We start from the raw sequence: 57671 nt of genomic DNA on the forward strand, positions 1-57671 counted from the left end.
TCACTATAGGTGTTGGGAAGAAATAAAAAGAAAGCTTGGGCCTAGTGCGATTCCTTCCTTGGGGAAGGTGGAGGTAGGGGTTTATTGAACATTACAGGTTTAATCGCACGTATAAACCCCTCCCTGCCATTTCACAATCCACGGCACCCCTCCCAAGGGAGGGAATATATACTGCAATTACAATCTTCCGAACACTTGTGGTGTTGTCACCAACAACTTATATTCTCCACCATTTTCATTAGTTAAAAAACGTTAAAGCAATTTTATAAACCAAAACAAGGACTTATGTTTGTAATGGCCTGAATATCAATGTAGATAAAATCTATGCGTTACCTTTTGCTCCTGCTTGTCATTAGTGCCGGTTTAAATGCAAATTCGCAAACCATAAGCGGCATAGTTACCGATGGCAAAACCGGGCAGCGTATCAGTGGCGCCTGGATTACATTGGCAAAAGCAAGCACCATCAGCGGTTTGCAGGGTGAGTTTGCAATTAAAACTAATAGTACTGCAGATACAATCCATGTAAGAATGCAGGGTTATAAGCTTTATGTGCTGCCCATAAATCCATCAATAAATAAAAATATACTGATAGCTTTGGACGAAGCTATTATAGAGCTCAACGTTGTCCACGTAACCGGAAAACGGGACAGGGTTAAAGATTCATTGAATAACCGTAAAATGTTCGCCAAAGATTTTAATGTATCGGCGCCTAAGCTTAAAGATATTTTAGTAATATCTCATACTCCCGGCCCGTTGCCTCTTTTTGGGGTAACTATTGTTCCTTCGCAATTGATCAAGGCGCTAACTTATAAACACAGCAGGGAGTATAAGTTTAAAAAAGTACTGATCAGGGATGAGCAGAACAGGTATATCGACAGCCGTTTTAGTGAGGCGTTGGTAACGCAACTTACCGGTCTTGAAGATGAGCCTTTGCTGAGTTTTATGGATAAATACCGCCCTGCAATTGAGGTTATCAAAAGGATGACCGATTATGATATCAGGGTATATATTAAAGCCAGCATCATTAAGTTCAGGAGCGATACCCTGTATCAAACTAAATAATCAGATGTTTTCTTAAATTTATTTTCACAATTGATATTCATTCAACAATTAAAGCCGTTGTTTTGCTATTAATTACGATAATCCTATGAGTAACATATTGCATATTTTGAATGGCGATTCCGCATTATCGGGCTTTAATGAAACCGGTCTTGACGGCGATGTACTGGTGTGGCGGGAAGTGCTTTCTGAAGGCCCGCTGCAGGAAAATATTTTATCCGGGAGTTTCTGGAGTGCGCGTTCTAAATGGATCACCAAAACATTTGAGGAGACGCCAGAAGTTTATCAGCATAAAGTGATAGATGAACTGGGAAAGCTAAATAGTACCTATACCGAGATTAACCTGTGGTTTGAGTTTGATTTGCATTGCCAGGTGAATTTGCTTGGGGTGTTACAGATGCTTACACAGAAAACGGATATGTCGGCGCCGGCCATTTACCTCATTTGCCTTGCCGATTGTGTTCAGTTTGATAATGCCAGGGGCCTGGGCGAATTGAACGGCGAGCAGTTTGAAGAACTTTATGATGCCCGCGAACGGCTTAACGAATGGGAATTTGAACTGGCCACCGAAGCCTGGCAACTATATGTAGATGGCGACGCTGCCGAACTGGAAAAATGGCTTAATGAAAATTCATTCTGGGGCGGGGTGCCTTTACTTAAACCCGCTTTGCAGGCACATTTAAAAAGGCTGGAAACCAATGCGGCAGGTTTAAGTTACATTGAACAAAGGCTGCTGGATATTTATAACAGTGGTGCTAAAACCCGGTCGGCCATATTTATCGCCTTTTGGGATTTGGAAAAAATATACGGCATGGGCGATACGGAAATTGATATTTACCTTAACCGCCTGAAAGAAAAACAACTCATCGAACTTTAAAAAAATGGCTAACACATATATCATAAGCGGTGCCAGGAGTGGTATTGGCAAAGCGATAGCACAAAAACTGGCCCATGATGGCAACATCTGTATTTTGCTGGGCCGCAATGAGGCAAAACTACAGCAAACATTAGCAAGCCTGCCCGCAGGAGGGCATAGTTTATTAATTGCCGACATCCGCAGTAAAGAAAGTTTGGCCGAAACATTTATACAACTGGGCGATGTTCCTGTAAATGGTCTGGTGGCCAACTCAGGCATGGGCGGCGAAAACTATTGGGGCGATGACGACCGCTGGACGGATATTATCAATACCAACCTTACTGGCACCTACAATTTTGTAAATACCTTTTTGCCCGCCCTTCGAAAGGCTGGTAGCGAAAAACATATCCTCATCACTTCGTCTGTATTGGCACGGCTGGGTGTTGCTAACTATTCGGCATATTGCGCTTCAAAAGCCGGATTGCTGGGTTTAATGCGCTCATGGGCCGTACAGTTTGCTCCGGAAAATATACTGGTGAACGCCATTTGCCCTGGTTGGGTTGATACCGAAATGTCGCAGGAGGGCTTGCAGGGAATAGCCGATGGCATTGGTATCAGCAAACAGGAGTTTTATGAAATAGCTATGCAAAGCGTACCGCTAAAGCGCATGAGCCTGCCCGAAGAAATAGCAGGTTTGGTGGCTTACCTGTTAAGCCAGCGATCCATAACCGGTCAAACTATTGATATCAACTGCGGCTCGGTGATGAATAGCTAATTAATGCACCGTTACTGCAATGGTTGGAGACCGGTCACTTTCATTCTTTAACCTGTCGAGGGCGGTTATTACATACAGATAGGTTTTACCCTTTTGTACGGCACTATCGTCAAAAGTTAAATTGGTGTTATACTGAATACGCAATATGTTTTTAGGATCGTCGATGTTTATTTTATCGCCATCATTAAACCGGTAAATCACATAGCCATAAACGGGTTGCTCGTCTTTGGCCAGCGTGGGGACGGTCCATTTTAGTTGTACATGGCTCAGTACAGATTTTGCAGTCAAATCCCTGGGTACATTTGGTGGAATAGAATCGAGCCAAAGCATAACCGGCGGCAATGCCGGATAGCGATAATAATTATCACGAAGCGAATCAGTAAAACCAAGCGGGTTATTGGTTAGCGAGTTAGAACTGAAGTAAACACTGCCCTGCACCCTTAGGTTATCACGCATCATGTTGATTTGATCAGGCAATTGCGATGGGTTTTTAAAAGCCACCGTTTTTCGTTCATTAATACGATAGGCCGCCTGCCCTATATACAAATGCCTGCCGTAGGTATTATCGCTCCACCAATCCAACAGTTTTTCAAAATCAGCTGATCGATTACCTATTGGCCAATAAAGCTGCGGGTTTATATAATCTATCCAGCCCTCCTTTACCCATTTGCGTGTATCCGCGTAGTTTTCATAGTATGATGAGCCACCATTGGTTTCAGAGCCTTCATCATTCTGTGCTTTATTTGCCCATATCCCAAAGGGACTAATGCCAAACTTAATATCGGGATTGTGCGCATGTATACTGTCGCTCATCATTTGTATCAGCAGGTCAACATTGTGGCGGCGCCAGTCTTTTATATTATCATACCCATCGCCATATTGCTTAAAAGTTTCTTCATCATTTATTTTTTGTCCGGCAATGGGGTATGGATAAAAATAATCGTCCATGTGTATGCCATCTATGTCATAATTGTCAACTACATCCAGTATTACCTGTACAATATAGTCGCGTACTTCGGGCAGGCCGGGGTTAAAGGTTTTGATACCACCGTAAGTAAAAAACCATTCAGGTTTTATTTTGGTGATGTGCTGTGGGCTTAATGCTCCAAAATTGCCATCAAAGGTTGCACGGTAAGGGTTAAACCAGGCATGCAGTTCCATGCCGCGTTTATGGGCCTCGTTTATGGCAAACTCCAGCGGGTCATAAGCCGGATTTGGTCCCTGACCTTGTTTACCCGTTAAATATTTTGACCAGGGCTCGCGGCTTTTGGCATAAAAAGCATCTGCAGCAGGCCTTACCTGTAGCATTATGGCGTTTATACCGGTTTCCTGATGCGAGTTTAATATATCCAGCAACTCCTGTTTTTGCCTGTCGGTTGTTAGTTTCATGCTGCTTGGCCAGTCAATATTTGCTACGGTAGCTATCCATACGCCCCTAAACTCGCGTTTGGGTTGGGTTTTAACCAGAACAGGTTCAGTAGTAGTAGGTTCAGCCGGCTGTGCATTAACCGTTACAATTGTAAACAGGGGTATAAGCAAGAGTATAAAATGGCGGAATATATGCATTAATAAGAATTAATTAAAAGCTGCAAAGATATAAACTCATAACGTAGCAGTTTTATTATGAGGTATAAAATTTGCAGGTTTATTGTGATTTTGGCATATTGTGTTTAAATTTAACTATTGCCTAACATAATTATTTGCCCGTAATTCCTTTTAAAATCATATTTTTAGTGTTTCAACGTTTAATAACGTTGGCATAAATGCCAATAAAGGTAAAATGCAGGTAGCTGAAAATACCGATTTAATGGAATACGCTTATAAATTAAACCTAATAGTTAAATAGCTGCATTTTTTTAAAACAGCTTTGCTTTTTAACTGTATTAAAACATTAAACATTTAATTGCTATGGAAAATCAATCCGGTCAACCATCTAAGAAAAACTCGAATGTCATTTATTTCCTCATTGTGGTGGTATTGGCTTTATTAGGTACTGATGTGTATTTGTATTTGCAAAAAAACAAATCAGACACCAAAATTGTGTACCAGCATGATGAGCAAACACGCTTGCAAACTGAACTGGATAGCCTTGAATCACAAATTGAGCAGGTGAACGCTGGTAAAGCCAAGATGTCGACAGAAATGCAGGCCAAGAACGATTCATTAAGAGCAAAAATAAAGGTATTAAGATCTCAATTGGCTAAAGGAAAACTGACCAAGGCCGAGTTGGTGAAAGCCGAAGAAGATGTAAAACAGTTGAGGTATTTTGTAACTAAATACACAGCTGATATTGAAGAGTTAAAAAAACAAAATGTATCGCTCACCACCGAAAGGGATACATTGAAAACCAACCTGGCCACAGTTGCTAAAAAAGTGGATACGCTTGCCAAACAAAACGAGGATCTTGGGGCCAAGGTAAAGGTTGCGCAGGCACTTAAGCTGGCTACGGCAAATGTGGTGGCTTACAAAATTAAAGGCAGTGGTAAAGAGGTTGATGTAACCCGTGCTGGTCCTGCTAAAAAAATAAAGATCAATTTTACAGTTGCCAGCAACAGCATAGCAGAAAAAAGTCTGCATGATATTTATGTACGTATTATTGACCCAACGGGTAACCTGATAACTCCTGCCGATGGCGGAACATTTAGTGCTGATAGCCAGGATTTACAGTATACCTATAAAACGTCAATTGACTTTAAGGACGACGGTACCCAATACACTATTGATTGGTTAAATCCAGCCCTTCCTTTCCAAAAAGGTACTTATACTGTATTGCTTTATGCTGATGGCGGTACTATGGGTAAAACAGGTTTTACACTTAAATAAGGTATAAAAAGCTAAACTTAAAAAAGCCCTGTTCCGGTTATCCGGAACAGGGCTTTTGGTTTTAACCTACCCAGTCTTTTTACAGATTAAAAAAGTTGTACTCCAGCCTAAGCAGGTACATGTTTTTGCTGTTGCGTACCATATCGTTATAAAGCGGGGTACGATATGACAGGTCAAGCCGGCAAACGCTGTTAAAAATAAACTGCACAGCAGGCGCCGCGTCAAGGTAGCTTTGGCCTTTGCCTGGATTGGTTTTGCCCAATAGCTCCACATACAGGTTAACATTTACCTGCTGGTAATCACGATAATTTTTAGGTAACAGCAGGTACCCGGCCGATAATGTATAGGCTGCAGCATTTTTGGCTTGCGATTGGGGCAGGGTATAGCCGCCCCTGTTATCAAAGGCACGCAAGTAACTTGCCGAAGCGGATAGCGCTAATTTGTGTAAGAGCTGCGTGAATACTACGCCGCTTTGTACACCCGAGTTATCGCCTTCGAGTGTTATTTCCTGGTTAGGCAGCGGGTTGTTAATGCTTGATGCTTTTACAAAAAATGCACCACGCAAATGCTTTTGTACCGTATCTATGGATAAAAAACGGTACTTGGCGTACACGCTGCCCCCTTCAAAATGCTGGTTGTTGAAGTAATAATCCGAAACATACAAAGAACTATGTACCATTAAGTGCCGGTTAACGCCATACATGGCCTCAAAAGTGCTGCGGTTTTTATAAGTGGGTTTAAAAAATCCCTGGTTCTCTATGCGGAGGCCCAGGGAGCCGGTGGCCATATTACTGGCAGGCTCGGTATTTACATACAACTCCTGCGAAAATACAGGGCACGTCATAGCCATGAGGCAAATAGCCAATAAGATTTTCTTCATGATAATAATCTTTAATGAAGACTTATATAGCTAAATGATAAACACGGCCGCTTGCCGGGGTGGTATCAGTAACCTGGCTAAGATATTTTTTTGAAACCGATTTTGGAGCAAAGCCATTGTCGACTATAGTGAAGCTAACACTGCCGGTAAATGTTTTATCAGCAGCGTTCAGTAGCCTGTAGGTATCGCCCGCGTAGCTAAAATAATTGTCGGCAATTTTAGTGTTATCAAAATTAAAGGTGGCCTTAAGGCTATTTACCGAAAAACCGGACCCCTGTACTTTTTTACTGATCTGCTCAAATTTTACAGGTACATCATCTTTAAAGGTGATGAGGTATAAATTATGCATCAGGTCGGTTTTAATGTCGCTTACAAAGGGAAGGGAACGCAGTGCTTTTTCTGTTGATTTAGCGCAAAGGGCACAGGTTAGGCCACTAACCTGTAATTCGGCTTTGGTAAATTGGGCCTTTGCAGCCGTAACCGTAAGGGCAAACAGAATGATGAATGTTTTGATCGTTTTCATTTGATTTTTTAATTAATTGTTGGAAATAAACTGGCAGCAATTTTACCGGGTATTATACGGGCAATTAATGTTTATCAAATGCGAAAAATGCAGTTTTTTATAAATGTGGCAATGTTTTGCCAGGGTATGTCAGGTGGTGCACGTTCAAATGATGAATTAACGGATGACTGTTGTAACGGGGAGAAAAAGCCAGAAAAAGACAAGCGTTGGATATCAAAACCAAACAGTTTTGACAGGATCGAAATAGGTTCGGCCTGGTGGGCATCCTTTACTTTGATCTGTAATTGTTTATCCTTACAGCATTTCATTTTGCCGCAATCCTGCATTTTTTTGCAACTAACGGCCGGCGAATCAATATTAACAGAGGCTATTTGTGTGCCACAATAATGGAGATTAAGAGCAAAGCCCAGTACTGTAACGGTGTACAGCATAGTCAATAATAAAGCTCCTGATCTTTTCATCATATCACAAAAATAACTGATTAACTTGTTGATTACAAATTGTTTTTATGTATTTTAATAACCGCACGAAAGGAAAAAATATAGCAACAAAAAAACCCGACCCTCGCGGCCAGGTTTTTTTGTAAAATTAACTTGATCTTTTTATTATATGGTTATTATTGGGCAGCTTGTTTAGCTTGTTGTTTCATTTGATCGTTAGCAACAATAACTATTTCAACCCTGCGATTTTGTGCACGACCAGTAGTAGTTGTATTATCTGCAATTGGTTCGGCTTCGCCTTTACCGCTGGTTGTTAAACGCGATGCGCTAACATTATCGGCAACAATATATGATTTTACTGATTCGGCCCTTCTAACAGACAGATCCATATTGTGTGAATCAGAACCGGTATCATCAGTATGACCAACAATTAAAATATTGGTATTTGCATTTTTTTGCAATGAATTAGCCAGATTTTGCAGGTTGGTTTGTGCAGCAGGTTTAAGATCGGACTTGTCGGTATCAAATAATATACCTGAATCAAACTTAACCAAAATACCTTCGCCCTCGCGGGTTACAGTAGCGCCCGGTACTGTTTGTTTTATTTCGGCAGCTTGCCTATCCATATTGCGGCCAATGAATGCGCCGGCAGTACCACCTACAGCACCGCCAATTATAGCGCCTAAAGCGGTGTTACCTGCGGCCTTACCAATAAAAGCACCTACAGTACCACCAGCACCAGCACCAATAGCAGCGCCCTTTTGTGTTTTGGTTAATGAGTTACAGCCGGAGCCTAAAATAACTGCAGTAGCTAAAGCCAGGCTTAAGGTGGCTATCTTAATTTTAAGAGTTTTCATATTAATTATGATATGTTTTATAAGGCTGTTTGCAAAGCAAATGCCAAAAACAAAAAAAAATGCCTATTGTGTTTTAAAGGCAGTAAATGCTCACTATTGCTATATTTTTTTAATATTTAGGAAAGTAATTTTCAAAACCGTAACGGTCGATTTGGCAATGTTTTACAAATTGGCTTCTTTTTAGTACAAGAAATGTAAAATTGTCGCTACAAACGCGGGAGCGGTGTTAGGCAATAACAACCAATGTAGCCGGTAAAATTAGTTTAAAAGTGCTGCCGGCATCTTTTTCTGATACTACTTCAATTTCGATATCGTGAAACGCGGCTATTGATTTAACAATGGGTAAGCCCAGTCCAAAACTATCCTGTTGTAACGATTGCCTGAATTTTTTAAAGCGGTTAAATATAAAAGGCATGGCATTAGCGTCTATCCCTATACCATTATCGGCTATGCTGATCATGAAATTGTCATGCCCCGCAGTTCCGGTTATATTAATGTGCCCTCCCTCGCGATTGTACTTAATAGCGTTGTTGATCAGGTTAAAAAATAAATTGAACAGCAGGAATTTATTAATGTTTACAAAATTCCAGTTATCAGGTACTGATATATTATAACTAATGTCCTTTTCCTGCAGGCGTATAGAAATTTCGTCATACACATCCTGCAACAGGTCGGTAACAGAAACTTTATCTTCCTTTAAAAACTGTTCGTTTTCAATTTGTGATATCAATAGCAGGGTTTTGGTAATGCTTTTTAGGCGGTTCAATATTTTCTGCATTTCAAGCAGTCGTACCTTTAGCTCATCACTAATATCCTCCTCTTCGAACATGTTTTCAATTTTTGACTGAAGGATAGATATAGGGGTCATTAATTCGTGCGAAGCATTAGAAATAAACTCCCGTTCTTTATGGAATTTATCGGCAATGGTCTCCATCATTTTGTGTATACTGATATCCAGGTATTCAAAATCAGTAGTAGTGGTGCGTACCTTGCGGTAGGAGTGAAAGTTTGGAAACTTTTGCCCCACAAGTTTTGTTTTTATAATTAGCCGCAGGGGTTTAAGTACATAATTTGAGTAAAACTGATCGGCCAGAATAGTGAGCAGTATCATACCCAGCAATACCTGGAAAGCAATATTTTGCAGTGGCGTGCTGGTTTCATCAAGTGTATCCACACTTTTACCAATCTCGAGCAGGTAATTTTTATTTTTAACATTAAAAGTATGACTTAGTATTCGGTATTCGAGTGTATCGCCCTCACTAAACGAGCGCTTACCGCGTTTAATCGTATCTGAAAAATAAATAGGGTCAACCTCATCCAAACTAATGTATTCCTCTTTAAGCGGCAGGTAGCTGCCATAGCCTTCGCCGTTTTCAATATAAGTTTCAATACCGCGACTTTTAATTATTTGCAGCAGTTTGTTTTTTTGTTTGATAAGTTTACTATCAACGTAATTGCTACTGATATTTCTGATCAATACGGGTACCAGCAATACAAACAGTATCACGATCACCAGCTTTGATATGGCGTTAAAAAGCGTAAGTTTGGTTCTGAGTCTCAATACTTAAGCGTTGATCTTAATTTTATAGCCCAGGCCCCGTACAGTCTCCAGCCAGTCGGGCGGAGCAAAGGCATTTAATTTTTTCCGTATATTTTTTATATGCGCGTCAATATAGTTGGAGTCGTAATCATTATTTACCACACTGCCCCAAATGTGCTCGCTCAATTGCATACGTGTCAGGGTCCTGTTCTTGTGTAAAATTAAATATGCTATCAGGTCAAATTCCTTTTTGGTGATGGTATTTACCACACTGTTATAATAGGATATGGTGCGGTTGGTAAGATCTATCAAAAAGCCGCCCAGTTCAATAATGTTATTTTTTACCCCAAATTTACGGCGAATGATGGCTTGCATACGGCTTTGCAGCTCCAGTAATGAAAATGGTTTGGGCAAGTAGTCGTCGGCACCAAGGTCAAGACCTTTTATACGGTCGTTAATTTCGGCACGGGCGGTTAGTATGATGCAGGCTGCCTCTGTATCCATTTTTTTAGCCTCCTTTAACAGATCGAGCCCATCATAGTCAGGCAGGCCAAGATCTATCAAAATAAAATCATATAAATTGGTGGCAATTTTTTCTGAGGCGGATGTCCCGTCAAAACATACCTCGCAGATGTAATTATAATTGGTCAGAAATATTTCAAGTTCCTGTGCAAGGGCTTTTTCGTCTTCGATGATCAACACATTCATAAGCCCGCTTAATAAAAAAGATAATAAAAAGTAAAATTAAAAAATGATTCCCTACGGTTTTCCAGTGTTCCTTCAACGTTTACAGGCATGGAGTAACGCCATGATGCCTCCAGCGTATAATGCGGCCTGTTGTAGGCAACCGGCACTTTAAAGCTATAGTTCAGCATATTGAACTCCCTGTTTCTGCGTGCGGCACCCGGGTCAATGTGTTTCACTATTGTGGATGATATTACATGCTGGTAATTATGGTCTATTTCGTATCGCTGTACAAAGTTCTGTGTACCCATAATAAAGTTAAATGATGGGTTAAATGACAAATAATCCTGGTCGTCAAAAACACTCCAGCTGCTTTCAAAGTATTTAGAGTGGCTTACAGTAATAAAAAAATCGTTCGATTTGCCATAGAGATAATCAAGGATAACCGTTGATTTAAGGTATTTCCAGTCATACGAGTTTTTTAAGTTGATATCATTTGACGATGCCGATTTAATAACATTAGCATTTTTGTTAAAAATAAACCGGGTATAGCTGGCCGCTCCTGAAAATGCTTTTGAAAATTTATAAAAATACCCTCCGCCTATATCAACTTCATCAACCGGGGCATAACCCAAAACCTTTAATACAGAAGCATAAACAAACACACCCGATTTACTATTGTATATAGCATCGCCGGTTAAAAACGGATATTTAATTGGCCCTGTACGGCCGAAAAACAGTGCATCGCTACCATAACTTACACCAACAGAAACAGACCGTTTCCTGATGATGGTATCGGTATCAGAAACTAATTGATGGCCACGGCCGGTAAAAAGTTTCCAATCAATACCTGCAGCATATAAGGCATTACTACTGGCAACAAAAAAAAGTAAGCAAAGGTACTTCATCAATAATTGGTAAATTGTTTAATTGCTATTTCTTCTGGGTATTTCAGGCGGGCGTTCCAATCCTTCGGGCCTGCGTTGTCTTTTAGGTTTTGGTTTGGGTACCACCGGCACCCCTGAATCATCAACCTTTTCGGGCTTTGCCTGCTTTTTTGCCTTCGCTACTCCTTTAATTTTATTTTTTTCGTCCTGCTCGCGTTGTTTGGTGTTTTTTGATAATAAAGTATCTTTTGATATTTTATTATCCTGCAGTTCAATTTTATTTTTGTTGTAAACAGGATAAAATCGACTGTTTTTAACGCCGGCAAACAATAAAACTGGTGCAAATATTAATATCAGGACAATATACGCAAACCACTTTATCATTGAGAGTAAGAAAAACTTAAAATTATTTTCAAATATCGGTCAATTTAAACAGTTAAACCTAAGGGGAGGGGTACTGTTAATATCAAATTCATTTACTTTAGTGTTTTGTGCTCAAAATACTAAAGTAAATGAACGTTGAAGATGCAGGTTTGTTGGAGTATTTATAACGTGTATATATAAAGCTTATATCAGATACTAACATCCTTTGACGTATATATGCGGTTCTGATCGTCAATGATGATACAGGCAATTTGGTTTAGCTGGTGTATTAAATACAAGCCGGCATTAACACCTATATTAATTATAGGCGACGCCATGGCATCAGATAATTCGGCAGTTGGGCTAATGATGCTTACGCTTGTAATTTCACTCACCGGAAAGCCTTTTTTTGCCGTCATCACGCTCACAAATTTTTTGTTGCTGAAGCTGGCATATGTTTCGGCGTTAACCGAAGTTGCAAAAGCCAAATTGCTTATATTGAGATGCGCAAATGGTTGTTTCCTTTGCTCAGGGTCGGCAGCAGCAACTGTCCAGGGTTTCAGGTTAGGCTGGTTACCCCAGGTAAGCAAATCACCCCCCGCATTAATCACACCACTGCTTACACCATTCATTTGCAAAACATATTTTGCCCTGTCGGCAGCGTAACCCTTACTATTGGCGCCAAAACCAATGCGCATCCCTTTTTCCTTTAAAAAAACGGTTTGTTTAGCGGCATCGATCACTACATTTTTGTAATTGGTAAGCATTACCGGTGAAGGCGCGATTTTAACATCTGCATTTTCGGCAAGAGCGGCATCATCACCAGTGTAGCCGGTTCCCGCAAAATAAGTAACATCAAAAGCCCCGTGGGTAAGCTCTGATATTTGCAGTGCTCTGTCAATAAGCCTGAAAATTTCAGCATTGGCTTTTACCGGTTCTATACCTGCGTTGCGGTTGATCCGGTTAATATTACTGTCTTCGCTAAAGGTCGACAGTAGTTTTTCAACCCGGTTAATTTCATTGATGGCAATGTCAATTTGTTCATCGGCCAGTAAGGGATCGTTCCCAACTACACTAATTTCAAATTTATCACCCATTAAGCGCACAGTGCGCCTGTAAGTGGTTAAATTATTGGTTAAAGTTTTTACAGCCAGCATAAATAAAATTTAGTTATTGTTCAAAAAAATAACAGTGATGCAATGCGCTAAAGCCAATACGAAAGTGCAGGCAAAAGTGCTACATCACTACGCTATAAAAACTAAAATAGCCGACTTATATGAAAATAAGATGAAAAATAGATTACAATTGCCGCAAAACGGCGTTTTTTACATTATTTAACAATTGACTTACAATTGATTAGAGAGGAGGGTATTTATTTCAACTTTATATCAGGATGCCGATTTGCTGATCGGCATCCCATTAAAACTATCTTGATTCTTGTTATCTTAATCTTTATAGCCCTGTATCTTTTGTTGCCTTAAACTACAGTGCCTTCTTTAAGCTTTTCAGCATTTTCGGCAAATTGCAATGATTCCAGTATTTCCTGCAGATCGCCATTCAATACACCGGGTAAGTTGTATATGGTAAGCCCAATACGGTGTTCGGTTAAGCGGCCCTGCGGATAATTGTAGGTACGTACCTTGGCCGAGCGATCGCCGGTTGAAACCATGGTTTTGCGTTTTTTAGAGGTTTCTTCCAGGTGTTTTTGCAGCTCCATTTCATACACCCTTGAGCGTAATACCTGCAAAGCCTTATCATAGTTTTTTAACTGTGATTTTTGATCCTGACATTGTGCCACAATACCGGTAGGGATGTGGGTTAACCTAACGGCAGAGTAAGTAGTGTTTACCGATTGTCCGCCTGGTCCTGATGCACAAAAAAGATCCTTGCGGATATCGCTTACCTGCAGGTCGATATCAAACTCATCAACCTCGGGCAATACCACAACCGAAGCTGCAGACGTGTGTACCCTGCCCTGTGTTTCGGTATCAGGTACCCGTTGTACACGGTGCACACCCGATTCATATTTTAATGTACCGTAAGCATCCTCGGCATTTACGTTAAATACAATTTCCTTATAACCGCCACTTGTGCCTTCGGTATAGTCAACCAGTTCAGTTTTCCAGCCGCGTTTTTCGCAATAGCGCATATACATGCGGTAAAGGTCGCCGGCAAATAAGGCAGCCTCATCACCGCCGGTACCACCGCGAATTTCCACAAGGGCGTTTTTAGAGTCTTCCGGATCTTTAGGGATCAGCATCAGGCGTATTTGCTCTTCCTTCTCGTCGCGCTGGGTAATCAGCTCGTCCAGTTCGCTTTTGGCCATTTCACGAAACTCATCATCCTTTTCGGTAGCCAGAATTTCTTTGTTGCTATCAATATTGCTCATGATGTTGCGGTAAATGTTATACTCATCAACAATCTTGGCAAGGTCTTTATATTCTTTGTTTAACTGAGCATAGCGTTTCATGTCCTGCATTACTTCGGGATTGCTCAATTCTGCTTCTACGTTTTTCCAGCGTTGAAATATCAGTTCTAATTTCTCTAACATATACTATCTTCAATATCTATCGCAGCAAGCTATGGTTAATGATTGTCCGGCTATGAAAGTCTTTACGTTTCGGTCGGTTTACTGGCATACTGCAAAAAGCGCACAAAAATACGCATTTTCGGGCATATATAATTCAGTGTATTGTAAGTTCTGAGTTGCAGGGTTTTGAGTGTTAAAGTTAAAAGATATAAGTTCTTTACTTGTAACTCAATACTTAAACTCAAAACTCTTTAATGCAAGTGTGGTGCCATCAAATTCGGCATAACTGCTGAAATTTACCCACTCGCCCAGGTTTATGTAGCGGCTTTTGGGATTTAGCTGTATATCAAGTGGTAAATGGCGGTGGCCAAAAATAAGGTAATCGTAAAAATTTGTTTTCAACTCTTCGCGGCAAAAAGTTACCAGCCATTCCTGCTCGCCGGGTTTGGGATCTTCTTTTTTCAGGTTACTGATACGGCTATTCGTTGACCAGTAATTGGCAATACCCACGCCTAAATTGGGGTGCAGCCTTGCAAAAAGCCACTGACAAAATTTGCTGCGGAAAAAGTTTTTTAAAACTTTATAAAAACCATCGCCGGGGCCAAGACCATCGCCATGGTGCAGGAAAAACTTTTTGCCGTTACGCTCTATCTTTAATTCATCGCTAATGATGGTTGCGCCCAGCTCCTTTTTAAAATAGTCAAACATCCACATGTCATGATTGCCTTTAAAAAGATAAAGTTTTACGCCGGCATCGGTAAGTTCGGCCAGTTTACCCAAAAAACGGATATAGCCTTTGGGTACTACCGTTTTATATTCAAACCAAAAATCAAAAACATCGCCCATTAAAAACAGTTCGGCGGCGTCAGTCTTTATACTGTCGAGCCAGCTCACAATCCTGTCTTCGCGTTTACGGCTATCAGCATAGCCACCAGTACCTAAATGAAAATCAGATGCGAAGTAAAGTTTGTTACGGGTTGACATACCGGGCAAAAATACATTTTAACCGCCAAAGGTAAAAGATAAAGATTGTTACATACTTACCGTCAAACAACACCGTATCTTTAGGGTTATAAAAAATACATTAAAAACTAAAATTATGGCTATTCCAGAAAATCCAAATCTTGACGATGCCCAGGAGGATAAAGATCCCGGCAATGAGTTTGAACAAGGCGAAGGTAAGGATACCGGCAATCAAGTACTTGATAATAGTGAACCCGATGTGGCTGGGCTCAATGCTGCAAGCCGAGCATCAGAATCTGCATATACTTTAAATTTTGAGGATGGTTTTGCCCCCGCCCCCGATAAGCTGAACGATAAAAACGACAGCGATAAGCACAATATTAAGCAGTGATAAAAGCTTGAATCCGTATCTAAAAAGCTTAATGAAATTACCGGGTGTTAATACACGGCGGTAACTTGTTATGCTTTTAGCAGGAAAACACATAAGCTTACCATAATATAACAATGAAAAAAGCACTATTTCTAACTCTTTTGTCATTAGCCTTTGCAGGCGCGGCAATGGCGCAGCACACGTTTAACGCGGCTGATTTTAAAAATAACCTTGGTAAAACAGGCACACTTTGCGATACCGTTTATTCGCTAAAAATTGTGAGCGATACACTTACCCTGCTCAATATGGGCGCGGCTTATCCGCGGCAAAAATATACCATAGCAGTAAAAGGCAACAAAACAGCGCTTGATCTGCCGCATATTAAGGGTAAGCAGATCTGTGTAACCGGGGTTTTTGAAATGTTTAGGGATCAACCCGAAGTGGTTGCCAGCCAACCGGAACAATTTGAAGTGCACTAATACAAAAAAGGCCCCTGGTTTAACCGGAGCCTTTTTTGTATTAATAGCAGGCAAAACCTGCAGTATTTATTGATTAAAACTCATGAAGTAAACCAAGCACAAGCTGACCCTCGGTCATAGGTTGTTTGGTAACTATACGGCCAATGCTGCTGGTACGGCCGGTAGTGGTAATGCTTGGTCCTTTTGATTCAATGTAATTTCCTTTAAGCAATAAGCCCCAGCCGGCGCCCATATTAAACTTAAGTGCCGCACTGCCGCCATAAGCAAATGCTGTTCCTTTTGAACTTTGTTGTGTAAACGTTCCGGTTTGCGCTGCAACCCCGTCAATAGCCACTGCTATACTGGGCGTAGCGGTATTTTTTATAACGCCGGCTGATGCCCTAAGGTCAAAACTAAAGCGGTGGTATACAAATGTGTATTGAGGGCCCAGTAAAATGTTGTAGCTTCTGTAACGTTTATCGGCTGTAACCGTTGAGCCGTCAGCTTTAAAATCATCAGTATACCCTTGTGAAATTTTTTGATCGTCATCAAAGGTTAAATTACCCTGGTCCTGTTTTGATACAGTGTAACCTATAGCAAAATGCTTGTAAAAATAAACAGCACCGTCAATACCAAATACAAAACCCTTTTTAGCGAAACCCGATTTTACATTGCTGTAATCAGTCTTTTTAAAGTCGCCAAATGGATTTGACTGACCACCAAATATACTGATGTAGCTTTTAAGTTTTGCCTGCTCATCATCGTCACTTTTAGTATCCTGGGCCCGCGAGTTAAACGCCATCAGCATAAATAGGGCGGCCGTAAGTAATGTAAAGGTTTGTTTCATGTTGTAAAATTGTACTAATAAACTATATAAGTTTTGCCAATTACCCTGTTTATTTGGTTTAGCAAACGTGTAAAAAAAAGCATTATTATCAATATGGGCACAGATAATAAAAATTCCATTGTAAATAAGTAATTACACTGGCACCCATCGCTAAAATACCCGCGTTATTTAACGGCCGGGTTCAGCTAATGCTTGTTTTTCATAATCGGGGGCTAATATAGCTTGCCCCGCTCAATTAAACAGCAGCAACGGGTAAAATTAACAACTTTTAACCTTTAATGTACTAAATCACTTGCCGCCTTCATACTCAAATTCCTATCTTTAGTTCTTTGCAATTTAAATCAACATGAAACGAACTACCTGTTTATTAGCATTGGCTGTTTTATTTTGCAGCTATATCCATGCACAACAAATGACTATAAAAACACTTCCCTATCCCCAAACTAAAAAAATTGATACCGTTGATACTTATTTTGGAACCCAGGTGCCAGACCCATATCGCTGGCTGGAAAATGACCAGGCTGCCGACACTAAAGAGTGGGTAAAAGCAGAAAATAAGGTTACCCAGAACTACCTCGGGCAAATTCCATATCGTGAGGAAATGCACAAGCAGCTGGAAACGTTGTGGAACTATGAAAAGTACAGCGCCCCTTTTAAAGAAGGCAAATACACTTATTTTTATAAGAACGATGGTTTGCAAAGCCAGTCGGTTTTATACCGGCAGGTAGGTGATACCGGTACGCCCGAAATGTTTTTAGATCCAAATAAATTCTCGGCCGATGGCACCACATCATTACAGGGTATTGACTTTACCAAAGATGGCGATCTGGCTGCCTATCAGATCTCAGAAGGAGGCTCAGACTGGCGCAAGGTGATCGTGATAAAAACGGATGATAAAACCGTAGTTGGCGATACCCTTACCGATATAAAATTTAGCGGGCTTGCCTGGAAAGGCACAGATGGCTTTTATTACAGCAGCTATGATAAGCCTAAGGCTGGCAGTCAGTTATCTGGTATGACACAGTATCACAAATTATTTTACCATAAACTGGGTACACCTCAAAGTACCGATAAGCTCATTTTTGGAGGCGATAAAACACCCCGCCGTTATATAGGCGCTTACCTTACCGAAGATGAACGCTTTTTAGTGATCACGGCCGCTACATCAACCACAGGTAATGAGCTTTATATACAAGACCTGAGCAAACCCGGCAGCAGTATTATTAACGTGATTGATAATTTTGATAACCAGCATACCGTGCTTGATAATGTGGGCAGCAAGCTGTATATATTAACCAATATTTACTCGCCCAACTTTAAAATTGTTACAGTTGATGCCGCAAGCCCGACAGTAACACACTGGAAAAACCTGATCCCCGAAACTAAAAACGTATTAAGCGCAAGTACAGGCGGCGGTAAAATTTTTGCCGAATACCTGAAAGACGCCACCTCATTTGTACAGCAATATGATATGAATGGAAAGCTGGAGCGCACCATCATGCTGCCTTCTGTTGGTACAGCGGCGGGTTTTGGTACCAAGAAGGAAGAAAAAGAAACCTATTATACCTTTACCAGCTACGTATACCCGCCAACTATTTTTAAACTGGATATCGCGAGCGGAAAATCAACCATATATAAAAAGTCGGGTGTAAAGTTTGATCCTGAGCAGTATGAATCAAAGCAGGTGTTTTATACCTCAAAGGATAAAACAAAGATCCCCATGATCATCACCTATAAAAAAGGTACAGTACTTAATGGCGAAAACCCTACGCTGCTGTATGCATACGGCGGTTTTGGTATCAGTTTAACGCCGGCCTTCAGCACATCAAACATAATATTGCTTGAACATGGTGGCATTTACGCCGTACCTAATTTACGGGGCGGCGGCGAGTATGGCGAAACCTGGCACCGCAAGGGTATTAAAATGAAAAAGCAAAACGTATTTGACGACTTTATTGCCGCTGCCGAGTACCTCATTAAAAATAAATACACGTCAAAAGATTACTTAGCGGTTTCGGGTGGCTCAAACGGCGGTCTGCTTATAGGTGCCATCCTTACCCAGCGTCCAGATCTGTTTAAAGTAGCCTTCCCTGCGGTTGGTGTTATGGATATGCTGCGTTATAATAAATTTACCGCTGGTGCAGGCTGGAGTTATGATTATGGCACGGCCGAAGATTCGAAAGAAATGTTTAATTACCTGTATAATTATTCGCCGTATCACGCATTAAAACCCAACCAGTACCCAGCCACTATGGTAACCACTGCCGATCATGACGACCGTGTAGTACCGGCACACTCCTTTAAGTTTGGCGCACGCCTGCAGGAATACCAAAAAGGTACAGCTCCAACAATTATCCGCATTGAAACCAAGGCTGGTCACGGCGCTGGCCAGTCAACCGCGCAGGTGATAAGCGGGCAGGTTGATAAGTGGGCATTCATGTTTTGGAATATGGGAGTGAAGTGGTAGTAGTTGGGGGGGATGAAATAAAGAAGCATGGCATGTGCGATTCCCCTCTTGAGAGGGGTGGAGTAACAGCGAAGAACACACCCCGCCACTACACAAAACCACGCACCCCCTCTCAAGAGGGGAGTTTTTAAGAATAAGCCATTATTAAATTATGAAACAATATTTTTTCTTTATTACGGTACTGTTATTCAGTATTTCACACTCTTTTGCCCAGAATAAAAAACAAAACATCAATGTTGTTTTTATTGGTAACAGCATAACACAGGGTGTACAATTAAAAGATCCGGCTACAGAGGCACCGCCGGCTACTGCCATTGCCTGGCTGCGCCTGCAAAGGAATTTAGGCACGGTTGAATTTAGTAACCAGGGCCACAGCGGCTATACCACGCTTGATTTTTTACCTGGTACCGGTACCTTTGCTAAAGTTGAAGAGGCCGCCAATGCATTTGCTGATAAAGATGCGCTATTGATCTTTTCGATAAAGCTTGGCACTAATGATAGTGCCATACATGGTCCGCATGGTGCGCCGGTATCACCGCAGGATTATATAAAAAATGTAAAAACCATTACCGATAAGCTGCTGGCCGACTTTCCTAAAGCGATCATCATATTTCAGCACCCTATATGGTATAGCAACAATACCTACAATGGTTCCATGTATTTGCAGGAAGGTTTATCCCGGCTGGAAAGCTACGTACCTAAGCTCGATAGCCTGGTTATCGCTTATGCTGTTACCAATCCCAAACAGGTTTTTGTGGGCGATAAAAAAGCATTCAGCTATTTCAGAAAACATCATCCATCAGAGCTGATTCCTGAAAAAGGCAAACAAGGAACCTTTTATCTGCATCCTAATAAAAAGGGCGCGGCTACGCTGGGTGAGTTTTGGGGCAGGGCGATTGAGCGGGTGATAAAGGGTAATTTTTAATGATAATAGAAAAATGTCATCCTGAACTTGTTTCAGGATCCCACAAGTCGGGTTAGTCAACATACTCAACAGTTGAGTATATGAGATGCCGAAATAAATTCGGCATAACTGAATTTTATACTCAAACACGTTTAAATACTATTCTTTTTACAAACCATTTTTTGTTTTTTACTCAAAGAGTACCAACTTCGCAGTCCAATATTTACTATGATATCTCATTATAAAAAAATAGCCCAGGAGCTTTCTATCTCCGAAAAACAAGTTAGCGCTACAGTAGACTTACTTGACGAGGGTGCTACCGTTCCGTTTATTTCCCGTTACCGTAAAGAGGTTACCGGTACGCTTGATGAAGTGCAGGTGACCGAGATCCGCGACCGTGTGCAGCAGCTGCGCGATCTGGATAAACGCCGCGAGGCCATACTGAAATCGCTTACCGAGATGGGCAAACTAACACCCGAGCTGGAAAAGCTGATCAATGAAGCCGAGACCATGGTGGCACTGGAAGATATTTACCTGCCATATCGCCCCAAACGCAAAACCCGCGCCACTACAGCTCGCGAAAAGGGTCTGCAGCCACTGGCTGATCTGCTATTGGAACAACGCAAAGCCGATCTGCAAACCGAAGCCGCTGTTTATATAGATGCCGAAAAAGGCGTGAATAGCATAGAGGAAGCGCTGGCCGGGGCAAGGGATATCATTGCCGAAACCATCAGCGAAAATGCAGAGGTGCGTACCCGTATTCGTGAACTGTTTATTGAAAAGGGGACTTTCCAATCAAAAGTTATTGTTGGTAAGGAGCAGGAAGGGATAAAATACAAAGATTACTTTGACTGGACAGAGGCTGTAAAGTCGGCCCCATCGCACCGCATCCTGGCCATGCGCCGCGGCGAAAAAGAAGAAATTTTATGGCTGGATATAAAACCGGAAGAGGAAGAAGCCGTAGCCATATTGGAAGACACTTTTATAAAAGCAAATAATACATCGGCCGACCAGGTAAAACAGGCTATTGCCGATGGCTATAAACGATTGCTGAAACCATCAATGGAAACCGAGGTGCGCCTGTTCACCAAAAAGAAAGCTGATGAAGAAGCCATTCGTGTTTTCGCGGAGAATGCGCGTCAGCTTTTATTGGGTGCACCATTGGGCCAAAAAAGGGTAATGGCAATTGACCCTGGATTCCGTACAGGCTGTAAGCTGGTTTGTTTGGATGAGCAGGGCAAGTTACTGGAGAACACCGCTATCTATCCGCATACGGGCGCGGGACAGGCACGCGAAGCCGAAAAAACGGTTCAGCACCTGTTTGAAAAATATCATATTGAAGCTATTGCCATAGGTAACGGCACTGCCGGCCGCGAAACGGAGCTGTTTGTGCGTAACCTGAATTTACCGGGCGCAGTTATAGTAATGGTGAACGAAAGCGGTGCTTCTATCTATTCGGCATCTGATGTGGCGAGAGAGGAGTTTCCGGATAAGGACATTACTGTGAGGGGCGCGGTATCTATCGGCCGCAGGTTGATGGACCCATTGGCCGAGTTGGTGAAGATCGACCCCAAATCAATAGGCGTAGGGCAATACCAGCACGATGTGGATCAGAACAAACTGCAAACCTCGCTGGATGATACCGTAATGAGCTGCGTAAATGCGGTTGGTGTGGAGCTGAACACTGCATCGAAACAAATACTGGCCTATGTATCAGGTCTGGGGCCGCAACTGGCGCAAAATATTGTCGAGTACCGCGATCAGAATGGCGCCTTTAAACGCCGCGATCAGCTTAAAAAAGTGCCTCGTTTAGGTGATAAGGCTTTTGAACAGGCAGCAGGGTTTCTGCGCATACACCAGGCCGAAAATCCGCTGGACTCAAGCGCGGTACACCCTGAGCGTTACAGCCTGCTGGAGCAAATAGCAAAAGATATGAATTGTTCGGTTAAGGACCTGATGGGTAACGCGCCGCTGCGCAAAAGCATTCCCCTGCAAAAATATACTTCAGAAACGGTGGGCCTGCCTACCCTGAATGATATCATGGCCGAACTGGCCAAACCGGGTCGTGACCCGCGTGAGCAATTTGAAGCGTTTAGTTTTACCGATGGTGTAAATGCCATTGGCGATTTAAAGGTGGGTATGAAACTGCCCGGCATTGTTACCAACATCACCAATTTTGGCGCCTTTGTTGATATTGGCGTTCACCAGGATGGGTTGGTACACCTGAGTCAGATCACCAACAGGTACATTAAGGATCCTAACGAGGTGCTGAAAGTGCACCAAAAAGTGGAAGTTACCGTTACTGAAGTTGACGTGAACCGCAAACGCATAGCTTTATCAATGAAAGAGAATGATAAAAGCGCTCCGCAAGAAAGAAGAAATGAGGAAAGAAGACCTGTGGGTAACAAACCTGTTTATAACAAAAAGCCCGAACAGCAGCCCGAAACAGATATTGCTATAAAACTGGCGGCCTTAAAGAATAAGTTTAAGTAGGGGTCGGGCTGTCATTCCCGAAAACAGGTGGGATGACAGCCCCTTATCTTATTTTTTAACGTAAAGGTTTATTCCAAAGTGATCTGCCTCCTGATGCTTTCTTCAAGCGATATGAAGGTTTCGGTACGTTGGATGCCTTTAACGCCCTGGATCTGCTCATTCAAAACCTCACGCAGGTGGGTGGTATCATGACATACAATTTTGGCAAAAATACTCCATTCGCCGGTGGTGTAATGCAGCTCAACGATCTCCTTGATGGTTTTCAGCTGCTTTACCGCCTCATTGTACTGCGAACCCTTTTCCAGGTAAATACCCAGAAACGCTGTAATGTCATACCCTAATTTCTGAGGATCTACTTCCAGGCTGGCTCCTTTAATTACACCCATCTCCTCCAACTTTTTCATCCGCACGTGTATGGTTCCGCCAGAAACGATTAACTCTTTAGCTATCTCAGTGTATGGAGTAGTAGCATTTTTCATTAATATTGATAAAATCTGAATATCAAGATTATCAATTTCTAAATTTTGAGCTTTTCTGTGGGACATAAATTTGAATATCTATATTGAAATACAAGTTTAATTAAAATTTGAATAAAAATAAAATATTTTTGTTGAAATATTTGCAAGGAATTGATAGGTCTATTAAATTTGTATCAAGCAAATGACAATTGCTTATCGTTCTTTAAACAAAAAAACAATGTTGGGTGGTGAAATTTTTGGCAGACACACCTCCTTGTCCCGGTGGCGGAGATCCTGGAAAACCCGAAGCGGGCTAACCACTCTGTGAAGGTTCGAATCCTTCCCCAACAGCAAGTTCTAAGTCTGAAGCCCTGAGTCAGAAGTCAATGAAAGACTTTCGACTTAATACTTCGAACTGAAGACTTATATCCTGTAGGATGGTGAAATTTTTGGCAGACACACCTCCTTGTCGCGGTGGCGGAGAAATTGGGAAACTTTCAGCAATGAAAATAACCACTCCGTGAAGGTTCGACCCCTTCTCCTACAGCTCTTCTCATAATTTAGGTTTATAATTGGTTAGTAAAGGCCCCTGCCCATCAGGGGCTTTGCTGTTTCTAAAGGTTTTTATTTAAAATCAAAAGAAAAGAATCAAGACATAAGACACATTTTTTTACGCACCATCTTTTATCCTTTATCAAAGGTCCTTCATCTTTCTTGATTTATCCTATCAAAAATGTTACTGTGTCATTTTTACACATTGGTATTGATGCTTCAATATTTAATTATAAATTTGATACATTGCCAATTATTACAATCGATTGYGATTAAACCCTATTATTGTAATAAACAACAGTTAAAACCAACCTATAATTAGCGCATATATGAAAAAAATCGTACTGATGGTACTTGCAGCCTGTTGCTGTATCTGTTTATCTTGTAGTAAAAAACGCGTTGATAAGCCCCGCGTACTTATTTTCTCCAAAACCATGGGCTTTCACCATGCATCTATTGATGCGGGTATTGCAGCCATTCAAAAATTGGGCAGGGAGAATGGTTTTGATGTGGACACCACCAAGAACGCCGGTATGTTTAATGAGGATAACTTAAAAAAATATTCAACCGTTATTTTTTTAAGTACCACAGGCGATGTGCTTAACTATCGCCAGGAAATTGCGTTTGAGCGTTATATACAAGCCGGTGGTGGTTTTGTAGGTGTACACGCCGCTACCGATACCGAATATGATTGGGGATGGTATGGCAGGCTTGTAGGAGCCTGGTTTTATGACCATCCGGGCATACATGATAAAAACCCAAATGTACAACCGGGTACTTATAATGTGGTTGATGCTACTAATGACGCCACGAAACACCTGCCTAAAGTATGGAAACGCACCGACGAATTTTATGCCTTTAAAAAAGAATTGGCACCCGATGTTCATGTGCTGATCACTTTGGATGAAAACAGTTATAAAGGTGGTAAGCGTATGGGTTACCATCCGGCAACCTGGTTTCATGATTTTGATGGAGGGCGCGCGTTTTATACCGCTATGGGCCATACCGAAGAATCATATAAGGAAGATAACTACCTGAAAATGCTGTTGGCCGGTATCAAATATGCTATAGGCAGCAATAATGAGCTGGACTATGCTAAAGCAAAATCGCAGGTGCCGCCTGAAGAGGACCGGTTTAAAAAGACTCAGCTATCAACAGGTCAGTTTTTTGAACCAACCGAAATGACCATTCTACCTAACCTGGATATATTAGTATTACAGCGCCGCGGCGGTATTATGTTGTATAAGCACGATACCCAAAAGGTAAAACAGGTAGGCTATTTTGATGTGTACTATAAAACATTGCATACCCCAAATGTAAATGCCGAAGAGGGAATGCTTGGTTTGGCTAAAGACCCTGATTTTGCCAATAACAACTGGGTTTATATTTATTACAGCCCTGCCGATAGCTCAGTAAACCGTTTATCAAGATTTACTTTTAAAAACGATACCCTGATTAAATCAACCGAAAAAGTGATACTGGAGGTAAAGGCCCAGCGCGAGATATGCTGTCATACGGGTGGTTCAATAGCCTTTGGTCCCGGACCTGATAAAATGCTATTCTTTTCGGCTGGTGACAACTCTACTCCGTTTGATGAAAAAAAGCAGAAATATGTAACCAGTGGATACGCTCCGTTAAATGATGATCCCGGCCACCTGCAGTTTGATGCCCGCCGTTCGGCCGGTAATACCAATGACCTTCGCGGTAAGATCATGCGTATCAAGATCAACGATGATGGTACTTATGCTATTCCCGAAGGAAACCTGTTCCCTAAGGGTACACCAAAAACCCGTCCCGAAATTTATGTAATGGGCGACAGAAATCCTTACCGTATCTCCGTTGATCAAAAAAACGGGAATTTGTATTGGGGCGAGGTTGGTCCTGATGCGCATAATGATAGTTTAGACACTCGCGGCCCGATGGGTTATGACGAAGTGAACCAGGCCCGCAAAGCAGGTAATTTTGGTTGGCCATATTTTGTGGCCGATAATAAGCCTTACCATGTTTACAATTATACCACGGGTGCATATGGCAAAGCCTTTGACCCTAAGCATCCGGTTAATGAATCGCGCAATAATACCGGTTTAAAAGACCTGCCACCTGCGCAATCGGCATTTATATGGTATCCTTATGGTCCCTCGGCTGATTTTCCGGAGGTGGGTGCCGGCGGACGTAATGCCATGGCCGGGCCGGTATATTATACCGATATGTTCCCTGCAGAAACCCGTTTTCCAGATTATTACAATGGCAAATTCTTAACTTATGATTGGATGCGCGGCTGGATAATGGCTGTAACCATGCAGCCTAACGGCGATTTTGATAAAATGGAACCGTTTTTCCCGACCCTGAAAGTAAACTCTATGATTGACATGGAGGTTGGCCCCGATGGAAGATTATATGGTTTAGAGTATGGAAGCGGCTGGTTCACCCTAAATCCTGACGCTGGTTTATTCCGTATTGACTACATTGCAGGTAACAGGCCGCCGGATATTTCATCTATAAAGGCTGATAAAACATCAGGTCAATTGCCGTTTACAGTTAAACTGAGTGCCAAAGCCAAAGATCCTGAGGGCGATAAAATAGTCTATACCTGGGATTTAGGCAATGGTGTTACCAAACAAACAGATGTACCACAGTTAGATTATACCTATACCAAGCCCGGCGATTATAAAATAATCCTTGAGGCAAAAGATAACCAGGGTGCTGCTGATAAAACTATGCCGTTAAAAGTATATGCGGGTAACGAGAAACCTGAAGTAACTATCAAACTAACCGGCGGTAACAAATCATTCTATTTGCCGGGTATACCTCTTAGTTACGTGGTGACTGTTACTGATGGTGTAAATACAGCTAAAGTTGACCCTAAACGCATATTTGTTGAGGTTAATTATATTGATGGCTTCAAGAAAGCTGTCTCAGCGTCGCAGTTGGAACAGGGCGAACCCGAAAACAGCGGAAAAGCTATTATGCTTACCATGGATTGTAAAAGCTGCCATAAAGAGGTAGGCAAATCAATAGGGCCATCATTTATAGATGTATCCACCAGGTACAAAAAAGACCCTGATGCTATGACAAAACTTACTGATAAGGTAATTAAAGGCGGTAGCGGTGTTTGGGGCGAAACTGCGATGTCGGCACACCCATCCATAAAAAAGGGTGATGTTGATCAGATCATAACCTGGGTACTATCGCTTGATAATAAAGACGCGCAAAAGAAATCCCTACCGCCATCAGGTTCAATTTTGCCTGATCCGGGTAAGAAACCAACCAGTACATTGGTTTTATCGGCCAAATATACTGATGAGGGTGGCGAGGGTATCAAGGCTTTAACCGGCCGCGGTATTGCAACGTTAAACAGCAATAATTACTTGTTTTCGGGCAGCGAAAAGGTTAATGGCTTTACGGCATTTAAGTATAATGGCATCAACCTCATGATCATGCCACCAACTGAAAGCTGGTTTGAGTTGGATAACATTGATCTTACCGGTTTACGATCAGTAAACCTGACACACTTCTGGCAAGCCGCACCAAGCATCGGTTTTAATTTTGAAGCCCGCATTGATGCACCCAATGGTAAACTGGTGGGTAAAGGAAGCATGCCTGTGCCTGCAAAAGATCAAAAAGCGGGTATTACACATTTGGTAATTAACCCGGTTACTGATGGTAAGCTACATAAGCTTTATTTTATTTACAAACCTGTAAAACCAGTGGCCATGCAGGCCGGTGTAACCGGTGTGCAGTTTAGCGCCAAGTAAATTTGATGATTTAAAAAAGCCCCGGCGATTTATCGCCGGGGCTTTTTTTATGGAGTTTGTTATGTTAGATCAAGCTATACCTTAAAATATTTTGAAGCCTACGCTCAATGCCCACAGATTCTGGCGTTTGGCAAAGCTATCGCTTATTTTGGTCAGGCCGCCTTCATAGCGCAGATCGGCAGTGATGGCACCTATATCAACACCGGCGCCTACCTGGTAACCTATATTACTTTTATTAAAATTGTTAACTGCTCCGTTGATATTATCGCCTAAATTACCGCTTTTATCCAGCTGATAGGTATATATAGGGCCGCCCATAACACGGAAATTCAGATCTTTTTCGCCGAATGATTTACCAATAAGTAGTGGTACGTTAAGGTTGGTGAACCTTACTTTGCCACTAAAATTCTGGTTGTTTTCGCTCGATTCAAATTTACCGCCGGTTCCGCTTAAATAAAGTTCTGGCTGAAAATACCAGCTGTTACCCACGCGGGCAAATAAACCGGCCTGGTAACCGGTAAGGTTTGATTCTTTTAAATTGTCGGAGCTGATTTTTGAAAAATTAACACCTCCCTTAATACCTAATGAAACTTGTGCCTTAGCGCCGATGCTTACAGCAATCAGTAACGCTGCACTTAATAAATACTTTTTCATAATCTTGATGTTAGTTTATGCCGGTTGCATTCTTATTTACTATTGTACCCGGCATTTTTTAAAATTTAGTTAGTTTATAAACAAGGCCAAATTTTTAAGCCTTGTATAGTAGCCTATCAATTGACGAGCCAAAATTTTAAATGTTGCATGGAAATTCAACTGAAACTATGCCAATATCACCTCTCCTGCAGTATATTTACCGATTAAATGAGCTACAGATATTTTAGGCCTTGCCTGCACTGTATTTTTTATATTTTTGCTGAAAATAATTAATCATGGCTGAGATCAGTATCACAAACAAAGAGTGGGAACGGGTAAAAATCAAGGTACAGCGTAAATATAACCACCTTACCGATGAGCAATTGCAATACTCTGAAGGCCAGGAAGAAAGCCTGATAACCAAATTAATGGACCTGGTAAACCGCGACAGGAGATATGTGGTGTTCACTTTGAGAAAAGCATTGGTGAATATTGATAATAACCGCCTGTAAATAAGGCTGAATTTTTTAAAACCGATATGCTTTTTGTATTTTTATACGTTTATATGTTGAAATAGGGTAATGGTGATCAATAAAAGATACAAAAGGATAGGTTTATTTGCTGGTATTGCATTGCTGGCCGGCGGAGTGATGGCTTTTAATGATGACTTATTCCAGATCTCAAAAAATCTGGATGTGTTTGCATCAGTATACAAAGAAGTAAATATTAACTACGTTRATGACATCAACTCTTCAAAGCTGGTGAAAACCGGCGTTGATGCCATGCTTGATGGTCTTGATCCTTATACCGAATTTGTTCCTGAATCAGAAATAGAAGATTATAAGCTGCATTATGTAAGCACGCAGTATGGCGGTATTGGCGCCAGCATTTTCTCGCGTACAGGAAAAGTGTACGTTTCGGATGTTTTTGCAGGCTTTCCGGCTCAAAAAGGCGACGTTCACCCGGGCGATCAGATCCTTAAAATAAATGACATTGACCTTAACGGTAAAAATAACGACCAGGTAAGCCAGTTGCTTAAAGGCTCAAAAGGCGCTGCCATAAAATTGCTACTTAAACGTGATAATACGCCGCAGCCATTTGAAAAAAACCTGATACGCGATGAAATTAAACAGCCTAACGTATCCTACTATGGTATGGTTGATGGCAATATGGGTTATATTAAGCTGGATAAATTCCTGGAAAACTCTGCAGGCGAAGTTACAAATGCTTTAACAACTTTGAAAAAGAGCAACCCCAACGGTATAATACTTGATTTGCGCTCCAATGGTGGCGGTATATTACAGGAAGCGGTAAAAATTGTGAACCTTTTTGTACAAAAGGACGTAGAGATTGTATCGCAAAAAGGAAAGATCAAGGATAAAAACTTTACCTATAGTACAATAAGCACACCACTTGAGCCTAATTTACCTTTAGTGGTGCTGGTTAACAGCCACTCAGCCTCGGCATCAGAAATTGTTGCGGGCGCTCTGCAGGACCTGGACCGTGCTATTATTATTGGTCAGCGCAGCTATGGCAAAGGGCTGGTGCAGCAAACGTTTAACCTGCCTTATAACAGTTTGGTTAAAATAACCATTGCCAAATACTATGTGCCGTCGGGCCGTTGCATACAGGCACTTGATTATAGCCACCGCAAGGATGATGGTAGTGTAGTAAAAGTGGCCGATTCGCTGATACATGAGTTTAAAACCAAAAACGGAAGATCAGTATATGATGGCAGCGGTATTTATCCTGATATTTTTATTAAACAGGAAAAATTTGCCAATGTAACCCAGGCACTGGTAGGCAAACTGCTGATATTTGATTATGCTACCGTTTATCGTGATGCGCACCCCAAAATTACCGAACCAAAATCTTTCAGTTTATCAGATGCTGATTACAATGATTTTGTAAAATACCTGGCCGATAAAAACTACAGTTATACCACAGCATCTGAAAAATTACTGGGCAGCCTGAAAACAGAAGCAACCAAAGAAAAGCAGTTTACTGAGATCCAAAATGAGTATGATATTTTAAAATCAAAGCTGCTGGCCAGTAAAAAGAATGATCTGCAACAACATAAGCCCGAAATAAAACAGGTGCTTGAAAATGAGATAGCTTCGCGCTATTATTATGAACGGGGCCGTTACGAAACCAACTTTAAGTATGATAAAGAACTGGCCCAGGCCATAAAAACCATGCAGGACAAGGTTCAGCTGGCATCCATACTAAAAGGCGAAGGCAACTATAAGGTAATTGGCAAACCTATGCTGGCTATGGCAGGTAAAAAGAATGCCGATAAAGATACCGACGACGACCAATAAGCCAACACATTGTACATCATGGTGTTAAAAATTGTAACCAATTAGTTACCTGTATGTTATGGGTAATGGCTAAACTATTGCCGTAGCTTATCGTCTTAAATACAAAGTAACACGATAAAACTATGAAAAAGTTAATTTTAACAGCAGCCATATTTTTTAGCTGCTTATCAGTAAAAATAGCCAGTGCTCAAATAAGCTTAAGCATAAACATTGGCAGCCAGCCCGATTGGGGCCCAACAGGATATGACCATGCAGACTATTATTATATGCCTGATATTGATTCGTACTATGATGTTAATGCTCATCAGTATGTGTACCTGAATAATAATGTATGGGTGCATACAACCGCATTGCCACCACGCTACAGTAATTATAATGTATATAATGGGTATAAAGTTGTTGTAAATGAGCGTACCCCATGGGTTCACAATGATGTTTATAGAACTAAATACAGCTCATACAGAGGACAGCGTAACCAAACCATCATTCGCGATAGTAAAGATGTTAAGTACCGCAACCACTGGAATGGCAATGATAACCGCGGACAAGGTCGCAGGGTTGTTGTTCACAAAACAAAAACTGTTCACAAGGATAATGGCAACCGTGATAAACATGATGACCATCGTGACAATCCCGGGCAGGGCCACAGAAACTAATTTGTATTGTTAATTTTTATATAAAACAGGCTCTTCTTAATTGAAGAGCCTGTTTTTTTATGGCATAATTTTAGACTATGTAAAGGAAGGTAAAATTAAAATTTAAACTTTTTACGATAATCATTGTCATACCTCCATAAAATGAAGCGATCATGGCCTGCTATTCAAACAATGGAATTAACCATGATAACTTTATCAACACTTAAAAAAACTTTCTAATGAAAAAGCTCATTTTATCAGCAGCAATATTATTAAGCTGCTTAACGTACAAAACAGCCAGCGCCCAGGTAGGTATAAGCTTAGGCGTAAATATTGGCAGCCAGCCCGATTGGGGCCCGGTAGGATATGACCATGCTGACTATTATTATATGCCCGATATTGATACTTACTACTATGTGCCAACTCACCAGTATGTATATTATGATAATAATGTATGGGTACACCGTACCTATTTACCGGTACGTTACCGTAATTACAACCTGTATGGTGGCTACAAGGTGGTTATTAATGATCGCGATCCCTGGTTAAGGAATGATGTTTACAGAACAAGGTATTATGGTTACAGGGGTCGCCATGATCAGGTGATCATCCGTAACAGCCGTGATGCCAGGTATGCCCACCATTGGAGAGGCGACTATAGCCGCAGGTATGCCTATAGCCATTCCCGCAATTATGGAGGTAATCATTATGGACGTCCAAATTATGGCCACAGAGGTGGTTATAACCGGGGCAATTACGGACATGGCGGCGGCAATCACTGGGGTGGTGGTCACGGGCGTCCGGGTAATGGCGGCGGTCATGGGAACCACGGTGGTGGCAATGGCAATCACGGCGGTGGTCACGGGAACCATGGAGGTGGTCATGGTGGTGGCCATGGCAGGAACTAATTATTATTGTTAAGGTATTATATGAACAGGCTTCCTAAAAAAGGAGGCCTGTTTTGTTTGATACGGAATTTCTTCTTAGGCCGTCGCCCGGCTCCAGTCCACAGGTGTTGGGAAGATTGTAATTGCAGTATATATTCCCTCCCTTGGGAGGGGTGAGGTGGATTGTGCAGTGGCAGGGAGGGGTTTCTACGCGCGATTAAACCTTTATGCTCAATAAACCCCTACCTCCCCTTCCCCAGGGAAGGAATCGCACTGACCCCAAGCTTTCTTTTTATTCTTTCGAACACCTGTAGGCTCCAGCCGGGTAATATAATTCCACTAAAAATGCAAAATAGCTTTAAAGCTTATGTTGCGGCCCATGTTGTAAATACCGGTATGCCCGTTGGGCGATGACTTGTAATATTCAAAATATTTAAGTCGGTTCAAGTTAGCTTGATAAGCAGTATTAAATAAATTATCCCCCTGTATAAAAAACTCATAGAATGATGTGGTTGCTTTAGCAGGTTTAATAGTAAAACCCAGGCCGGCATTAAACAGGGTGTATCCCTTTGTAAAAGTTTCGGTATTGTCAAGCGCGTAAAAATGGTTTTGGTTTGCATAACTATCGGCTTCAATACGGGCGTTTAATTTGGTAAACAGGCCATATGTACCCGGCAAGCTCACCTTTAATGCCGACCGGATATGTAGCGGCGGTATAAAGGGCAGGTATTTGGCTGCGTTGCCGTATTGAGCTATCAGTTGCGGATTTTTATTAATTCCGGTTACCCAGGCCACGCTATTATCAAGGGCAAGCCATTTAATGCTTTGTGGGTGCAGGTTCAGGGTAAATTCGGCACCATAAAGCCTTGCCTTTGATTGCTGGTATTGGTAGGTGCTGTTGCCCGGTACAATAATTACAGGGTTTCCATTAGCGTCGTTAACTTTAGCCTGATAAATGTAGTTGTCAATATTGTTGTTAAATACTTCGGCAATCAGGTCAACATCGCTCAGGTAGGCAATAAAGCCAAGGTCCTGTTGCAAGCTAAATTCGGGATTAAAGCTGCGGTTGCCCAGGTATACAATATGCGCCCCCGGGTCAAGTCCGTTTGAGCCTATTTCGGTAATATTTGGTGCACGGTAGCCCCGCGCGATATTCGCTTTTAGCAGCAAGCGGTCGCTGATGTTATAGGTAAGTCCCAGGCTGCCCGAAAATCCCTGGTAAGTATGTTTAAATGACGGGAACTGCAAGCTGGCGCCGGCAGTATCAGGCAGGCGGGCTTGTTGACCAAAGCCTGTTTGCGCATTGGTACCCACATAAAAATTATTCCAGCTGATGTGCCGGTTATCATATCGGATACCGCCGGATATATCAATCTTAGCAAAGCTTTTTTTGACGAACAGGAACCCTCCGGCATCAAACAAATTATAATCGGGTATGGGGAAGTCGGTAGCGGCCTTACTGCGGTTGGCCTGGTAAATGCCGTTAATGCCCGCAGTAGTTTCAACTCCGCCGAATGATGGCAGGTTGTACCGTACATCGTAATTAACTGTATTAAGCACCACATATAAACCAGCCTGTTCAGGAACGGTAGGGTGGTTATATTCCCTGCGGATACTTTGTTGAAAACCCAATGAAGTATTGATGCTGCCATCGCCGGTTTTAAAAGAGTTGGTAGTATACAAGCGATAATGCTGTATGCGCTGGTGCAGTGGCGCAATAGTATATGAACGTAACTCATTATCAGGCACTATGGGGCGGTTTTTGATGTCATCTAAACCCCCTTCGTATATTTGTTTAGTAAACCGCCTGCTGAGCGAATCGCGGCTGCCATCGGGTATTTCCTGACGATTGTCATACAGCGTAGCACCAATTTGCGAGTATCCCCATGATTTATCAACCCGGGCAATGCCCGATAAATTAAATTCACGGAAGCCCGTATTATAAACCAGCCCGTCAACTTTGTTCTGGTAGTCATGCGCTGTTTTGGCGGTAGCGCGAAAGGCATATTTCCAGCTATTTTTTTTGTATGATAAACCAACAGAGGTGCCTATCATGCCGTTATTAGTATGGTAATCGGTTATTACATCGCCATTCAATTTACCATCGTCGCCATTAGGGATATAGGGTATCATGTTAATAACACCCGCCAGCGCATCAGAGCCATACGTTAAACTGGCCGGGCCTTTTATCACTTCGGCGCGGCCTATGCCATACTGATCTATCTCGATACCATGTTCATCGCCCCATTGCTGCCCTTCCTGCCGCATACCATCGTATAACGTTAAAACCCGGTTATAGCCAAGGCCCCTGATAAAAGGTTTAGAAATATTTGGCCCGGTAGTAACAGCACTTACACCCGGCACTCCTTTTACAATGGCATCAATAATGTTATTATTTACGTGTTGTTCAATATCTTTTTTGGTCATTACAGCTATAGGTACAGGGTTGCTGCGTAATTGTGTAGCACGAGATACACCGGTAACCACCACCTCATTGAGTTTGGAAGGTTTTTCTTTTAGTATAATGTCATTAACAACTGGCTCATTACTATGGATAGTGATATTAATGGTCTCGGGTTCGTAACCAATGCTGCTAATGATTATGCCATAAGTACCTTCCGGAATATTTTTTATTTCGTAATAACCCTTACTGTTGGTACTGGTACCCTTGCCGATACCTTTAATACTTACCGATGCATAGGATATTGGTTCATTATGGCTGGTGATTCGGCCTTTTACAACTCCATTTTGGGCGTATAAATAGTTGCTGGTAAGTAATATAAGAAGTAAAAGTATAAAGCGCATAGTGATTTAATTTCGTGCAAACATATTTAAATTATTTGATTAATTAAAGTAAAAAAATTAGTCTTGACTAATTTTACAATAAACGCAATGTTTTTGCCTATGTTTGTGTGTAATCATATTGGGGATGTACACATTATCAGAAGAGAATTATTTAAAATCCATTTACAGGCTTGCCCAGCAAACCAATTTCAAAATAACGCCTACTGCAATTGCCGAATCATTGGGTAATAACCCGGCATCGGTGGTGGATATGATACGTAAGCTCACCGAAAAACAGCTGATAGCGTATGATAAAAAGAATGGAGTAAAGCTAACCGCGCAAGGTTTAAAGGATGCCGTACTGATAGTGCGCCGCCATCGTTTGTGGGAGGTTTTTTTGCTGGAAAAGCTGGGCTATCACTGGGATGAGATCCATGATATTGCCGAGGAGCTGGAACACATTAGCAACGCCACGCTTGCAGACAGGCTCGATAAATTCCTGGGTTTCCCTGAGTATGACCCGCATGGCGATCCTATACCCAAGGCCAATGGTAAAGTACCCAAACCGTACTCAGTAACCTTAACCGACCTAAAAGGGGGCGACGCCTGCCGGGTAGCCGCTGTACGGGATACCAGCAGTTCGTTTTTGCAATACCTGCAAAAGCTGGACATAGGTATAGGTACACGCATACAGTTGGTTGAAAAAATACCTTTTGATAATTCACTGGTGATCAGTATCAGCGGCAAGGAAAATACTACAGTATCTCAAAAGTTTGGCGAGAATATTCTGATAGATTGATTTTTTTGTTTGTCATCCTGAGCGATAGCGAAGGATCTGTTAGCAAACTATGTGTACAGCGAATAGATGCTTCACTGAGCTCAGCATGACAAGTGGGGTAAGAAATAAAATCGTGTTAATCCTTTAATCCGGTTAATCAAAGTTCAGAAAAAAGAATTGCGCTGCGCGTAAAGGCCTGCCCACCATACTTCGACAGGCTCCATGACAGCCTTACTTTGTTATATGTTATTGCGGCCATAGTGGTAATGAACTTTTCTTCTTAACTTTAATAGTAAACACACCGCCATGGAAGAATCAGAAAAACTTACCCGCATCATTGAGGCCCGGATGAAGCTAAAAGCCCGGTTTGAGGAAAAGATGAAGCTCACCCCATCGGTTGCCGATGATGCACCGCGCGGATCGGGCAAGACAAACCGCCACGGTATGCCGGCCCTGCCCATAGGCCAAACAGTTACTTACAAGTGGCCGGTGCTTGACCTCGGGTATCAGCCTGCTATTCCGCTCGACCGGTGGAGACTCACCATTGATGGCGCCGTTGAAAACCCGGTAAAGCTTACCTGGAAAGAGTTTATGGATCTGCCGCAAACCAAAGATACTTCTGATTTTCATTGCGTTACTACATGGTCAAAACTCGATATGCCCTGGAAAGGTGTTAGCCTGCTTGATCTGGCTGCATTGGTTCATCCTAAAGAGAATGCCACACATATTATGTGTTATGGTTACGATACTTACAGCACCAACCTATCGCTTGAGGAAGCATTAAAGCCCGATGTGTTATTGGTACATACTTTTGAAGGGCAACCCCTGCAAAAAGAACACGGCGGCCCGGTGCGGATGATAACCCCTCAGTTGTATGCCTGGAAGGGTTCTAAATGGATAAAGCGCATAGAATTTTTAACCGAAAACAGATTAGGCTTTTGGGAAGATCGCGGCTACTCAAATACTGCATATCCATGGCGTAATGACCGGTACAGTGACTAATATATGGGAAGAATAGAGCTTAGCAGGACCGCATATTCAACAAATTTTGTTTATTTAATAAAATGCTTAATAGGGGTTATAATTTGTTACTTATTATATAAGTATATCCCTCAATACCCCTTTTATTGGGCCATTGTTTCTGTAGTGGTTGCTTTATCACCCGATGATAGCAATCAACAGGCATATGATAGGATGAAGGCGAATGTGCTGGGCTGTGCCGTTGGTCTTTGTTTGTATCCCTTGCATTTGCCTAACCTGTTAATATTATGTGTAGGTGTGGTTATGACCATAGGCATAGGAATTGCTTTTAAGATCACCCATACCTTAAGAAGCGCGCTTGCCGCCCTTGTTATTGTTACCATACAGGAAGAGCTGGAAAAGCATTGGTACATAGCGTTGGAGCGGGTAACCTGCGTCGTGGCAGGCTGCCTGGTAGCCCTGATGGTCACGATGCTTTGTAACTCAATTATCCGGCTTAAGGCAAAAAGCTCAAGGCAAAAAGCCTAAAGCGAATACAAGTAAAAGCTTTAAGCCTTCAGCTTTTTGCTTTCAGCTTTTACGGTTTCCCGTTTATCTTGGCCGATTCTTCCAGTTCATTATCAACCTGATCGTCAAAATACAGGCGGTATATCACCCAGTCGCTTTTAGGTTTGTAAAACATAAAGGTAAATCTTACCGGTTGTTTTTCATGTTTAACCAGATAGCTGTATAATACCAGGCTGTTTGAAGCCTTACGTTGAACAATTAGCTCTTTACCTATATACATGCCAATTAAGCCACGTGTAGTATCTATTTTGGCTATCAAACCCTTTAAGCTGGTTGAATCGACCAATGGGTTGGTTTTAAAAATATTGATGATGGCCCTTGAAGTGCCATCCTTTTCATAGGTTTTAAAAAACTTGTCGATATAAGTGGTTACGCCGGTAATAGCTGCTGCCGGTGCCTTTACTGTGGTTGTAGCTGTTGGGGTTTGTGCAAAGGCTGTGCTACAAAAAATGCAGGCTAATATTACAAAAAGTGTCGGTTTTATTGCTTTAAGGCTGAAGTATTGCATACTGATATTTTATTGGCCTAAAAATAGGTAATTAAATAATATCAACCTTTGTGTACAAGTAAAATCCCGGTAAAATTTATGAAGGGAAATTAGAGTGGTGATCGGCCAACTACCGTTTCTTTAAAAAAGCGGTTTTAAGCACAATGCTCATACCATCAATCTTGCAGTCAACCTCCTCGTCGTTATCGGTAAGGCGGATCTTTTTTACAAGGGTACCTTGTTTTAACGTAACACCTCCGCCTTTAACTTTTAAGCTTTTTATCAGGGTTACCGAATCGCCTTCGTTAAGGATATTGCCGTTGCTGTCTTTTACGTTTGATTGTTCAATTGCCGTTTTTTTAAATTTTATGTTATAAAAAAGCCTGCCACAAGAGCAGGCTTTTTTATAATAGCTGTATAGCGTAATTACTTAGTAACGTACATTACTTCTTTAACCGCTTTAATTACCCTTTCAGGGTTGGGCAGGTATTCCTGTATTAAAGTTGGTGCGTAAGGCAGTGGCACATCGCCACCCATAATGCGTAGTATAGGCGCATCAAGGTAATCAAACGCGTCTTTTTGTACTTTAAAGGCAACCTCGGTAGCAATTGAACCTAAAGGCCAGCTTTCTTCAATGATTACCAAACGGTTTGTTTTTTTAACCGATTCAATTACTGTTGCGTAATCAATAGGGCGAACGGTGCGCAGGTCAATCACTTCGGCGTGAATACCTTCTTTCTCCAGTTCGGCAGCGGCAGCAATAACCACTTTCATGATCTTACCAAAGCCAACTAAAGTAACATCAGTACCTTCTTTAACAACTTTTGCTTTTCCTAAAGGAATATAATAGGTATCTTCTGGTACTTCGCCTTTATCGCCATACATTAATTCAGATTCCATGAAAATAACCGGATCCGGATCAATTATAGCCGATTTTAATAAACCTTTTGCATCATATGGGTTTGATGGTACTACCACCTTTAAACCCGGACAGTTGGCATACCAGTTTTCGAAACACTGGCTGTGTTGCGAGCTAAGCATACCCGCGTTACCGGTTGGGCCGCGGAAAACGATTGGAACCGAAAACTGGCCACCGCTCATTGACATGATCTTGGCTGCACCGTTGATGATCTGGTCAATGGCCACTAACGAAAAGTTAAAGGTCATGAACTCAATGATGGGGCGCAAACCATTCATGGCCGAGCCAATGCCTATACCGGCAAAGCCTAATTCAGAAATGGGCGTATCAATAACGCGTTTGGCACCAAACTCATCCAACATACCCTGACTTACTTTGTAGGCGCCATTGTATTCGGCAACCTCTTCACCCATCAGGTATATTTTGTCGTCGCTGCGCATTTCTTCGACCATGGCCTCTCTTAGCGCTTCTCTGAATTGTATTTCTCTCATTATATTATATAAAATGATGTTTTTTGCGACCGCAAATATAAACACTAATGTGTAAAATGCAATCCCTAACCCGGTGCAGATAAGGTTTTACCGCATATATTTTACAAAAAACAGTACATTGCTGGTATAAACCTTATACTAATGAAATTTCCGTCGTTAAAAAACCTTGCCCAAGGTGCCGCTAACACCATAAGGCGTTATATTTTGAAATTAAATTTGAGGTCAGCAATATGAGTTTTCGCTTGGTAAAGAATAAGAATCCTGAAGTTACTGCGGTTACGTTTATGTATCTGATTAAGCAAAAGTGATTTTGGTTGATTGAGAGATAGGTCATCCTGAACTTGTTTCAGGATCCCACTGGACGGATAGCCACTGTGTGAACCTTACATGTGAGATGCCGAAATAAATTCGGCATGACTTGAATTTTAAAAGGTCTGTCATCCTGGGCTCGTCAAAGGATCGCGCGGAGAGGCCTGCCCACCACGCTTCGACGGGGCTCAGCATGACAGCCATATAGGGCATGGGCTATCCAAGCATTCCCATATCAAACTTTGGTTTGAGGGTATATTTAAGTTGTACCAGTCCGCTGCTAAACTGTTCTGAGCCAAGAAGCACCAGGTCAGTACGTTCTTTAATATCAATAAACAATGGCTTGCCGCTGCCTAAAATTGTGGGATGTACGGATAGTAATAATTCATTGATTTGATTTTGCGCTATAAATGCCGATACCAGTTCGGCACCGCCATACAGCCAGATATTGGCACCCGGCTGGTTCCTGATTTCATAGACGCGTTGCTTAAAATCAGCTCTGGTAATGATTTCATTATTCCCTTCTACATGGGTGAGGGTATCTGAAAATACATACATTTTTAGCGCCGCGAACATTTCTGGATAGGAAGCCATCAGCATTTCATAGCTTTTGCGTCCCAGGAAAATAGCATCGGTGCTGTTTAAAAACTCAGTCATGCCATAATCTTGATCCGCAAAACACCAGTCGTATTCGCCATTTGGACCTTCAATATAACCGTCGAGGCTCATGGCCAGGTTTAAAATCACTTTCCGCATAGATATTTTTTAAAGGTATGATGTGGTTATTCTTCGGTGACGCGGTTTTTTTCCTGCCATTGTTTGCTGAACGATTTTTCGGCTACGTTTGGCATCTCTCTGAAATGGCCCCACGACTTCTTAAAGAAAGTTTTAAGCAAATAGTTTTTCATTTTGCCGCCAAAAAAATCCATAAGCTTGCGTTTAAGCATGCCTTTTTTCCAGATACTCCAGCCCCAGCGTTCTTTGGCGTTAGTTAAGTGCTCATTCACTGCATCGCGGCGGTTAAGCAACAACATTTTGTGAATATCAATTTTTACCGGACAAACCTCGGTACACCTGCCGCATAAGCTTGATGCATAACTCAGGTGCTTAAACTCATCCATCCCGCGGGTATGTGGGGTTATAATAGAGCCAATAGGGCCGCTGTAAGTAGTGTTATAGGTGTGACCGCCTACGTTCTTATAAATAGGGCATACGTTTAAGCAGGCGCCGCAACGGATGCAATACAGGCCCTGCCGTTGATCTTTTTGAGCCAGCAGATTGGTGCGGCCATTATCCAGCAATATCACATACATTTCATCGGGCCCGTCGGTTTCGTCAGGCTGACGCGGGCCGCTTAAAATAGTATTATAAACAGTAAGATTTTGGCCGGTACCATGGGTGGACAGCATAGGCCAGAACAGGTCAAGATCTGCAATGGAAGGGATGATCTTTTCGATCCCCACAATGGCAATATGTATTTTGGGGAATGTGGTGCACAAGCGGGCGTTTCCCTCGTTCTCGCTAATGGCGATGCTGCCGGTATCGGCCAGCAGGAAGTTGGCCCCGGTTATACCTATATCGGCCAGTAAATATTTATCGCGCAATAATTCGCGGGCTTTTAGCGTAAGCTGCTCGGGAGTGGCATCAATAGGGGTGCCAAAGCGCTCGTGAAACAGTTTGGCTATATCCTCTTTACTGAGGTGCATGGCCGGGGTAACTATATGATATGGCTTTTGGCCCAGCAACTGTACAATGTATTCGCCCAGGTCGGTTTCTAATGATTCCACATGATTACTTTCCAGGAACTCATTTAAATGAATTTCCTCGGTAACCATTGATTTCGATTTAACTACCGTTTTAGCGTTTGCTTTTTTTATAATGTTCAGGATCTCGCGGTTGGCCTCTTCGGCATCATTGGCCCATATTACTTTGCCGCCGCGCTTTTGGAAATTGGCCTCAAACTCTGGTAAAAACTTATCCAGGTTCTCCATCACCTTCCATTTTATCACATGCCCTTTGCGTTTGGCATTGTCAAGGTTAATGATGCGGGAAAGGCCGCGCGCTACCGAGGTGCTGTATTTATCAATGTTGTTATTGATAATACGGCGGTGATCAACATCAAATGCCTTTTCTGTTGAGGCAACCAAAAACTCTTCCGCAGTGCTTCCCATATATGCGAAAATAAGGTTTTTTTGTTTAGATTGTTTTTGTAGAAATGCAAATTTGCGTCTTAAATATTACCACAAACAAAAAGAGACGCATATAATGCGTCTCTACAGGTCTTTATTTATTCACTCGCCTTCCCATCAACTAACGGGCGCTTATCGCGGTTGGCCAGTTCCCAGCCGGTGTAAAATACCAGTTGTGCACGTTTGGCCAGCAGTGGGAAGTTAATTTTACTTACTTCATCGCCTGGCTGGTGGTAATCGTCATGTACGCCGTTAAAGTAAAATATGATGGGCACACCATGTTTGGCAAAGTTATAATGATCACTGCGATAGTAGAACCGGTTAGGGTCGTTTGGATCATCATATTTATAATCAAGATGTAATTTGGTGTAGGTATTGTTAGCCTGCTCGCCAACATTATGCAGCTCCTTGCTCAACATGGCCGAACCTATAGCATATACATAATTTGCAGAATCGGGCTTGCCAATGTATTCGTATCCTACACGACCTATCATATCAATATTAAGATCGGTAATGGTATTGGCCAGTGGAAATACCGGATGCTCTGAATAATACTCAGAACCCAGCAAACCTTTTTCTTCGCCTACATTACCTAAAAACAGGATACTGCGGCGCGGGCCATGTCCGTCTTTTTTAGCCTGGGCAAACGCACGTGCAATTTCAAGGATGCCGGTTGTTCCTGATCCATCGTCGTCGGCACCGTTATTTACTTTGTCTTTAGCCTTTTCATCGGGATTAAGACCGATATGGTCGTAATGGGCCGAGAATATCAGCACTTCGTCCTTCAGATCGGTACCGGGCATATAGCCAAGCACATCAACTGCTTTTACATCGCCCCTTGTAGTGGCGTAATTGATCACTACAGCACTTTTTACATTTAAAGCCGGTGTAATAGCCGCAGCCGAAGCAGTTTTTAACTGATCATAGGTTTTACCGCTTGGTTTTATTAACTCATCAGCCAGTGTGGTAGTGATATTAAACAAAGGTGCATTGGTATTTGCAGGTTTAGCAGCGGCGTCTTTAATAGTAAGGCGCGGACTGGTTACACTTTTACCAAAACGACTAAGCGCGCCTGCAATGCCCGGATTGGCAGCAAGTATGGCGGCCGGTTTTTTACTTTGTAGATATTTAATAGTTTTGGTACGGTTAGCAGTTAAGCGGTAGCTCGTATTTGGGGTTGCACCTGCTTCGGGCTTATCCTCGTTTATCCAAAGTAATATTTTCCCGGTAAGGTCAGTGTTGCCTATTTCGGTGTCGGTTCCATAACCTACAAACACAATATCATTTACATTGATGTTATTATCAGGGTAGGCGCCATTCAAAAAGAAATCCCGACCGTACTCAAACGTTTTTCCGTTTACGGTGAATGCGGTTACTTTTAAAGCATTTTCGGTAAGCGGAACGTTTAAAAAATAGGAGCCATTTACAGGAGCCTGCAGGCCTAACCTTTTAAATTCAGCAGCTATGTAGTTGGCTGCCTTCTCGGCGCCGGGCTTACCGGTTTCGCGACCCTCAAATGCGTCAGATGCTAAAATGCTCAGGTGTTTTTTGGCATCATCTGCACTAATGAGCTGCGCGTATTTTACAGCTGTTGGATTTTGCTGGGCACAGGCATTTAATACAAATGCTGTTGAAAATGCCCATAACGTTATTTTTTTCATTTATTATCAGTTAATTGTGTTTATGGTTTATGTAGTAGAGGCTTATAGAAAAGAGGCTTTTGAACTTATACCTTTCGCCTTTATCCTTTTACCTTTCAGTTTTAACAGGCAATTTTGCCAACACGTGTAGCGTGTCGGCCTCCTTCAAAATCAGTATTTAAAAAAACAGCTACAATTTTTTTTGCCTCCTCGATACTGATAAAACGGGCTGGTATACATACAATGTTGGCGTTGTTATGCTTGCGGGCCAGTTCGGCCAGTTCCTCGTTCCAGCATATGGCCGCGCGGATATCCTGATGCTTGTTGGCGGTTATAGCCACTCCGTTAGCGCTGCCGCAAACCAGGATACCAAGATCAAAATCGCCACTTTCAACTGCCGATGCAACGGGGTGGGCAAAATCAGGGTAATCGGCAGATTCATTGGAGTGGGTTCCAAAATCCTTTAGTTCAGATGCCTCCACAGCTTGCAGTAAAACTTGTTTATAATCAAAGCCGGCATGGTCGGCACCAATGGCAATTTTTAGCCCTTTTATCATAGCCCTAAAATAATATTAAAATGAAGGGCTAAAAGTAAAGAATTTGTTGGAAATGGGAATAAATGTGTGGGTGATTAGATTTAAGACGATTAAAATTCTCTTTACGCGTTATTGCGAGGCACGAAGCAATCTCTTTACGCATAATATTAAATAGCTCAATACCGCTATGGCCGCGGGGGCCTTTTACTTTTGTCGTGACAAAAGTAACAAAAACACTTTTTTTGATTTAGGCTTCTTTGCCGCACATGGGCCTTACCCTGCAAATCAGACAGAACCACAGACTGCAAACAATTGCCCTACTTTGTTCGCACATAGCCCTGCTTCAGCAAATATTTGCTATGCCTTTTGCAGCCGCATGAGGCCATCATTGTTCTGCCTGATTTCACCCGAAGCGAGCTGCATGAAAAGATATTGAACTGTGAGAATCAGGGATCAAGAATGATACAACAAGAAAAGCTGCCACCGGCAGCTTTTCTTGTTTATTTATATGTCTTTTCATCTGCACATCTGAAATCTATCATCTGCACATCTGCTTTACGATTTCATAAATTCTTCTTCTTTTTTCAGTTTTCTTTTTTCAACCAGGCTGGCCACTACAATACTTACTTCGTAAAGTACAAACAACGGTATACTTACAACAGTCATAGTAAGCATATCGGGTGTTGGTGTTACAATGGCCGCTATGATCAATATAATTACTACGGCATACCTGCGTGTTTCGCGCATAAACTTAGGGGTTAAAACGCCCAGGTTTGATAATATGTACACCAGAATAGGCAGTTCAAACACCACACCCGTTGCCAGTGTTAAGGTAGCCACTGATGATATGTATGAATCAATAGAGAATAAGTTTTGAATTTTTGTACTTACCGTATAGCCCGATAAAAAGTTGATAGACATGGGCGTGATTACATAATAGCCGAAAAGTACACCCATAAAAAACAGTATACAAGCATAAAAAACAAAGCCGGTAGCCGCCTTGCGTTCTTTATCATGCAGGGCGGGTTTTATAAAGCGCCATATCTCCCAGATGAGGTAGGGGATACCCAGCGTAATGCCTATAATAAGCGCCGAGTTGATCTGCAGGGTAAACTGCCCGGCCATTTCTGTATTGATGAGCTGTATGTTGATCTTATCGATGCAAAAACCGGAGCGGTGTAACATTGCGCCAAGCTCGCACAGCATGCGGTATGTCCAGAAAGTGGGCCTGCTGGGACCCATGATAACGGTATCAAAGATCCAGTCGTAAAAATAAAATACTACGGATGTAAATATTACAATAGCTACTGATGCCCTGATCAAATGCCATCTTAAAGCTTCCAAATGGTCAAAGAAAGACATCTCTGCCTCCATCGTTTTGCCTTTATCTCTTATGGCTTTAATTATCTTGTTTTCGCTCATTGTGTATTTAAATACCGCTATATAAACGCTATTGTGCTAAGTACGTTTTATTGTATGAAGATAGTTTGAATTTTATTTAAAATTCAAATGTTTCCATAAACTTGGTAGTAAAATTACCGGCGCGGAAGTTAGGGTCTTGCAGTAATTTAAGATGGAAAGGTATTGTTGTTTTTACACCTTCTATCACAAATTCGCTTAGAGCCCGTTCCATAGTACTTAGCGCCTCATCGCGGGTTTGCGCTACACATATCACCTTGGCTATCATGGAATCATAGTTAGGTGGTATTACGTAACCCGTGTACACATGGGTATCAATACGTACGCCATGGCCACCCGGCGAGTGGAAATTGGTTATTTTACCCGGTGAAGGGCGGAAATTATTGTAAGGGTCTTCGGCGTTGATACGGCACTCAATGGCATGCATGGTTGGCTCGTAGTTTTTGCCTGAAATAGGGATGCCCGCAGCAACTTTTATTTGCTCCTTGATCAGGTCAAAATTGATCACCTCTTCGGTAACCGGGTGCTCCACCTGGATACGGGTGTTCATTTCCATGAAATAGAAGTTACGGTCTTTATCAACCAAAAACTCTACAGTACCCGCACCTTCGTATTTAACGGCTTTTGCGCCTTTTATAGCAGCATCGCCCATTTTTTTACGGAGTTTTTCGGTCATGAAAGGTGATGGAGATTCTTCAACCAGTTTCTGGTGACGACGCTGTATAGAGCAATCGCGCTCAGAAAGGTGGCATACTTTACCATACTGGTCGCCTACCACCTGGATCTCGATGTGGCGCGGATCCTGAACATATTTCTCCAGGTAAAGGCCATCATTGCCAAATGCTGCACCAGATTCTGCACGGGCCGAATCCCAGGCGTTCTCAAACTCATCATCCTTCCAAACAATGCGCATACCGCGGCCACCACCACCGGCGGTAGCTTTTAATATGATAGGATAACCTATTTTGTTAGCTATCGCGATGCCTTGTTTCACATCAGTAAGTAATCCTTCTGATCCCGGAACAATAGGTACGCCGGCTTTCTTCATGGTTTCTTTTGCTGATGCCTTATCACCCATTTTATTGATCTGATCTGCAGTTGCACCAATGAACTTGATACCGTAATCGGCGCAGATGGCAGAGAATTTGGCGTTTTCAGACAAAAAGCCGTAACCCGGATGTATGGCATCGGCATTGGTAAGCTCGGCAGCCGAAATGATGTTAGGGATATTTAAGTAAGAATCGCGGCTTGGAGGGGGACCTATACAAACAGCTTCATCAGCAAAACGTACATGAAGGCTATCGCGGTCGGCAGTTGAATATACAGCTATGGTTTTAATACCCATCTCTTTGCAGGTACGGATAATTCGCAAGGCTATTTCGCCCCGGTTAGCTATTAATATTTTTTTAAACATCTTTTTTTGTAAGGATTACACTGATTTTTTTATGATTTCACCGATCAACTCGATTACTTACACCGATTGATTTTGATTTTACAGATATTAATTACAAAATCAGTCAAATCAAAATGTTGCTATCGGTGCAATCATCTTATAATCGGTGCAATCACTAACTAAATAGGTTCTACTAAAAATAAAGGCTGGTCGTACTCTACGGGTGATGCATTATCAACCAGTACTTTTACTATACGGCCCGAAACTTCTGATTCAATTTCATTGAAAAGTTTCATGGCTTCAATGATGCAAACCACGGAGCCGGTTTTTATCTCGTCGCCAACGTTTACAAACAAAGGTTTATCAGGACTCGCGGAGCGGTAAAAAGTACCGATCATTGGCGATTTGATGGTAAGATATTTGGAGGTATCCGGACCGGCAGGAACTACAGGCTCGGCAGCAGCGGCAGCAGCCAGGGGTAATGGTAAAGCAGCCGGAGCGGTTTGCGCGGGTATGGTTGCACTAATTACCTGCGGCTGTACCTCATTGGTTTTTATGGTGATCTTAAAATCTTTTTGCTCAATTGACACTTCGTTTACGCCCGATTTTGAAACAAAACGAATAAGGTCCTGAATTTGTTTAATATCCATACTTAGGGATTGATTGGTTTTGGATAAAGTTTATTATCTAAGTTTTATGATAATGTGCAAACTGGCAATATGCAAACGTGCATACCGCAAATGTGCAAATGTTTTTCAATGGTTTGTTGTCAAATGTACAGCTATGCAAATGTGCAAATGTTTTTTTATGATTTATCTATTAAGTAAGTAACATATTAAAATGAACAGATGTTTTATTTTTCTAATCGGCAAATCTGCACATTTGAAATTTGCACATTAAATAAAATCTGCAAATATCAATAGGCCCATTTTAAATAGATGGAACCCCAGGTAAACCCGCCACCAAATGCAGCTAAAATAAGGTTATCGCCTTTTTTAAATTTACTTTCCCACTCCCATAAGCAAAGTGGTATGGTGCCATTGGTAGTGTTACCATAGCGTTCAATATTTATGATCACTTTATCAGCGCTTAAGCCGGTACGGTTGGCTGTAGCATCAATAATGCGCTTATTGGCCTGGTGTGGTACCAGCCATGCAACATCATCGCCTGTAAGGTGGTTGCGTTCCATTACGTCATGTGCTACATCGGCCATATTGGTTACGGCAAATTTAAATACCGCAGGGCCTTCCTGGTAAGCAAAGTGCTCAAGGGCATCAACGGTTTCGTGCGATGCCGGTTTTACAGAACCACCTGCCTTTTGGTGTAAATAGGGTACACCTGAGCCATCGCTTTTAAGTATAGAGTCAATAACACCATTACCTTCGGCATTGGGCTCAAGCAATACAGCGCCGCAGCCGTCGCCAAAAATAATACAGGTAGCACGGTCATGGTAGTTGGTTATGGACGACATTTTATCGCCGCCAACCACTAAGACTTTTTTATGCTTACCTGTTTCAATAAATTGGGAACCGGTTACAAGCCCAAACAGAAAGCCTGAACATGCTGCCTGCAGATCATAACCCCAGGCGTTTTTGGCACCTATTTTATGGGCCAGGATATTTGCCGTAGCCGGAAATACCAGATCGGGCGTGGTGGTGCAAAAGATGATCAGGTCAAGTTCATCAGCGCCAATGCCTCGTTTTTTTAATAAACCTTGCACGGCCTGAACTGCCATATCAGATGTACCCAAGCCTTCGCCCTTTAATATACGGCGCTCCTTAATGCCAGTGCGGGTTACAATCCACTCGTCATTTGTGTCAACCAGTGTTTCAAGCTCCTGGTTAGTTAAAATATAGTCGGGAACGTAACCGTGTACAGCAGTAATAGCGGCATGAATTTTATTCATCTTTTATTTTTTTACTGAAAAGCTTGTTTAATTTTATCAACGAGGTTGCTCTCAACCATATTTCTTGATAAAAGAACCATGTTTTTGATAGCCTCAGGGCTTGAAATGCCATGACCTACAATTACAGGTGCATTTACGCCCAGAATAGGGCTGCCGCCATACTGCTCATAATTAAACCTGTCGAAAAATTCGTCTTTTAGCTGTTTCTTTAATGTTATAACATAGAACGACTCGGCAAGCTTTAATATTACATTGCCAGTAAAACCATCGCATACATAAACATCGGCAGTTTCGCTAAACAGGTCGCGTCCTTCAACGTTACCCACAAAGTTAAACAGTGATGTTTCTTTCATTAAAGGATAAGTAGCCTGGCAAAGGATGTTGCCCTTTTCTTCCTCCTCACCAATGTTCATGAGCGCAACACGCGGGTTATCAATATTATATACTGATTGCGCAAGCAAACTGCCAAGCACACCAAACTGAACCAAAACATCGGGTTTGCAATCGGCATTGGCACCTACATCCAACAAAATACCCAAACCTCCTTTAAGTTTGGGTACAATAGTAGTCATGGCCGGGCGTATAACACCCGGAATGGTTTTTACACTGAACATGGCACCAACCAACATAGCGCCGGTATTACCGGCCGATGAAAAAGCCTGAATATGGCCTTCTTTAAGCAGCTGAAAACCAACCGCAATACTTGAATTGGGTTTTTGAACAATGGCTTTAGTAGGGTGCTCGCCCATACCTATCACCTCGGTTGTATGTACAAACTCGAAATGATCGGGGCTCACATTATTTTCCTGAAGAATAGTCGCAGTAAGTTCTTTATCGCCAATAAGCACCAGTTTTTGGTCGGCAGCTAAAGCCTTATAAGCTTCGATTGCCCCTAAAACGGTTGCTTTGGGAGCAAAATCACCGCCCATAATATCTAAGCCAATCTTCATTTTCAGAAAATTAAACTTATGCTACTGCTGCTTTTTCTATCAGTAATTTACCGTTGTAGTAAACGTTACCATCAACAGTATAAGCTCTGTGCGGTAAGTGGATAGCACCGGTAGTTTGGCAAGTAGTTAAAGATGGCGCTACAGCTTTGTAGTGTGTTCTACGCTTATCTCTTCTTGATTTGGATATTTTACGTTTTGGATGTGGCATGATCCTGTTTTTTTGTTATTTATTTATTTTCTTGAGTACATCCCACCGTGGGTCTGTATGCTCACTTTGTTCGTCATTTGCCGAAAGGTTGTTTAACTTTTCAAGCATTTCTTTATCACAATATGAAGTGTTACCCTCATTGTTGCATACCGATATAAATGGCATGGCAACGTTTATGTATTCATATATTAACCCTGCAATATTGATCTCATGATCATTTTTGCTCAGGGTGATGATCTCATCATCTTCATCAATAACTTCGTCGCTAAATTTAGCGATCTGTTGTTCGGTTATATCCAGCGGTTGTGGATATTGTGCCAAACACCTGTCGCAATTAGCATCAACGGTGCCTTTAATTTGGAAATTCAGGATCAGCATTGTTTCCTGTTTGTCCAATTCTAAATGGCAGTGCAAGTTAGCCTTTTTAACAAGCGAATAGTCAAACTCGTCAAAAAAAGCATCATCTACAGTAAATTCAAACTGGTGTTTTCCCAGTTTAAGCCCTGTATAAGGAATCGAATATTTTCTAAGCGATTTCAATGAGCAACAATTAGCCCGCAAATGTATGGAAAAATACTACAATTGAAAAGTGTTTTTTTAATATTGATTTGAGGGAGGTAAAAGGCTAAGGGTGAAAGGGTAAAGGTAAATATTGAACACCGAATTTTGAATTTCGAATAATGAATGCTCAAATATATATCAAATATGAAGATATATTTCTAATCCCATATGTTTACTTCGCCGTTATGTTTTATTTGATGAGGCTGTTATCATTAAGCGGGATGCGTATATAAAGCTTATTACAAAGTGCCTGAAGGGTTTTATTGGATAGGGTGCTCTTGCCTGCAAGAAACAGATTTACATCGTCTTCACTAATAACTTTTGTGAAGTATGAAGGGAGCATTTCGAGCTCTTTCATTTTAAGTTTAATAACATCCAATATAGCCAGTCGCGGTAGCTCAATATTGTCGGCTTCATAATGTCTGATCAGTGGCAACAATAAAGCAAGCTCATCAAACTCAGGTGTATCCGGCCGTGCATCAAATATGGCGATTGCCTTGTTTAAAGCTTTTTCATATTCGGTTTTAGTTTTGAAATCCAGCTTACTAACTATATAACCCTCAATTTTAGATGGGAATATTTCCGGAGCTTTGCCTAAATGAACATCCGTAAGATCAACAGGTATACCTACAGCAACTTGGAGTGTTTCTTTGGTTTCGCTTAGATCAGCAACTTTAGCTTCTGCCTGGTTTGTGGCACGGCCCGGAATATCCGGAACCTGGAGTACAACAGTGGTTGTGACCACCTTCCGCTCCAAATCAGGGTATTGAATTTTCATCTTTTCAAACTCAGCTTGTTCATATTCAACAAGAACCTCTTTGGTACCCAACCAGGTAATATAACCGGTTTTAAGCCATGGATTAAAAATGTATTTAATCTGGTAATCGCCCCGGCCCAAACCAGAACAACAGGTAAGTATCCCCTCTATCGGTTGGCTTTCAATTTGCTTAAACATATTTTTGCCTTCCCGGTAAGGATATTCTTTAAGCCAGGTTAAAAAAGCGGTTTGAGCTTCGGGGTATTGCTGAATATAATCGGCTATTTTATTTTTGGTAATGAAGGTTATGGCCATCTATCTAAGTTACAAAGCTTAAAGCACAAAGCCAAAAGCGCAAAGCTTTTATTTGCTTTAAGCTTTTGGCATTTAGCTTTAGGCTATATCTTGAGCCTGATATTAATTTTATCAAGCAGTCCCGTTAACCAAACCATTACAAAGGCAAATACAATACATTTTATAAGTCCGCCGGTGCCCTGGCTTAAATATTCAGGATAACCAATGTTGGTCATTTCATATATAGGATAAAACAAAAACGGTATAATATAACAGGTAAAGGTATTGGTACCCGCAGGTTCAATGATCTTGAACCAGTTGTATTTATGTTTAAAATCAACCACAAAAATAAATATGGCGTACATGATCAGGCTTATACCTGTACAAATAAGCACCCATGAAGGGGTATCGCGTGCTTTTGAAATACCGCCGCTAAAATAGCGTACAATAAAGCCCATGTTAAACATAATGATGGCTATTAATATGAGCGCGGCCCATAGCAATTTAAGCTCGTTATTGACCTTAAGGCGCATGTACAGTACCGAGACAAATACCCCGGCCATAGTGAAAGCCTGCATGGCACCGTTGCCTGCTATCCATACATATTTTTGCAGGCCGCTTAAAAAATCAAGAAAACCAAAGTGAAAATCGATATTGAAGAACATGAAGAATATCCATGCGGTGGCCTGGATCCATAAATGGCCTTCTGAATAGTAGTATATAAGCGCGCAAACCAGGTATGACCAGCCAATGAGCCCCAGGATGCCCCACCAGGTAAAATGCAGCCAGGTATGGCCGGGGTCGTTGGTTTTATATAGTATGGACATAGCTATTAGCAAAACCACACCAAAGCCTTGCAACAGGTAGCGTTTAAGGTTGGTGGTTTCTTTACTATAATCTAAAAATATAAAGAAGAAGCTAAAGGTCACCAGGCTTTCCCAAACAGGTTTGGGCAAAATGGAAGTTACTTCATTGTAGGTTTCCATATTGGCATGAAAAAAGCCAATGAAAATTAATGCGAACGACCGGCTTACTATGCGCGATAATAATTTATAGTTACCACTCTTTAACCTGTTTTGAAATGCAAATGGTATGGATAAGCCTACAATAAATAAAAATGCGGGAAAAATGGTATCGGCAAGGCCTAAACCATCAACGTTTTCGCCAGCGTGTTTAAGCCAGATCGGGGTATTTGGAATGCCATCAAGGTCATTCACAAATATCATCAGGAACATCGTTACAGCGCGAAAAGCATCAATGGAGCGGACACGACTAAAAAAATCATTCATTAAAGTTGTAAATGCAATATACTAAGCAAATGTTTTAATCTAACGTTAATTAAATTGAAACATTATTATTACAGAGCACATTATTAATCCCGGTCGCGGCTCAGCTTGGTAAATATCAAAGGGTTTTCATTAAGCTCTAAAGTTTCGCGACGGTGCTTTACAATGTGAATGGCGGTAAATAATGCCTCGCGAAATGATATTTCTGAAGCCAGATTTTTGCCCGCTATGTCATAAGCGGTTCCATGATCAGGTGAGGTGCGTACAAAACTTAGGCCCGCTGTAAAGTTAACCCCCGATTCAAAGGCTATTTGTTTAAAAGGGATAAGTCCCTGGTCGTGATACATGGCCAGTACGGCATCAAATTGCAAATAAGTTCCGTTTGCAAAAAAGCCATCGGCCGGATAAGGGCCAAAAGCCAGTATATCATGGTTACGGGCTTCCTCAATAGCGGGTATAATGGTATCTTTTTCTTCGCTGCCAATAAGACCGTTATCACTGGCATGGGGGTTTAGGCCCAGTACCGCGATTTTGGGTTTGCGGATCCAAAAATCATTTTGCAGGCTATAGTTCATCAGTTTTAGCTTAGCCACTATTTTTTCGAGCGTGATGCTTTCTGCAACTTTAGCAATAGGGATATGCCCGGTAACCACACCAACGCGCAGGGTATCGCTCACCAAGAACATCAGTGATTCGGCAGCGCCATCGCGTTCCTGTAAATATTCGGTATGACCCGGAAAATTAAACTGATCGCTTTGTATATTGTCTTTGTTAATAGGTGCCGTGATCAGCGCATCAATATAGCCTTGCTTTAAATCAGCAGTAGCGCGCTCTAATGATAAAAAAGCGTACTTGCCACCGGTTTCGGTAACAATACCGGGTTCAATTTTTACATCCTCTTCCCAGCAATTGATCATGTTGGGTTTTTTATGCTGCGCCTGCGAAGGGTCGTTAATGACATGAAAATTAAGCTCATTAATATGGGTTGCACGGCGGTGAAACGAGGCCACTTTGGTATGGCCATAAACAATAGGTGTACAATATTCGTAAATGTGGTTATCAGCTAATGTTTTAAGGATTATCTCTAAACCAATACCATTTACATCACCTATGCTTATCCCAACTTTAATTTTTTCGCTCATTTTATTACTTATGATTGCACTGATCATATCGTGATTATACCGATAATAAACAATGGTTAAATTTATAACGATTACTTTGAAACTGTACGGTTTGGCTTAACCTTTTGCCTTTAACCCTTCAGTTTTTACCTGATTTTATACTGCAAATAAAAGATTTTAAGCTTATAGTTCCTGAATAAAGCACAAATATGCCTTAATTTGCTCAAATATTTGATTAATAATGACATTGGTAAGGGCAAAAAAACATTTAGGGCAACACTTTCTTACTGATAAAAATATAGCCGCTAAAATTGTGGACAGTCTGAGACCGGCCGACAGGTATCATCATGTGCTGGAGGTTGGGCCGGGCATGGGTATACTATCTGATTTTTTATTACAGAAAAAGGAATACGAGGTTTCGCTGATTGATATTGACGAAGAATCGTACCAGTACCTGCAAAAAAAATATCCGCAGCTGGGCAGTCGCCTGATCAATGCCGATTTTTTGGAGATGGATTTTAAAAGTGTGTTTAACGGGCCCTTTGCCATTATTGGAAACTTTCCCTATAACATATCATCACAAATACTTTTTAAGGTGCTTGATAACAGGCAGCAGGTGGTTGAGGTGGTAGGCATGTTTCAGAAAGAGGTAGCCGAACGCTGTTCGGCCAAACCGGGCAGTAAGGAATATGGAATATTGAGTGTGTTTTTACAGGCATACTATAAAGTAGAGTATTTATTTACGGTAAAAGCCGGGGTTTTTAATCCACCACCCAAGGTGCTTTCGGCAGTAATCCGGCTTACCCGTAACCAGGCCGAAGCGCTGAACTGTGACGAAAAACTGTTTTGGCAAATTGTAAAAGCTGGTTTTAACCAAAGGCGTAAAACCCTGCGTAATGCCATATCATCCCTCATCAACAAAGAAAAAATGACGGAGAATGCCACCCTTGATCTTCGCGCCGAGCGCCTGAGCGTTGATGATTTTGTGAGGCTGACTAATGAAGTGACGGCGAACAGGTAGTTGACCTGAAGACTGGCGAAGACTCACCCCGGCGTCGCTGCGCTCGCCGACCCTCTCTTCGCCTGCGGCGCAAAGAGGGTAAAAAAATAAGTTTGTCATGCTGAACATAGTGAAGCATCTATTATTCGATATGCATGTTGTTGAACAGATCCTTCGTTCCTCAGGATAACAATTAAAATGAAAAGCTTTTCAATTCCCTCTTTCCGCCACAGGCGAAGAGAGGGATGGCGAGCGAAGCAAAGCCAGGGTAAGTTAATCCGTTGTAAACACAACGGATTAACTTATCTGTATCACCACAGGCTCTTCATGCAGTTCCTTCATCGAATCGGCCATGCGTTTAATGAACAGGTAATTGGCGGTGCCTCCAATTACGGCGCCAACTACGGGTACCAATCTTTCGGCGGTACGTGTGCCTAATAGCATGAGCAGTTTTTCGGCAATGCCTTCCATCATGGTTTTGGATACAGCCACGCCAACCTCTACTTTAAGCGAGGTGGCTACCAGCAGCATGAACTCTTCGTAGCCTATATGGTAACTGCCCTTGTTATAGTACATAATAGCCATGGTAACCCTAAACTGCTGGGTTATCAGGTTTACAAAATCAAACGGGATACCTGCAACCAGGGTAACCATGCCGCCACTGCCCGATATAACACCTGATCCTGCCGCCATGTAAGCGCACTGGTTAATAAATTTATCGAGCCCCATGGTATCAACCCCTTTTTTGATCTTGAGCTGGTCTATATGGTCAAATACCTGCTCAAAGCCGTTGTTGGCCAATTTTTCGGCCCTCACTTTTATATCTGAACCAATTTTTTTAAATTTTATGAGTTTCATTGCCTGCTATTATTTGGTCAAAGGGAACAGAGCCCCGCAAACTATACAGTGCTATTCCCGTGCCAGTTTATAAAGGCTGACGGGTTGACGCTGTTGAACAAATATATTTAAAGCGTAAAAATTATTCAATATGATGCAACGCAGCTGCTAATAACCAGCGGTTTTGTAAATTCGCCCGTTAATAAAAAGTTAAATTGAAAAATAATATTCTTATTGTTGATGATATCCACCCCATATTTATGGAAATGGCAGCCGCCAAAGGTTATCATTGCGATTACAAGCCCCTTATAAAAGCCGATGAGGCCATGCAAATAATAGGCGGGTATGCTGGCCTGGTTATCCGCTCAAAATTTAAGGTTGATAAACTGGTATTGGATGCCGCTACAAACTTGCGCTTTGTGGCAAGGGCAGGTGCCGGTATGGATAATATTAATGAAGCCTATGCCGCCGAAAAGGGGATCAGCCTGATCAACGCGCCCGAAGGTAACTCAGATGCCGTTGGCGAACATGCCGTGGGATTACTATTATCCTTAATGAACAATTTAAATAAAGGTGATGCTGAAATACGAAACGGCAGTTGGCTGCGAGAGGCCAACCGTGGATATGAGCTTAAAGGTAAAACGGTAGGCATAATTGGTTATGGCCATATGGGGCATAGCTTTGCCCGCAAACTATCAGGTTTTCAGGTTGATGTTATTGCTTATGATAAATATAAAACCGGCTTTAGCGACAGGTATGCCCGTGAAGTAAGCATGGAAGATATTGTAAAGCACAGTGATGTACTGAGCCTGCACATCCCCCTAACACCCGAAACAAACGGTCTGGTTGATGATGAATACCTGTTCCACTTTAAAAAACCTATATTTTTGATCAACACCGCCCGTGGTAAAGCCGTTAAAACCAGCGCGGTATTGAATGCCATAAAACAAGGCAAAATTTTAGGCGCCGGATTGGATGTACTGGAGGTGGAGAAATTTCCGGCCCTGGGCGAGCAGGCCTGGTTTGATGAACTGCGCCAAAGCGGCAAGGTGATATTAAGCCCCCATGTGGCCGGCTGGACATTTGACTCGTACCGTAAACTAAGCGAGGTAATGGCGGAGAAGTTGATTTCCGTGATTTAGTAGTGAGTTGTTTTGAAAAATGATACTCAATTTAGTCAAAATCCTGATAATCCTTTAATCTGGTTAATCACGGTTCAGACAAAATCTACGGAATCACACCAATCATTTAAATCAACGGTCAGGAATCATGATAATCCTTTAATCCCATAAATCACGGTTCAGACAAAAGACGAATCCCGGTTCAGACAAAAAATCAGCGAAATCATAATAATCATTTCAATCAACGATCAAAAAATTTGGATATTAAAATTTAAATCACTTATCTTCGTTCAATACAAAAGCAAGACTATGTAGGCGCGGCCCATATAGTCTTGTTTGTTTTTATAGTCATTGCGTCCTTCTTAAAACAAGGGGGGCGGTTTTTTTTGGATGACTAAATGGAAATAAACTTTAAATAATTAAGTGTTATGGCAGAGGTATCATACTTTACCAAAGATGGTTTAGAAAAATTAAAGGAAGAATTACAAAGGTTAAAAACAACCGGACGCTCAGATATATCAAAAGCGATAGCTGAGGCCCGGGATAAAGGTGATTTATCGGAGAATGCAGAATATGATGCGGCAAAAGAAGCGCAGGGATTGCACGAAGCTAAAATAGCCCAGATGCAGGAAACCCTTGCCAATGCCCGTTTGCTTGATGAATCAAAGCTGGATGTATCAAAGGTGCTGGCCTTATCTATTGTTAAAATAAAAAACCTTAAAAACGGCGCCACCATGAGTTACCAACTGGTATCAGAAAGTGAAGCCGATATGAAAGCGGGTAAAATATCAGTGGCATCGCCTATTGCGAAAGGGTTGCTTGGCAAAAAGGTTGGTGAAACAACAGAGATCACCGTACCTGCCGGTAAAATTGAATTTGAAATACTGGAGATAAGCAGGTAGTTATTAGTGAATGGTTTTGAGTAATGAGTTTGTCTGAACCTTGATTAACCAGATTAAAGGATTTTTCAGATTTATTATTCAAAACCTAAACTCAATTTAAACCGATAACTCACAACTCGTCACTCAAAACACAAAAACAAATGACCATTTTTTCAAGAATAATAGCAGGCGAAATACCCGCGTATGTGGTAGCTGAAAGTAATGAGTTTTTGGCTTTTTTAGATATTAGTCCGCTGGCCGAAGGGCATGTGCTGGTGATACCTAAAAAGGAGGTT

55 protein-coding genes and 1 tRNA gene (1 of these 56 running past the window's edge) are annotated in these 57671 nt (G+C 41.8%); 22 read left to right on the plus strand and 34 right to left on the minus strand.

What is annotated here, in order from left to right; translation table 11 throughout:
- The first annotated feature begins 324 nt into the window (after nt 1-324).
- The 3 genes from AC1DRQ_RS08910 to AC1DRQ_RS08920 all read left to right on the plus strand — a co-directional run bounded on the left by AC1DRQ_RS08910 (nt 325) and on the right by AC1DRQ_RS08920 (nt 2690).
- Nucleotides 325-1062: a carboxypeptidase-like regulatory domain-containing protein gene (locus tag AC1DRQ_RS08910; RefSeq protein WP_477423742.1), complete on the plus strand. Its 738-nt coding sequence runs from the start codon at nt 325-327 to the stop codon at nt 1060-1062.
- 85 nt (nt 1063-1147) lie between these two features.
- A complete protein-coding gene (locus tag AC1DRQ_RS08915) occupies nt 1148-1936 on the plus strand; it encodes a DUF1835 domain-containing protein (RefSeq protein WP_477423743.1) in 789 nt (262 codons plus the stop codon).
- A 4-nt stretch (nt 1937-1940) separates the two neighbouring features.
- Nucleotides 1941-2690 carry an SDR family NAD(P)-dependent oxidoreductase gene (locus tag AC1DRQ_RS08920; RefSeq protein ID WP_477423744.1) on the plus strand — a complete coding sequence of 250 codons (750 nt, stop codon included), beginning with the start codon at nt 1941-1943 and terminating at the stop codon, nt 2688-2690.
- Here the strand turns inward: AC1DRQ_RS08920 and AC1DRQ_RS08925 are convergent, their stop codons facing one another.
- On the minus strand, nt 2691-4256 hold the full coding sequence (locus AC1DRQ_RS08925; protein ID WP_477423746.1) for a glycoside hydrolase family 10-like protein: 1566 nt from the start codon (nt 4254-4256) through the stop codon (nt 2691-2693).
- A gap of 342 nt (nt 4257-4598) precedes the next feature.
- Here AC1DRQ_RS08925 and AC1DRQ_RS08930 point away from each other — a divergent pair, with 342 nt between their 5' ends.
- Nucleotides 4599-5513 carry a hypothetical protein gene (locus tag AC1DRQ_RS08930; protein ID WP_477423747.1) on the plus strand — a complete coding sequence of 305 codons (915 nt, stop codon included), beginning with the start codon at nt 4599-4601 and terminating at the stop codon, nt 5511-5513.
- 79 nt (nt 5514-5592) lie between these two features.
- On the opposite strand, the gene AC1DRQ_RS08935 is transcribed toward AC1DRQ_RS08930, so the two are convergent.
- The 11 genes from AC1DRQ_RS08935 to AC1DRQ_RS08985 all read right to left on the minus strand — a co-directional run bounded on the left by AC1DRQ_RS08935 (nt 5593) and on the right by AC1DRQ_RS08985 (nt 15201).
- Nucleotides 5593-6393, minus strand: coding sequence for a hypothetical protein (locus tag AC1DRQ_RS08935; protein WP_477423749.1), 801 nt, complete (start codon nt 6391-6393; stop codon nt 5593-5595).
- A 22-nt stretch (nt 6394-6415) separates the two neighbouring features.
- A complete protein-coding gene (locus AC1DRQ_RS08940; protein ID WP_477423750.1) occupies nt 6416-6916 on the minus strand; it encodes a heavy-metal-associated domain-containing protein in 501 nt (166 codons plus the stop codon).
- 74 nt (nt 6917-6990) lie between these two features.
- Entirely contained in the window at nt 6991-7380 is a 390-nt protein-coding gene (locus tag AC1DRQ_RS08945; protein WP_477423751.1) for an HYC_CC_PP family protein, read from the minus strand.
- Nucleotides 7381-7532: 152 nt separating this feature from the next.
- Nucleotides 7533-8213: a YiaD family glycine zipper/OmpA-like lipoprotein gene (locus AC1DRQ_RS08950; RefSeq protein WP_477423752.1), complete on the minus strand. Its 681-nt coding sequence runs from the start codon at nt 8211-8213 to the stop codon at nt 7533-7535.
- A 226-nt stretch (nt 8214-8439) separates the two neighbouring features.
- Nucleotides 8440-9774 carry a sensor histidine kinase gene (locus AC1DRQ_RS08955; RefSeq protein ID WP_477423753.1) on the minus strand — a complete coding sequence of 445 codons (1335 nt, stop codon included), beginning with the start codon at nt 9772-9774 and terminating at the stop codon, nt 8440-8442.
- A gap of 3 nt (nt 9775-9777) precedes the next feature.
- On the minus strand, nt 9778-10461 hold the full coding sequence (locus tag AC1DRQ_RS08960; protein ID WP_429399630.1) for a response regulator transcription factor: 684 nt from the start codon (nt 10459-10461) through the stop codon (nt 9778-9780).
- Between the two features lie 8 nt (nt 10462-10469).
- A complete protein-coding gene (locus AC1DRQ_RS08965) occupies nt 10470-11345 on the minus strand; it encodes a hypothetical protein (RefSeq protein ID WP_429399631.1) in 876 nt (291 codons plus the stop codon).
- An 18-nt stretch (nt 11346-11363) separates the two neighbouring features.
- Complete coding sequence (locus AC1DRQ_RS08970; RefSeq protein ID WP_477423756.1) at nt 11364-11708, minus strand: hypothetical protein; 345 nt, start codon at nt 11706-11708, stop codon at nt 11364-11366.
- A gap of 188 nt (nt 11709-11896) precedes the next feature.
- The gene (locus AC1DRQ_RS08975) at nt 11897-12844 is read right to left on the minus strand and encodes an FAD:protein FMN transferase (protein ID WP_429399633.1); all 948 of its coding nucleotides are present in this window, start codon (nt 12842-12844) and stop codon (nt 11897-11899) included.
- Nucleotides 12845-13164: 320 nt separating this feature from the next.
- A complete protein-coding gene (gene prfA, locus AC1DRQ_RS08980; RefSeq protein WP_429399634.1) occupies nt 13165-14238 on the minus strand; it encodes a peptide chain release factor 1 in 1074 nt (357 codons plus the stop codon).
- 207 nt (nt 14239-14445) lie between these two features.
- On the minus strand, nt 14446-15201 hold the full coding sequence (locus AC1DRQ_RS08985; RefSeq protein ID WP_477423759.1) for a UDP-2,3-diacylglucosamine diphosphatase: 756 nt from the start codon (nt 15199-15201) through the stop codon (nt 14446-14448).
- 115 nt (nt 15202-15316) lie between these two features.
- Between AC1DRQ_RS08985 and AC1DRQ_RS08990 the strand changes: the two genes are divergently transcribed.
- Entirely contained in the window at nt 15317-15571 is a 255-nt protein-coding gene (locus AC1DRQ_RS08990) for a hypothetical protein (protein ID WP_477423761.1), read from the plus strand.
- Between the two features lie 113 nt (nt 15572-15684).
- Entirely contained in the window at nt 15685-16029 is a 345-nt protein-coding gene (locus AC1DRQ_RS08995) for a hypothetical protein (protein WP_477423763.1), read from the plus strand.
- 73 nt (nt 16030-16102) lie between these two features.
- On the opposite strand, the gene AC1DRQ_RS09000 is transcribed toward AC1DRQ_RS08995, so the two are convergent.
- The gene (locus AC1DRQ_RS09000) at nt 16103-16855 is read right to left on the minus strand and encodes a hypothetical protein (protein ID WP_477423764.1); all 753 of its coding nucleotides are present in this window, start codon (nt 16853-16855) and stop codon (nt 16103-16105) included.
- Between the two features lie 346 nt (nt 16856-17201).
- Here AC1DRQ_RS09000 and AC1DRQ_RS09005 point away from each other — a divergent pair, with 346 nt between their 5' ends.
- The 3 genes from AC1DRQ_RS09005 (at nt 17202) to AC1DRQ_RS09015 (ending at nt 22719) form a co-directional block, all read left to right on the plus strand.
- Entirely contained in the window at nt 17202-19322 is a 2121-nt protein-coding gene (locus tag AC1DRQ_RS09005; protein WP_477423765.1) for a prolyl oligopeptidase family serine peptidase, read from the plus strand.
- 151 nt (nt 19323-19473) lie between these two features.
- Nucleotides 19474-20247, plus strand: a complete 774-nt coding sequence (locus AC1DRQ_RS09010) for a GDSL-type esterase/lipase family protein (protein ID WP_477423767.1) — start codon at nt 19474-19476, stop codon at nt 20245-20247.
- Nucleotides 20248-20454: 207 nt separating this feature from the next.
- Nucleotides 20455-22719, plus strand: coding sequence for a Tex family protein (locus tag AC1DRQ_RS09015; protein ID WP_477423769.1), 2265 nt, complete (start codon nt 20455-20457; stop codon nt 22717-22719).
- Between the two features lie 68 nt (nt 22720-22787).
- On the opposite strand, the gene AC1DRQ_RS09020 is transcribed toward AC1DRQ_RS09015, so the two are convergent.
- Nucleotides 22788-23264 carry an Lrp/AsnC ligand binding domain-containing protein gene (locus AC1DRQ_RS09020; protein ID WP_076373882.1) on the minus strand — a complete coding sequence of 159 codons (477 nt, stop codon included), beginning with the start codon at nt 23262-23264 and terminating at the stop codon, nt 22788-22790.
- A gap of 152 nt (nt 23265-23416) precedes the next feature.
- On the opposite strand from AC1DRQ_RS09020, the gene AC1DRQ_RS09025 reads away from it, so the two are divergent.
- A tRNA-Asp gene (locus tag AC1DRQ_RS09025) sits at nt 23417-23528 on the plus strand.
- Nucleotides 23529-24058: 530 nt separating this feature from the next.
- Nucleotides 24059-27484, plus strand: coding sequence for a ThuA domain-containing protein (locus tag AC1DRQ_RS09030; protein WP_477423770.1), 3426 nt, complete (start codon nt 24059-24061; stop codon nt 27482-27484).
- A gap of 81 nt (nt 27485-27565) precedes the next feature.
- Here the strand turns inward: AC1DRQ_RS09030 and AC1DRQ_RS09035 are convergent, their stop codons facing one another.
- Nucleotides 27566-28138: a porin family protein gene (locus AC1DRQ_RS09035; protein ID WP_477423772.1), complete on the minus strand. Its 573-nt coding sequence runs from the start codon at nt 28136-28138 to the stop codon at nt 27566-27568.
- A gap of 275 nt (nt 28139-28413) precedes the next feature.
- Here AC1DRQ_RS09035 and AC1DRQ_RS09040 point away from each other — a divergent pair, with 275 nt between their 5' ends.
- The 4 genes from AC1DRQ_RS09040 to AC1DRQ_RS09055 all read left to right on the plus strand — a co-directional run bounded on the left by AC1DRQ_RS09040 (nt 28414) and on the right by AC1DRQ_RS09055 (nt 31981).
- On the plus strand, nt 28414-28629 hold the full coding sequence (locus tag AC1DRQ_RS09040) for a hypothetical protein (protein WP_477423774.1): 216 nt from the start codon (nt 28414-28416) through the stop codon (nt 28627-28629).
- A gap of 69 nt (nt 28630-28698) precedes the next feature.
- Nucleotides 28699-30438 (plus strand): S41 family peptidase, encoded by a 1740-nt coding sequence (locus AC1DRQ_RS09045; RefSeq protein ID WP_477423775.1) that lies wholly within the window; start codon nt 28699-28701, stop codon nt 30436-30438.
- A 122-nt stretch (nt 30439-30560) separates the two neighbouring features.
- Nucleotides 30561-31094 carry a hypothetical protein gene (locus tag AC1DRQ_RS09050; RefSeq protein WP_429399646.1) on the plus strand — a complete coding sequence of 178 codons (534 nt, stop codon included), beginning with the start codon at nt 30561-30563 and terminating at the stop codon, nt 31092-31094.
- A 218-nt stretch (nt 31095-31312) separates the two neighbouring features.
- Nucleotides 31313-31981, plus strand: coding sequence for a hypothetical protein (locus AC1DRQ_RS09055; protein ID WP_477423777.1), 669 nt, complete (start codon nt 31313-31315; stop codon nt 31979-31981).
- 318 nt (nt 31982-32299) lie between these two features.
- Here AC1DRQ_RS09055 and AC1DRQ_RS09060 read toward each other — a convergent pair whose 3' ends face one another.
- The gene (locus tag AC1DRQ_RS09060) at nt 32300-34765 is read right to left on the minus strand and encodes a TonB-dependent receptor (protein ID WP_477423779.1); all 2466 of its coding nucleotides are present in this window, start codon (nt 34763-34765) and stop codon (nt 32300-32302) included.
- Between the two features lie 124 nt (nt 34766-34889).
- Between AC1DRQ_RS09060 and AC1DRQ_RS09065 the strand changes: the two genes are divergently transcribed.
- From AC1DRQ_RS09065 to AC1DRQ_RS09075, 3 genes are all read left to right on the plus strand, one after another.
- Nucleotides 34890-35543: a metal-dependent transcriptional regulator gene (locus tag AC1DRQ_RS09065; protein WP_477423781.1), complete on the plus strand. Its 654-nt coding sequence runs from the start codon at nt 34890-34892 to the stop codon at nt 35541-35543.
- Between the two features lie 285 nt (nt 35544-35828).
- The gene (locus AC1DRQ_RS09070; protein ID WP_477423783.1) at nt 35829-36524 is read left to right on the plus strand and encodes a molybdopterin-dependent oxidoreductase; all 696 of its coding nucleotides are present in this window, start codon (nt 35829-35831) and stop codon (nt 36522-36524) included.
- A gap of 3 nt (nt 36525-36527) precedes the next feature.
- On the plus strand, nt 36528-37031 hold the full coding sequence (locus AC1DRQ_RS09075) for an FUSC family protein (protein ID WP_477423785.1): 504 nt from the start codon (nt 36528-36530) through the stop codon (nt 37029-37031).
- A gap of 49 nt (nt 37032-37080) precedes the next feature.
- On the opposite strand, the gene AC1DRQ_RS09080 is transcribed toward AC1DRQ_RS09075, so the two are convergent.
- The 17 genes from AC1DRQ_RS09080 to pdxA all read right to left on the minus strand — a co-directional run bounded on the left by AC1DRQ_RS09080 (nt 37081) and on the right by pdxA (nt 53557).
- A complete protein-coding gene (locus AC1DRQ_RS09080; RefSeq protein WP_477423786.1) occupies nt 37081-37578 on the minus strand; it encodes a hypothetical protein in 498 nt (165 codons plus the stop codon).
- Nucleotides 37579-37687: 109 nt separating this feature from the next.
- On the minus strand, nt 37688-37984 hold the full coding sequence (locus AC1DRQ_RS09085; protein ID WP_477423874.1) for a zinc ribbon domain-containing protein YjdM: 297 nt from the start codon (nt 37982-37984) through the stop codon (nt 37688-37690).
- Entirely contained in the window at nt 37984-38967 is a 984-nt protein-coding gene (locus tag AC1DRQ_RS09090) for a pyruvate dehydrogenase complex E1 component subunit beta (RefSeq protein ID WP_477423788.1), read from the minus strand. The genes AC1DRQ_RS09085 and AC1DRQ_RS09090 overlap by 1 nt, the downstream gene beginning before the upstream one ends.
- A gap of 525 nt (nt 38968-39492) precedes the next feature.
- Nucleotides 39493-40032, minus strand: coding sequence for a dihydrofolate reductase family protein (locus tag AC1DRQ_RS09095; RefSeq protein WP_477423790.1), 540 nt, complete (start codon nt 40030-40032; stop codon nt 39493-39495).
- A 26-nt stretch (nt 40033-40058) separates the two neighbouring features.
- Complete coding sequence (locus tag AC1DRQ_RS09100; RefSeq protein WP_477423791.1) at nt 40059-41447, minus strand: LutB/LldF family L-lactate oxidation iron-sulfur protein; 1389 nt, start codon at nt 41445-41447, stop codon at nt 40059-40061.
- A gap of 116 nt (nt 41448-41563) precedes the next feature.
- Entirely contained in the window at nt 41564-43126 is a 1563-nt protein-coding gene (locus AC1DRQ_RS09105) for a M28 family peptidase (RefSeq protein WP_477423792.1), read from the minus strand.
- 101 nt (nt 43127-43227) lie between these two features.
- Nucleotides 43228-43662, minus strand: coding sequence for a ribose 5-phosphate isomerase B (rpiB, locus tag AC1DRQ_RS09110; RefSeq protein ID WP_477423794.1), 435 nt, complete (start codon nt 43660-43662; stop codon nt 43228-43230).
- Between the two features lie 534 nt (nt 43663-44196).
- On the minus strand, nt 44197-45063 hold the full coding sequence (gene tatC, locus AC1DRQ_RS09115) for a twin-arginine translocase subunit TatC (RefSeq protein WP_477423795.1): 867 nt from the start codon (nt 45061-45063) through the stop codon (nt 44197-44199).
- Nucleotides 45064-45139: 76 nt separating this feature from the next.
- Nucleotides 45140-46474 (minus strand): acetyl-CoA carboxylase biotin carboxylase subunit, encoded by a 1335-nt coding sequence (accC, locus tag AC1DRQ_RS09120; RefSeq protein ID WP_429399660.1) that lies wholly within the window; start codon nt 46472-46474, stop codon nt 45140-45142.
- 158 nt (nt 46475-46632) lie between these two features.
- Entirely contained in the window at nt 46633-47103 is a 471-nt protein-coding gene (gene accB / locus AC1DRQ_RS09125) for an acetyl-CoA carboxylase biotin carboxyl carrier protein (protein ID WP_429399661.1), read from the minus strand.
- 266 nt (nt 47104-47369) lie between these two features.
- Complete coding sequence (locus tag AC1DRQ_RS09130; protein WP_477423798.1) at nt 47370-48359, minus strand: beta-ketoacyl-ACP synthase III; 990 nt, start codon at nt 48357-48359, stop codon at nt 47370-47372.
- Between the two features lie 11 nt (nt 48360-48370).
- Nucleotides 48371-49309: a phosphate acyltransferase PlsX gene (plsX, locus tag AC1DRQ_RS09135; RefSeq protein WP_429399663.1), complete on the minus strand. Its 939-nt coding sequence runs from the start codon at nt 49307-49309 to the stop codon at nt 48371-48373.
- A 16-nt stretch (nt 49310-49325) separates the two neighbouring features.
- Complete coding sequence (gene rpmF, locus AC1DRQ_RS09140) at nt 49326-49517, minus strand: 50S ribosomal protein L32 (protein WP_183568123.1); 192 nt, start codon at nt 49515-49517, stop codon at nt 49326-49328.
- Between the two features lie 15 nt (nt 49518-49532).
- Nucleotides 49533-50057 carry a YceD family protein gene (locus AC1DRQ_RS09145; protein WP_429399664.1) on the minus strand — a complete coding sequence of 175 codons (525 nt, stop codon included), beginning with the start codon at nt 50055-50057 and terminating at the stop codon, nt 49533-49535.
- 211 nt (nt 50058-50268) lie between these two features.
- Nucleotides 50269-51150, minus strand: a complete 882-nt coding sequence (locus AC1DRQ_RS09150; RefSeq protein ID WP_477423800.1) for a hypothetical protein — start codon at nt 51148-51150, stop codon at nt 50269-50271.
- Nucleotides 51151-51233: 83 nt separating this feature from the next.
- On the minus strand, nt 51234-52418 hold the full coding sequence (locus AC1DRQ_RS09155) for a DUF5009 domain-containing protein (protein ID WP_429399666.1): 1185 nt from the start codon (nt 52416-52418) through the stop codon (nt 51234-51236).
- A gap of 83 nt (nt 52419-52501) precedes the next feature.
- Nucleotides 52502-53557 carry a 4-hydroxythreonine-4-phosphate dehydrogenase PdxA gene (pdxA, locus tag AC1DRQ_RS09160; RefSeq protein ID WP_477423801.1) on the minus strand — a complete coding sequence of 352 codons (1056 nt, stop codon included), beginning with the start codon at nt 53555-53557 and terminating at the stop codon, nt 52502-52504.
- A gap of 220 nt (nt 53558-53777) precedes the next feature.
- On the opposite strand from pdxA, the gene rsmA reads away from it, so the two are divergent.
- Nucleotides 53778-54557 (plus strand): 16S rRNA (adenine(1518)-N(6)/adenine(1519)-N(6))-dimethyltransferase RsmA, encoded by a 780-nt coding sequence (gene rsmA / locus AC1DRQ_RS09165; RefSeq protein WP_477423803.1) that lies wholly within the window; start codon nt 53778-53780, stop codon nt 54555-54557.
- A gap of 276 nt (nt 54558-54833) precedes the next feature.
- Here the strand turns inward: rsmA and AC1DRQ_RS09170 are convergent, their stop codons facing one another.
- Nucleotides 54834-55394 carry a hypothetical protein gene (locus AC1DRQ_RS09170; protein ID WP_477423804.1) on the minus strand — a complete coding sequence of 187 codons (561 nt, stop codon included), beginning with the start codon at nt 55392-55394 and terminating at the stop codon, nt 54834-54836.
- A gap of 194 nt (nt 55395-55588) precedes the next feature.
- On the opposite strand from AC1DRQ_RS09170, the gene AC1DRQ_RS09175 reads away from it, so the two are divergent.
- From AC1DRQ_RS09175 to AC1DRQ_RS09185, 3 genes are all read left to right on the plus strand, one after another.
- A complete protein-coding gene (locus AC1DRQ_RS09175) occupies nt 55589-56515 on the plus strand; it encodes an NAD(P)-dependent oxidoreductase (protein ID WP_477423806.1) in 927 nt (308 codons plus the stop codon).
- Between the two features lie 407 nt (nt 56516-56922).
- Complete coding sequence (gene greA, locus AC1DRQ_RS09180) at nt 56923-57396, plus strand: transcription elongation factor GreA (protein WP_429399671.1); 474 nt, start codon at nt 56923-56925, stop codon at nt 57394-57396.
- Nucleotides 57397-57536: 140 nt separating this feature from the next.
- Nucleotides 57537-57671, plus strand: partial view of an HIT family protein gene (locus AC1DRQ_RS09185; protein ID WP_477423807.1) — the 5' portion only. It continues 261 nt past the right edge of the window; the window shows 135 of its 396 coding nt (coding positions 1-135); it begins with the start codon at nt 57537-57539; its stop codon lies beyond the right edge, outside the window.

The organism is Mucilaginibacter sp. P4_E8 (genome assembly GCF_056401495.1).

Coding starts and splice junctions, on each gene's coding strand:
- AC1DRQ_RS08910 (WP_477423742.1), top strand. CDS start 325: ATGCGTTACCTTTTGCTCCTGCTTGTCATTAGTGCCGGTTTAAATGCA.
- AC1DRQ_RS08915 (WP_477423743.1), top strand. CDS start 1,148: ATGAGTAACATATTGCATATTTTGAATGGCGATTCCGCATTATCGGGC.
- AC1DRQ_RS08920 (WP_477423744.1), top strand. CDS start 1,941: ATGGCTAACACATATATCATAAGCGGTGCCAGGAGTGGTATTGGCAAA.
- AC1DRQ_RS08925 (WP_477423746.1), bottom strand. CDS start 4,256: ATGCATATATTCCGCCATTTTATACTCTTGCTTATACCCCTGTTTACA.
- AC1DRQ_RS08930 (WP_477423747.1), top strand. CDS start 4,599: ATGGAAAATCAATCCGGTCAACCATCTAAGAAAAACTCGAATGTCATT.
- AC1DRQ_RS08935 (WP_477423749.1), bottom strand. CDS start 6,393: ATGAAGAAAATCTTATTGGCTATTTGCCTCATGGCTATGACGTGCCCT.
- AC1DRQ_RS08940 (WP_477423750.1), bottom strand. CDS start 6,916: ATGAAAACGATCAAAACATTCATCATTCTGTTTGCCCTTACGGTTACG.
- AC1DRQ_RS08945 (WP_477423751.1), bottom strand. CDS start 7,380: ATGATGAAAAGATCAGGAGCTTTATTATTGACTATGCTGTACACCGTT.
- AC1DRQ_RS08950 (WP_477423752.1), bottom strand. CDS start 8,213: ATGAAAACTCTTAAAATTAAGATAGCCACCTTAAGCCTGGCTTTAGCT.
- AC1DRQ_RS08960 (WP_429399630.1), bottom strand. CDS start 10,461: ATGAATGTGTTGATCATCGAAGACGAAAAAGCCCTTGCACAGGAACTT.
- AC1DRQ_RS08965 (WP_429399631.1), bottom strand. CDS start 11,345: ATGAAGTACCTTTGCTTACTTTTTTTTGTTGCCAGTAGTAATGCCTTA.
- AC1DRQ_RS08970 (WP_477423756.1), bottom strand. CDS start 11,708: ATGATAAAGTGGTTTGCGTATATTGTCCTGATATTAATATTTGCACCA.
- AC1DRQ_RS08975 (WP_429399633.1), bottom strand. CDS start 12,844: ATGCTGGCTGTAAAAACTTTAACCAATAATTTAACCACTTACAGGCGC.
- prfA (WP_429399634.1), bottom strand. CDS start 14,238: ATGTTAGAGAAATTAGAACTGATATTTCAACGCTGGAAAAACGTAGAA.
- AC1DRQ_RS08985 (WP_477423759.1), bottom strand. CDS start 15,201: ATGTCAACCCGTAACAAACTTTACTTCGCATCTGATTTTCATTTAGGT.
- AC1DRQ_RS08990 (WP_477423761.1), top strand. CDS start 15,317: ATGGCTATTCCAGAAAATCCAAATCTTGACGATGCCCAGGAGGATAAA.
- AC1DRQ_RS08995 (WP_477423763.1), top strand. CDS start 15,685: ATGAAAAAAGCACTATTTCTAACTCTTTTGTCATTAGCCTTTGCAGGC.
- AC1DRQ_RS09000 (WP_477423764.1), bottom strand. CDS start 16,855: ATGAAACAAACCTTTACATTACTTACGGCCGCCCTATTTATGCTGATG.
- AC1DRQ_RS09005 (WP_477423765.1), top strand. CDS start 17,202: ATGAAACGAACTACCTGTTTATTAGCATTGGCTGTTTTATTTTGCAGC.
- AC1DRQ_RS09010 (WP_477423767.1), top strand. CDS start 19,474: ATGAAACAATATTTTTTCTTTATTACGGTACTGTTATTCAGTATTTCA.
- AC1DRQ_RS09015 (WP_477423769.1), top strand. CDS start 20,455: ATGATATCTCATTATAAAAAAATAGCCCAGGAGCTTTCTATCTCCGAA.
- AC1DRQ_RS09020 (WP_076373882.1), bottom strand. CDS start 23,264: ATGTCCCACAGAAAAGCTCAAAATTTAGAAATTGATAATCTTGATATT.
- AC1DRQ_RS09030 (WP_477423770.1), top strand. CDS start 24,059: ATGAAAAAAATCGTACTGATGGTACTTGCAGCCTGTTGCTGTATCTGT.
- AC1DRQ_RS09035 (WP_477423772.1), bottom strand. CDS start 28,138: ATGAAAAAGTATTTATTAAGTGCAGCGTTACTGATTGCTGTAAGCATC.
- AC1DRQ_RS09040 (WP_477423774.1), top strand. CDS start 28,414: ATGGCTGAGATCAGTATCACAAACAAAGAGTGGGAACGGGTAAAAATC.
- AC1DRQ_RS09050 (WP_429399646.1), top strand. CDS start 30,561: ATGAAAAAGTTAATTTTAACAGCAGCCATATTTTTTAGCTGCTTATCA.
- AC1DRQ_RS09055 (WP_477423777.1), top strand. CDS start 31,313: ATGAAAAAGCTCATTTTATCAGCAGCAATATTATTAAGCTGCTTAACG.
- AC1DRQ_RS09060 (WP_477423779.1), bottom strand. CDS start 34,765: ATGCGCTTTATACTTTTACTTCTTATATTACTTACCAGCAACTATTTA.
- AC1DRQ_RS09065 (WP_477423781.1), top strand. CDS start 34,890: ATGTACACATTATCAGAAGAGAATTATTTAAAATCCATTTACAGGCTT.
- AC1DRQ_RS09070 (WP_477423783.1), top strand. CDS start 35,829: ATGGAAGAATCAGAAAAACTTACCCGCATCATTGAGGCCCGGATGAAG.
- AC1DRQ_RS09075 (WP_477423785.1), top strand. CDS start 36,528: ATGGGAAGAATAGAGCTTAGCAGGACCGCATATTCAACAAATTTTGTT.
- AC1DRQ_RS09080 (WP_477423786.1), bottom strand. CDS start 37,578: ATGCAATACTTCAGCCTTAAAGCAATAAAACCGACACTTTTTGTAATA.
- AC1DRQ_RS09090 (WP_477423788.1), bottom strand. CDS start 38,967: ATGAGAGAAATACAATTCAGAGAAGCGCTAAGAGAGGCCATGGTCGAA.
- AC1DRQ_RS09095 (WP_477423790.1), bottom strand. CDS start 40,032: ATGCGGAAAGTGATTTTAAACCTGGCCATGAGCCTCGACGGTTATATT.
- AC1DRQ_RS09100 (WP_477423791.1), bottom strand. CDS start 41,447: ATGGGAAGCACTGCGGAAGAGTTTTTGGTTGCCTCAACAGAAAAGGCA.
- AC1DRQ_RS09105 (WP_477423792.1), bottom strand. CDS start 43,126: ATGAAAAAAATAACGTTATGGGCATTTTCAACAGCATTTGTATTAAAT.
- rpiB (WP_477423794.1), bottom strand. CDS start 43,662: ATGATAAAAGGGCTAAAAATTGCCATTGGTGCCGACCATGCCGGCTTT.
- tatC (WP_477423795.1), bottom strand. CDS start 45,063: ATGAGCGAAAACAAGATAATTAAAGCCATAAGAGATAAAGGCAAAACG.
- accC (WP_429399660.1), bottom strand. CDS start 46,474: ATGTTTAAAAAAATATTAATAGCTAACCGGGGCGAAATAGCCTTGCGA.
- accB (WP_429399661.1), bottom strand. CDS start 47,103: ATGGATATTAAACAAATTCAGGACCTTATTCGTTTTGTTTCAAAATCG.
- AC1DRQ_RS09130 (WP_477423798.1), bottom strand. CDS start 48,359: ATGAATAAAATTCATGCCGCTATTACTGCTGTACACGGTTACGTTCCC.
- plsX (WP_429399663.1), bottom strand. CDS start 49,309: ATGAAGATTGGCTTAGATATTATGGGCGGTGATTTTGCTCCCAAAGCA.
- rpmF (WP_183568123.1), bottom strand. CDS start 49,517: ATGCCACATCCAAAACGTAAAATATCCAAATCAAGAAGAGATAAGCGT.
- AC1DRQ_RS09150 (WP_477423800.1), bottom strand. CDS start 51,150: ATGGCCATAACCTTCATTACCAAAAATAAAATAGCCGATTATATTCAG.
- AC1DRQ_RS09155 (WP_429399666.1), bottom strand. CDS start 52,418: ATGAATGATTTTTTTAGTCGTGTCCGCTCCATTGATGCTTTTCGCGCT.
- pdxA (WP_477423801.1), bottom strand. CDS start 53,557: ATGAGCGAAAAAATTAAAGTTGGGATAAGCATAGGTGATGTAAATGGT.
- rsmA (WP_477423803.1), top strand. CDS start 53,778: ATGACATTGGTAAGGGCAAAAAAACATTTAGGGCAACACTTTCTTACT.
- AC1DRQ_RS09170 (WP_477423804.1), bottom strand. CDS start 55,394: ATGAAACTCATAAAATTTAAAAAAATTGGTTCAGATATAAAAGTGAGG.
- greA (WP_429399671.1), top strand. CDS start 56,923: ATGGCAGAGGTATCATACTTTACCAAAGATGGTTTAGAAAAATTAAAG.